The sequence below is a fragment of the Alishewanella longhuensis genome, assembly GCF_014653435.1.
Classification (GTDB): Bacteria; Pseudomonadota; Gammaproteobacteria; order Enterobacterales; family Alteromonadaceae; genus Alishewanella; species Alishewanella longhuensis.
On record NZ_BNAO01000002.1, the window covers coordinates 499,680 to 557,350 of the forward strand.

General features: G+C 47.2%; 55 protein-coding genes (2 of these 55 cut by a window edge). 26 read left to right on the forward strand and 29 right to left on the reverse strand.

Annotation, left to right across the window (positions count from 1 at the left end; translation table 11 throughout):
* The 3 genes from tal to IE163_RS06355 all read left to right on the forward strand — a co-directional run.
* A protein-coding gene (gene tal / locus IE163_RS06345; protein ID WP_189431369.1) for a transaldolase crosses the window boundary here: on the forward strand, positions 1 to 355 show its final stretch. Its footprint begins 596 nt before the window's first position; only the last 355 of its 951 coding nucleotides appear in the window; its start codon lies off the left edge, out of view; the stop codon is at positions 353 to 355.
* A 20-nt stretch (positions 356 to 375) separates the two neighbouring features.
* A complete protein-coding gene (pgi, locus tag IE163_RS06350) occupies positions 376 to 1,995 on the forward strand; it encodes a glucose-6-phosphate isomerase (RefSeq protein ID WP_189431371.1) in 1,620 nt (539 codons plus the stop codon).
* Positions 1,996 to 2,144: 149 nt separating this feature from the next.
* Positions 2,145 to 2,318, forward strand: coding sequence for a DUF3545 family protein (locus IE163_RS06355; protein WP_189431374.1), 174 nt, complete (start codon positions 2,145 to 2,147; stop codon positions 2,316 to 2,318).
* Positions 2,319 to 2,371: 53 nt separating this feature from the next.
* Here the strand turns inward: IE163_RS06355 and ung are convergent, their stop codons facing one another.
* The 5 genes from ung to IE163_RS06380 all read right to left on the reverse strand — a co-directional run bounded on the left by ung (position 2,372) and on the right by IE163_RS06380 (position 9,084).
* Entirely contained in the window at positions 2,372 to 3,037 is a 666-nt protein-coding gene (gene ung, locus IE163_RS06360) for a uracil-DNA glycosylase (RefSeq protein ID WP_189431376.1), read from the reverse strand.
* Positions 3,037 to 4,320: a threonine synthase gene (gene thrC, locus IE163_RS06365; RefSeq protein ID WP_189431377.1), complete on the reverse strand. Its 1,284-nt coding sequence runs from the start codon at positions 4,318 to 4,320 to the stop codon at positions 3,037 to 3,039. Before thrC ends, ung begins: the two co-directional genes overlap by 1 nt.
* Positions 4,321 to 4,323: 3 nt before the next feature.
* The gene (gene thrB, locus IE163_RS06370) at positions 4,324 to 5,277 is read right to left on the reverse strand and encodes a homoserine kinase (protein ID WP_189431379.1); all 954 of its coding nucleotides are present in this window, start codon (positions 5,275 to 5,277) and stop codon (positions 4,324 to 4,326) included.
* A 4-nt stretch (positions 5,278 to 5,281) separates the two neighbouring features.
* On the reverse strand, positions 5,282 to 7,738 hold the full coding sequence (gene thrA, locus IE163_RS06375) for a bifunctional aspartate kinase/homoserine dehydrogenase I (protein ID WP_189431381.1): 2,457 nt from the start codon (positions 7,736 to 7,738) through the stop codon (positions 5,282 to 5,284).
* A 398-nt stretch (positions 7,739 to 8,136) separates the two neighbouring features.
* Positions 8,137 to 9,084 (reverse strand): sensor domain-containing diguanylate cyclase, encoded by a 948-nt coding sequence (locus IE163_RS06380; RefSeq protein ID WP_229833453.1) that lies wholly within the window; start codon positions 9,082 to 9,084, stop codon positions 8,137 to 8,139.
* 124 nt (positions 9,085 to 9,208) lie between these two features.
* Between IE163_RS06380 and IE163_RS06385 the strand changes: the two genes are divergently transcribed.
* Together IE163_RS06385 and IE163_RS06390 are read left to right on the forward strand one after the other, a co-directional pair.
* Complete coding sequence (locus IE163_RS06385; protein ID WP_189431384.1) at positions 9,209 to 10,948, forward strand: sensor histidine kinase; 1,740 nt, start codon at positions 9,209 to 9,211, stop codon at positions 10,946 to 10,948.
* A 101-nt stretch (positions 10,949 to 11,049) separates the two neighbouring features.
* On the forward strand, positions 11,050 to 11,955 hold the full coding sequence (locus tag IE163_RS06390; RefSeq protein ID WP_189431386.1) for a recombination-associated protein RdgC: 906 nt from the start codon (positions 11,050 to 11,052) through the stop codon (positions 11,953 to 11,955).
* A gap of 58 nt (positions 11,956 to 12,013) precedes the next feature.
* Here IE163_RS06390 and IE163_RS06395 read toward each other — a convergent pair whose 3' ends face one another.
* The 13 genes from IE163_RS06395 to IE163_RS06455 all read right to left on the reverse strand — a co-directional run bounded on the left by IE163_RS06395 (position 12,014) and on the right by IE163_RS06455 (position 25,961).
* Complete coding sequence (locus IE163_RS06395) at positions 12,014 to 12,853, reverse strand: HDOD domain-containing protein (RefSeq protein ID WP_189431388.1); 840 nt, start codon at positions 12,851 to 12,853, stop codon at positions 12,014 to 12,016.
* A 91-nt stretch (positions 12,854 to 12,944) separates the two neighbouring features.
* Positions 12,945 to 15,581: an ATP-binding protein gene (locus IE163_RS06400; protein ID WP_189431390.1), complete on the reverse strand. Its 2,637-nt coding sequence runs from the start codon at positions 15,579 to 15,581 to the stop codon at positions 12,945 to 12,947.
* A gap of 91 nt (positions 15,582 to 15,672) precedes the next feature.
* A complete protein-coding gene (locus IE163_RS06405) occupies positions 15,673 to 16,962 on the reverse strand; it encodes an NCS2 family permease (RefSeq protein WP_189431392.1) in 1,290 nt (429 codons plus the stop codon).
* A complete protein-coding gene (nqrM, locus tag IE163_RS06410; protein ID WP_189431394.1) occupies positions 16,962 to 17,174 on the reverse strand; it encodes a (Na+)-NQR maturation NqrM in 213 nt (70 codons plus the stop codon). The genes IE163_RS06405 and nqrM overlap by 1 nt, the downstream gene beginning before the upstream one ends.
* Before the next feature lie 8 nt (positions 17,175 to 17,182).
* Positions 17,183 to 18,196, reverse strand: coding sequence for an FAD:protein FMN transferase (locus tag IE163_RS06415; protein ID WP_189431397.1), 1,014 nt, complete (start codon positions 18,194 to 18,196; stop codon positions 17,183 to 17,185).
* A gap of 69 nt (positions 18,197 to 18,265) precedes the next feature.
* On the reverse strand, positions 18,266 to 19,492 hold the full coding sequence (gene nqrF, locus IE163_RS06420; protein ID WP_189431398.1) for an NADH:ubiquinone reductase (Na(+)-transporting) subunit F: 1,227 nt from the start codon (positions 19,490 to 19,492) through the stop codon (positions 18,266 to 18,268).
* A 19-nt stretch (positions 19,493 to 19,511) separates the two neighbouring features.
* The gene (nqrE, locus tag IE163_RS06425) at positions 19,512 to 20,120 is read right to left on the reverse strand and encodes an NADH:ubiquinone reductase (Na(+)-transporting) subunit E (protein WP_189431401.1); all 609 of its coding nucleotides are present in this window, start codon (positions 20,118 to 20,120) and stop codon (positions 19,512 to 19,514) included.
* 10 nt (positions 20,121 to 20,130) lie between these two features.
* Positions 20,131 to 20,763 (reverse strand): NADH:ubiquinone reductase (Na(+)-transporting) subunit D, encoded by a 633-nt coding sequence (locus tag IE163_RS06430; RefSeq protein ID WP_189431403.1) that lies wholly within the window; start codon positions 20,761 to 20,763, stop codon positions 20,131 to 20,133.
* The gene (locus IE163_RS06435; protein WP_189431405.1) at positions 20,756 to 21,550 is read right to left on the reverse strand and encodes a Na(+)-translocating NADH-quinone reductase subunit C; all 795 of its coding nucleotides are present in this window, start codon (positions 21,548 to 21,550) and stop codon (positions 20,756 to 20,758) included. Before IE163_RS06435 ends, IE163_RS06430 begins: the two co-directional genes overlap by 8 nt.
* Positions 21,543 to 22,748 carry an NADH:ubiquinone reductase (Na(+)-transporting) subunit B gene (locus tag IE163_RS06440; protein ID WP_189431407.1) on the reverse strand — a complete coding sequence of 402 codons (1,206 nt, stop codon included), beginning with the start codon at positions 22,746 to 22,748 and terminating at the stop codon, positions 21,543 to 21,545. Before IE163_RS06440 ends, IE163_RS06435 begins: the two co-directional genes overlap by 8 nt.
* 2 nt (positions 22,749 to 22,750) lie before the next feature.
* Entirely contained in the window at positions 22,751 to 24,088 is a 1,338-nt protein-coding gene (locus IE163_RS06445) for a Na(+)-translocating NADH-quinone reductase subunit A (protein WP_189431409.1), read from the reverse strand.
* Between the two features lie 263 nt (positions 24,089 to 24,351).
* Entirely contained in the window at positions 24,352 to 25,545 is a 1,194-nt protein-coding gene (gene fabV, locus IE163_RS06450) for an enoyl-ACP reductase FabV (RefSeq protein ID WP_189431411.1), read from the reverse strand.
* A gap of 86 nt (positions 25,546 to 25,631) precedes the next feature.
* Positions 25,632 to 25,961, reverse strand: a complete 330-nt coding sequence (locus tag IE163_RS06455) for a BolA family protein (RefSeq protein ID WP_189431413.1) — start codon at positions 25,959 to 25,961, stop codon at positions 25,632 to 25,634.
* Between the two features lie 226 nt (positions 25,962 to 26,187).
* Here IE163_RS06455 and IE163_RS06460 point away from each other — a divergent pair, with 226 nt between their 5' ends.
* The 4 genes from IE163_RS06460 (at position 26,188) to IE163_RS06475 (ending at position 28,946) form a co-directional block, all read left to right on the forward strand.
* On the forward strand, positions 26,188 to 27,363 hold the full coding sequence (locus IE163_RS06460; RefSeq protein ID WP_189431415.1) for a methyltransferase: 1,176 nt from the start codon (positions 26,188 to 26,190) through the stop codon (positions 27,361 to 27,363).
* Positions 27,364 to 27,365: 2 nt separating this feature from the next.
* Entirely contained in the window at positions 27,366 to 27,917 is a 552-nt protein-coding gene (locus IE163_RS06465) for a YajG family lipoprotein (RefSeq protein WP_189431417.1), read from the forward strand.
* Positions 27,918 to 27,927: 10 nt separating this feature from the next.
* Complete coding sequence (locus tag IE163_RS06470; protein WP_189431419.1) at positions 27,928 to 28,509, forward strand: peptidylprolyl isomerase; 582 nt, start codon at positions 27,928 to 27,930, stop codon at positions 28,507 to 28,509.
* A gap of 116 nt (positions 28,510 to 28,625) precedes the next feature.
* A complete protein-coding gene (locus IE163_RS06475; RefSeq protein WP_189431421.1) occupies positions 28,626 to 28,946 on the forward strand; it encodes a hypothetical protein in 321 nt (106 codons plus the stop codon).
* Here IE163_RS06475 and IE163_RS06480 read toward each other — a convergent pair.
* The gene (locus tag IE163_RS06480) at positions 28,943 to 30,307 is read right to left on the reverse strand and encodes an AmpG family muropeptide MFS transporter (protein WP_189431423.1); all 1,365 of its coding nucleotides are present in this window, start codon (positions 30,305 to 30,307) and stop codon (positions 28,943 to 28,945) included. The genes IE163_RS06475 and IE163_RS06480 overlap by 4 nt on opposite strands.
* Positions 30,308 to 30,521: 214 nt before the next feature.
* Entirely contained in the window at positions 30,522 to 30,764 is a 243-nt protein-coding gene (locus IE163_RS06485) for a helix-turn-helix domain-containing protein (RefSeq protein WP_189431425.1), read from the reverse strand.
* Positions 30,765 to 31,113: 349 nt separating this feature from the next.
* On the opposite strand from IE163_RS06485, the gene IE163_RS06490 reads away from it, so the two are divergent.
* Positions 31,114 to 31,287, forward strand: coding sequence for a hypothetical protein (locus tag IE163_RS06490; protein ID WP_189431427.1), 174 nt, complete (start codon positions 31,114 to 31,116; stop codon positions 31,285 to 31,287).
* Positions 31,288 to 31,427: 140 nt separating this feature from the next.
* On the opposite strand, the gene erpA is transcribed toward IE163_RS06490, so the two are convergent.
* Entirely contained in the window at positions 31,428 to 31,769 is a 342-nt protein-coding gene (gene erpA / locus IE163_RS06495) for an iron-sulfur cluster insertion protein ErpA (RefSeq protein WP_189431429.1), read from the reverse strand.
* A 162-nt stretch (positions 31,770 to 31,931) separates the two neighbouring features.
* Here erpA and IE163_RS06500 point away from each other — a divergent pair, with 162 nt between their 5' ends.
* From IE163_RS06500 to hemL, 4 genes are all read left to right on the forward strand, one after another.
* Positions 31,932 to 33,635: a chloride channel protein gene (locus IE163_RS06500; RefSeq protein WP_189431431.1), complete on the forward strand. Its 1,704-nt coding sequence runs from the start codon at positions 31,932 to 31,934 to the stop codon at positions 33,633 to 33,635.
* Entirely contained in the window at positions 33,632 to 34,063 is a 432-nt protein-coding gene (locus IE163_RS06505) for a CopD family protein (RefSeq protein ID WP_189431433.1), read from the forward strand. Before IE163_RS06500 ends, IE163_RS06505 begins: the two co-directional genes overlap by 4 nt.
* Before the next feature lie 69 nt (positions 34,064 to 34,132).
* Positions 34,133 to 35,137 (forward strand): aspartate carbamoyltransferase, encoded by a 1,005-nt coding sequence (locus IE163_RS06510; RefSeq protein ID WP_189431435.1) that lies wholly within the window; start codon positions 34,133 to 34,135, stop codon positions 35,135 to 35,137.
* A 17-nt stretch (positions 35,138 to 35,154) separates the two neighbouring features.
* Positions 35,155 to 36,438 carry a glutamate-1-semialdehyde 2,1-aminomutase gene (gene hemL, locus IE163_RS06515; RefSeq protein ID WP_189431437.1) on the forward strand — a complete coding sequence of 428 codons (1,284 nt, stop codon included), beginning with the start codon at positions 35,155 to 35,157 and terminating at the stop codon, positions 36,436 to 36,438.
* Between the two features lie 134 nt (positions 36,439 to 36,572).
* Here the strand turns inward: hemL and IE163_RS06520 are convergent, their stop codons facing one another.
* From IE163_RS06520 to pepB, 4 genes are read right to left on the reverse strand one after another with little or no spacing between them, the layout of a single operon-like run.
* Entirely contained in the window at positions 36,573 to 37,145 is a 573-nt protein-coding gene (locus IE163_RS06520) for a DNA-3-methyladenine glycosylase I (protein ID WP_189431438.1), read from the reverse strand.
* Positions 37,146 to 37,161: 16 nt separating this feature from the next.
* Positions 37,162 to 39,402: a penicillin-binding protein 1B gene (gene mrcB / locus IE163_RS06525; RefSeq protein ID WP_189431440.1), complete on the reverse strand. Its 2,241-nt coding sequence runs from the start codon at positions 39,400 to 39,402 to the stop codon at positions 37,162 to 37,164.
* A complete protein-coding gene (hrpB, locus tag IE163_RS06530; RefSeq protein WP_189431442.1) occupies positions 39,399 to 41,843 on the reverse strand; it encodes an ATP-dependent helicase HrpB in 2,445 nt (814 codons plus the stop codon). The genes mrcB and hrpB overlap by 4 nt, the downstream gene beginning before the upstream one ends.
* A 58-nt stretch (positions 41,844 to 41,901) precedes the next feature.
* Entirely contained in the window at positions 41,902 to 43,209 is a 1,308-nt protein-coding gene (gene pepB, locus IE163_RS06535) for an aminopeptidase PepB (RefSeq protein ID WP_189431444.1), read from the reverse strand.
* 282 nt (positions 43,210 to 43,491) lie between these two features.
* Between pepB and dksA the strand changes: the two genes are divergently transcribed.
* The 12 genes from dksA (at position 43,492) to frdD (ending at position 53,941) form a co-directional block, all read left to right on the forward strand.
* Complete coding sequence (gene dksA, locus IE163_RS06540) at positions 43,492 to 43,941, forward strand: RNA polymerase-binding protein DksA (protein ID WP_189431446.1); 450 nt, start codon at positions 43,492 to 43,494, stop codon at positions 43,939 to 43,941.
* Between the two features lie 18 nt (positions 43,942 to 43,959).
* Positions 43,960 to 44,865: a tRNA glutamyl-Q(34) synthetase GluQRS gene (gluQRS, locus tag IE163_RS06545; protein WP_189431449.1), complete on the forward strand. Its 906-nt coding sequence runs from the start codon at positions 43,960 to 43,962 to the stop codon at positions 44,863 to 44,865.
* A 136-nt stretch (positions 44,866 to 45,001) separates the two neighbouring features.
* Positions 45,002 to 46,441 carry a polynucleotide adenylyltransferase PcnB gene (gene pcnB / locus IE163_RS06550; RefSeq protein ID WP_373297865.1) on the forward strand — a complete coding sequence of 480 codons (1,440 nt, stop codon included), beginning with the start codon at positions 45,002 to 45,004 and terminating at the stop codon, positions 46,439 to 46,441.
* Positions 46,425 to 46,952: a 2-amino-4-hydroxy-6-hydroxymethyldihydropteridine diphosphokinase gene (folK, locus tag IE163_RS06555; RefSeq protein ID WP_229833455.1), complete on the forward strand. Its 528-nt coding sequence runs from the start codon at positions 46,425 to 46,427 to the stop codon at positions 46,950 to 46,952. Before pcnB ends, folK begins: the two co-directional genes overlap by 17 nt.
* A gap of 25 nt (positions 46,953 to 46,977) precedes the next feature.
* Positions 46,978 to 47,772 carry a 3-methyl-2-oxobutanoate hydroxymethyltransferase gene (gene panB, locus IE163_RS06560; protein WP_189431451.1) on the forward strand — a complete coding sequence of 265 codons (795 nt, stop codon included), beginning with the start codon at positions 46,978 to 46,980 and terminating at the stop codon, positions 47,770 to 47,772.
* Positions 47,773 to 48,615: a pantoate--beta-alanine ligase gene (gene panC, locus IE163_RS06565; protein ID WP_189431453.1), complete on the forward strand. Its 843-nt coding sequence runs from the start codon at positions 47,773 to 47,775 to the stop codon at positions 48,613 to 48,615.
* A 38-nt stretch (positions 48,616 to 48,653) separates the two neighbouring features.
* On the forward strand, positions 48,654 to 49,493 hold the full coding sequence (locus IE163_RS06570) for a DUF72 domain-containing protein (RefSeq protein WP_189431685.1): 840 nt from the start codon (positions 48,654 to 48,656) through the stop codon (positions 49,491 to 49,493).
* Between the two features lie 196 nt (positions 49,494 to 49,689).
* Complete coding sequence (locus IE163_RS06575; protein WP_189431455.1) at positions 49,690 to 50,580, forward strand: prenyltransferase; 891 nt, start codon at positions 49,690 to 49,692, stop codon at positions 50,578 to 50,580.
* A gap of 48 nt (positions 50,581 to 50,628) precedes the next feature.
* Positions 50,629 to 52,422 carry a fumarate reductase (quinol) flavoprotein subunit gene (gene frdA, locus IE163_RS06580; RefSeq protein WP_189431457.1) on the forward strand — a complete coding sequence of 598 codons (1,794 nt, stop codon included), beginning with the start codon at positions 50,629 to 50,631 and terminating at the stop codon, positions 52,420 to 52,422.
* Complete coding sequence (locus IE163_RS06585) at positions 52,422 to 53,171, forward strand: succinate dehydrogenase/fumarate reductase iron-sulfur subunit (RefSeq protein WP_189431458.1); 750 nt, start codon at positions 52,422 to 52,424, stop codon at positions 53,169 to 53,171. Before frdA ends, IE163_RS06585 begins: the two co-directional genes overlap by 1 nt.
* Before the next feature lie 9 nt (positions 53,172 to 53,180).
* The gene (locus IE163_RS06590; protein WP_189431459.1) at positions 53,181 to 53,570 is read left to right on the forward strand and encodes a succinate dehydrogenase/fumarate reductase transmembrane subunit; all 390 of its coding nucleotides are present in this window, start codon (positions 53,181 to 53,183) and stop codon (positions 53,568 to 53,570) included.
* Complete coding sequence (frdD, locus tag IE163_RS06595) at positions 53,567 to 53,941, forward strand: fumarate reductase subunit FrdD (RefSeq protein WP_189431461.1); 375 nt, start codon at positions 53,567 to 53,569, stop codon at positions 53,939 to 53,941. Before IE163_RS06590 ends, frdD begins: the two co-directional genes overlap by 4 nt.
* A 20-nt stretch (positions 53,942 to 53,961) precedes the next feature.
* Here frdD and panP read toward each other — a convergent pair whose 3' ends face one another.
* The 4 genes from panP to IE163_RS06615 form a co-directional block, all read right to left on the reverse strand.
* Positions 53,962 to 55,608: a pyridoxal-dependent aspartate 1-decarboxylase PanP gene (gene panP, locus IE163_RS06600; protein WP_189431687.1), complete on the reverse strand. Its 1,647-nt coding sequence runs from the start codon at positions 55,606 to 55,608 to the stop codon at positions 53,962 to 53,964.
* A 137-nt stretch (positions 55,609 to 55,745) separates the two neighbouring features.
* A complete protein-coding gene (locus IE163_RS06605; RefSeq protein WP_189431463.1) occupies positions 55,746 to 56,516 on the reverse strand; it encodes an ABC transporter permease in 771 nt (256 codons plus the stop codon).
* The gene (locus IE163_RS06610; RefSeq protein WP_189431465.1) at positions 56,513 to 57,439 is read right to left on the reverse strand and encodes an ABC transporter ATP-binding protein; all 927 of its coding nucleotides are present in this window, start codon (positions 57,437 to 57,439) and stop codon (positions 56,513 to 56,515) included. The genes IE163_RS06605 and IE163_RS06610 overlap by 4 nt, the downstream gene beginning before the upstream one ends.
* Before the next feature lie 22 nt (positions 57,440 to 57,461).
* Positions 57,462 to 57,671, reverse strand: the final stretch of a protein-coding gene (locus IE163_RS06615; protein ID WP_189431467.1) for a flavin prenyltransferase UbiX. The gene runs 411 nt beyond the window's last position; 210 of the gene's 621 nt are visible here — the last part of the coding sequence; its start codon lies beyond the right edge, outside the window; its stop codon occupies positions 57,462 to 57,464.

Below are 57,671 nucleotides of genomic sequence, written 5' to 3' on the forward strand. Positions count from 1 at the left end.
TCCTGGTGTGCTGTCGGTCCGTGAAATTTACCAGTTCTTTAAAGCGCATGGTTACCCCACCGTAGTAATGGGCGCTAGCTTCCGTAATATTGGTGAAGTACTGGCGCTGGCCGGTTGTGATCGCTTAACGATAAGCCCGGCACTTTTGGATGAGCTAAGCCAGCAATCTGGCCAACTTGTTGTTAAATTGCAGGATAACGGTGTTACCAACAGTAAACCAGCTGCTTTAACTGAACAGCAGTTCCGCTGGGCGTTAAATGAAGACGCCATGGCCACTGAGAAACTGGCTGAAGGGATCCGGAAATTTGCCATCGATCAACGCAAGCTGGAAGATGTGATTCGGGCTCAGCTGTAAATCTACTTGGAGGATCCTTTATGTCGGTAACTTTATCGGCGTTGTTACAGCCTTTGGCTGCGCAGCAACCGCCTTTACGCCAGTTATTTGCAGCAGAACCTGGGCGCGCAGCGCGTTTTAGCGCCAGCGCTTGTGGTATTTATCTTGATTACTCAAAAAACCTGATTGACGAACAAAGCTGGCAAACCTTACAGCAACTGGCAGCGCAAAGCCCAATCCGGCAATTAAGCCAGCAAATGCAAGCCGGTGCAGCCATTAATAATACCGAACAACGTGCGGTATGGCATAGCCGTTTACGTCAGCAGGACTTAACTAACCTTAAGCTGGACAATGAAGATATTGGTGCTGCCATCGCTGCCTGCCGCGAAAAAATGGCAGCATTAATTGAGCAACTACATCAGCAACAGTATTTGGGCTATCAGGGTAAGGCTATTACCGATTTAATTTGGGTGGGGATTGGTGGTTCCCTGCTGGGTCCACAAATGGCGGTCGAAGCCTTAACGCCTTATCATTGCAGCCCGGTAAAGCTGCATTTTGCCGGTAATATCGATGGCGCCGTGGTCAGCGATATTACTAGAGGGTTAGATCCCGCCACTACTTTGGTCGTGGTTGCGTCCAAATCTTTTGGCACCGAAGAAACCAAACAAAATGCCCTGGCGCTGCGGCAATGGTTTAAAGATGCCGGCGCAGATAGTGATGCTATTGCGTTGCACTTTTGGGCAACCTCATCCAATATCCAGGCTGCTGCTGATTTTGGTATTATCGAACAGCACATTCTGCCAATGTGGGATTGGGTTGGTGGCCGCTATTCACTCTGGTCAGCGATCGGATTACCTGTTGCCTTAATGATTGGTAATAACGCCTTTGCTGAGTTATTAAAGGGCGCGGCAGCCATGGATCAACATTTTTTTACTACGCCATTTAATGAAAACCTACCGGTTATTTTGGCATTATTAGGCATTTGGTACATCAATGGTTTTGGTTGCCAGGCTCAAGCCTTACTGCCCTATAGCCACTATTTGCGCCTACTTCCCTCCTATGTGCAACAACTGGATATGGAGAGTAACGGCAAATCAGTAGACCGTCAGGGGCAGGCTTTGGCAGATGCTACCGCGCCGGTGATTTGGGGAGATGCCGGTACTAATGGCCAGCATGCTTATCATCAGTTATTGCATCAAAGCCAGCTTAAAGTGCCTGCAGATTTTATTCTACCGTTAAAAGTCAGCCATAGTCTAACGGACCAGCATCAGCGCCTAGCCGCGCACTGCTTTGCGCAAACCCAGGCTTTAATGCAGGGTAAGACCTTAACAGAAGCCAAAGCAGAATGTTTAGCTCTGGGCATGAGCGAACCAGCAGCAACCGAACTGGCTCCACACAAGGTATCACCAGGTAATAAACCCAGCAATACCATGTTATTAGACGAGTTATCACCCTATCACCTGGGCGCTTTGATTGCTTTGTACGAACACAAAGTGTTTTGTCAGGGAGCAATCTGGGAGCTGAATAGCTTTGACCAATGGGGTGTAGAGCTTGGCAAACAATTATCTGGCCCTATCTATCAGGCACTTAGTGCTAACAAGCCGGGTAACTTTGATAGCTCGACGACTCAGCTTATTCAACGTTTTTTAAAAAATAGCTAAGTTTCAACATCGTTAATAAAGGCTGCTACGGCAGCCTTTATTTTTAGTTTGTCATCAGCTTGTCACTTTTTAGTTTTATTTTTAACCAAAGTGTGGTAGAACCTTTGTTGAAAATAACAACAAAAATCAACATCAGATGAGGCCGTAATATGGAAAGCTTCGAAGACTTACTGAATATGTTGGAACGACCAGCTGCGAAAACCCGCGCGGTCAAACGTAAATGGCGTGAAATTGAAGAACTCAAAGAACGCCAGCGCTTAAAAAAGGAACTTTGTGATATTGATTGGACGATAGAACCTGAGCTTAGCGATATCGAATTGTAGAAAACAGGCTTACTGGTAACAGTGAGCCTGTTTTTTTATCGCGCTAGCACGGCTTAGTACATCACGGTATGCCAGTTGATTGGCGTTTTACCAATCGACTCGAGTAAGCTGTTGGTTTGTAAAAAATGACCACAGCCCAAAAAACCGCGATGAGCCGATAACGGCGATGGATGCGGTGCCGTTAAAATATGATGGCGCTTAGCATCTATCAGCTTTGCTTTTTTTTGTGCATGTGAGCCCCACAATAAAAATACCACCTGCTCGGTATGGTGGTTTATTTGCCGGATCACCTGATCGGTAAATTGCTCCCAGCCAAACAACCGGTGCGAATTAGGTTGATTAGCCTCTACCGTCAGCACGGTATTCAGCAATAACACCCCTTGCTCGGCCCAGCTTTGCAAAAAGCCATGTTTTGGTGGCTGAAAATCGGCATATTCCAGAGCCAGCTCTTTGTAAATATTTAATAACGAGGGAGGTACCCGCACACTGGGGCGTACCGAAAAAGCCAAACCATGCGCCTGATTCGGGCCATGGTAAGGATCCTGTCCTAAGATCACCACTTTTAGATTAGCAAGGGAGGTTAACTTAAAGGCGTTAAAGATCTCACTATCCGGCGGATAGATCACCTTACCTTCCGCTCTGCGCTGTTTAACCTGCTCCAAACAACCCTGAAAATAGGCTTGCTGCTTTTCCGCCCCCAGAATAGCTTGCCAATCCATTAATTGGCTACCAACTGACGAATAGCCCGCTCTAATGCCGCAAAGTCTGCCGGAATATCCTGCTGTAATCCAGGCTCTGCAGCACATTGCGCTAACGCTTGCGGCAAGGCTATAGGGCTACCCAAAATATTTTCGACTTGCTCTTTAAACTTCGCCGGATGAGCGGTACCCAGGAAAATACCAAATTCCTCTGGCTGTAAACTGCGCTTCAGTGCTTTGTAGGCAATAGCCGCATGTGGCTCGCTTAAATACCCTTCTTGCGCCAATAAGCGCATACCGAGTTGCGTATCATCTTCATCTACGGCTACCGCTTCGATATCGCTGCGGCTAATCACACCTTGTGCTAATAAGGCCTCTACCCGAGGCCAATTATTCGGCGCACTGACATCCATCGCATTGGACAAGGTAGCAACCGTAGCATTAGGTTGCCACTGGCCGCTTTGCCAGTACCGAGGTACCGTATCGTTTGAGTTGGTTGCCGCCACCATTCGTTTAATTGGCAAGCCTAATGCTTTGGCAATTAAACCGGCAGTAAGATTACCAAAGTTACCACTAGGTACTGCCACCACCACTTGCTCGCGCTTTTCAGCGGGTACCTGTGCCATCGCTTCAAAGTAATAACAAATTTGTGCAAATAACCGGCTGATATTAATTGAGTTAGCTGAGTTGATATTGAACTCACTTACTAAAGCTTTATTATCAAATACCTGCTTAACCAGAGCCTGGCACTGATCAAAGTCGCCATCCACTGCTAAGGTAGTAATGTTCTCACCCAAGGTGGTAAATAGCTTCTCCTGCAAAATGCTAATTTTGCCTTTAGGATACAAAATAACGACTTGTACGCCTGGCTGTCGGAAAAAAGCATGCGCGACCGCAGCACCAGTATCCCCAGACGTTGCAGTGACGATAGTGGTCTTGTTCTGCTGCTGAGCCACCGCCAAGGCTTGCGCCATAAAACGCCCACCAAAGTCTTTAAAGGCTAACGTAGGTCCGTGAAATAACTCCAGACAGTGCATTTGCTCATTAACAGCAACCAGAGGCGCTGGAAAAGTAAAGGCATGGTTTACCATCGCAGCCACTTGCTCTTGGCTTAATTCGTCACCAATTAAGGCAGACAGGATCTTGGCACTGCGTTCGGCCAGCGGTAAAGTCAATAAATGATTAATATCAAGCTTAGGCCACAATGTTGGGAAAAACAGCCCTTGTTGCTGACCTAACCCTTGACGTACTGCCTGTAAAAAGCTGACTTGCTCAGCAGGAACTTTTAAATTGGTTAATTGCATAAGTTAGTTCTCCAGCGCCCGTGCGCCTGCAGTGGCTAAACGACACACTACGGTGAGCGCATCCTGATTTTTTGCATAATGTTCTTGTAGATAGTGGGCGGTTTGCTCCGCTATCGCAGCGCTATTACATAGCGCAAATAAGGTGGGGCCTGCGCCAGAAATGCCCAGATGCAACACGCCTGCGGCCGCTAACGCTGTACGCAGTGGCAAGAGCTCTGGTATTAATGGCAAACGCGCCGGCTCCGCCACCAGATCTTGTAAAGCAGCCGCTGCCTCGGCTTGCTCCTGACTGTACAACGCACTAACAAAACGACTTAGTGTTCCCGCAAATGCGATACTATGCGCCAAGCTCAGTTGTTTGGGTAAGACTTCACGAGCCGCCTTGGTCGATAACACGGTTCCCGGATAGCATAACACTACCTGCCAATCAGCAAACCAGGGCAAGCTTCTGCAAATTTTAGTGCTGCCTGACAGCATTAGCTGCAAACCACCCAGATAAGACGGAGCCACATTATCGTAATGCACACTGCCGCTTACTCCGCCCTCGGCAATAGCCATCAGCTGCAATAATTCAGCTTGGCTAAAAGGCTGATCAAAATAATCATTAAAGGCATAAAAAGCCACCACGATCGAACAAGCGCTGGAACCCAGACCACTGCCTACCGGCAGGTTTTTCTGCAAATGCAGAGTAAGTCTTGGTAAGGTCCTGCCTAACGCTTGTTCAAAGGCATAGAACGCTTTAATCACCAAGTTATCACTTGTTCCAGCAGGTAACTGATGCACATAACGACCACTTATCGTTAGCGTTAAGGTTGCCGCCTCCCCCTGAATTTCTAATACATCGCCAAGTAAGCTGCCATCAAGGGGTTCAAAGGCCGCACCTAGCAAATCAAAACCGACCGACATATTGCCCGTGGAAGCCGGGGCGTAATAGCGCTTAATATTGTTATTCTGCATTTTACTATACCTGCTGCTGCCAGCTAAGAGTGCGCATAATATCGCTAAAGACCCCAGCAGAGGTCACGGCGGCCCCTGCACCGTAGCCACGCAATACAAAAGGAATAGGTTGGTAGTAGCGGCTGAGTATAGATAAGGCATTCTCGCCATCTTTAACTTTGGCCAATGGGTGCTCCAGTGGTAGCGCTTTAATAGCAACTTTGCATTTACCATCACGAATTTCACCGATATAACGTAACACCTTTTGCTCTGCTTTGGCTTGCTGCAGTTTTTCGCTAAAATAGCCGTTTAAACTTGGCAGCCGAGTCATAAAGGTCTCAACACTGCCACTGGCATCAAAATCAGCAGGCAATACCGATTCGACTTCCACATCGGCCAGGTCTAACATTAAACCTGACTCACGAGCCATAATCAGTAGCTTCCGAGCGACGTCCATACCCGATAAATCATCACGTGGATCGGGCTCGGTGAAACCCAGCGCTTTGGCCTTTTCAGTAACGACGGACAAGGCAACGCCTGCTTCTAACTCACCAAAAATATACGACAGCGAACCAGATAAAATTCCTTCAAAGGCTAATAACTCGTCACCGGCATTAAGTAAGCCCTGTAAGGTATCTATTACCGGTAAGCCAGCACCCACAGTGGTCTCGTACAAGAAGCGCCGGCGTTGCTGCTGAGCTACGGCACGTAACTTATGGTAATAATCCAGGCTAGAGGTATTGGCCTTTTTATTTGGCGTAACCACATGAAAGCCCGCGGCCAGAAAATCAGCGTATTGATCGGCAATTTGCTGGGCGCTGGTGCAATCAACCAATACCGGATTGGTTAAATGCTGTTCTTGCACAAAACGATTTAACTCGGCCAGCGAAAACTGCTTAGTTGCCGCCGGTAATTGGCTTTGCCAGTCTTCTAGCGCAATGCCATCTGCAGCCAGCAGTAACTGCTTACTATTAGCGATACCATAAACCGTTAACTTAACCTGCCGCTGCTGTAAAAAGGCTTGCTGACGATGAATTTGTGCCAATAACTCTGCACCGACTACGCCGCAGCCAACCAAAAACACATCAATACTGGGGATATGGCTAAAGAAGTTCTCATGGCAGACCTTTACCGCATTTTGGCAACAGCGCTGTTCAACAACCGCAGAGATAGAGCGCTCGCTACTATCCTGCGCAATAGCGACCACATTGACTCTGGCTTGCGCTAAGGAAGCAAAAAACTTAGCGGCTACCCCCTGATGCTGACGCATACCATCGCCAACCAAACTGACAATCGCCATATCAGATTGGATACTCAATGGTCTTAACAACTTATTTTGTAATTCCAATTCAAATTCAGCTTCTAAGGCTTTTTTCGCTGCCATTAGATGCAACTGTGGCACACAAAAACTGATGCTAAATTCGGAAGAGGATTGCGTAATTAAACTAACCGAAATTTGCGATCGTGCCATAGAGGCAAACACCCGGCTTGCCATCCCCACCACACCTTTTAAGCCAGGGCCGGAAACAGTAAACAAAGCCAGATGCTCTAAACTGGAGATCCCTTTGACCAGTGCTTCGCCATCCCCCTGCACATCGATACAAGTTCCCGGTGCCGCCGGATTTAAAGTGTTTTTGATATAACAAGGGATCTGTACTCTGGCCAGTGGACCAATAGTTTTCGGGTGTAGTACCTTGGCGCCAAAATAAGACAGCTCCATGGCTTCATCATAAGATAAACGATCAATTAAACGGGTTTGTTTCACCTGACGTGGATCGGCACTGTAAACCCCATCGACATCGGTCCAAATCTCACAAGCACTGGCGCGAATGGCCGCCGCTACCACCGCTGCAGAATAATCAGAGCCGTTACGCCCCAACAAGGCAGTTTCTCCCTGCGCATTACTGGAAACAAAGCCAGCCATCACATATACAGCAGCCGGTGTTGCCGCCAGCGCTTGTGCTAACGCCTGAGCAGTGGCATCAACATCGGCCGTGGCATTCAGAAAATCGCCCTGGCTTTTTACCAACTTCACCGAATCCAGCGCCACCGCGTCTGCGGCTCGTGCCCGTAATAAGGCGGTCATCAAGGCCACACTAAACTGCTCACCTAAGCCCAGAATTTGTGCTTTGATATGATCAGGACAAAAACGTAATAAACTCATGCCCTGTAATTGCCAGCCTAATTGTTGGATTTGTGCCGTGATTAACGCTTGCACCCGCGTTTTTTGCTCATCACTGATGCCTACAATATCTTGCAATAGTTGCTGATATCGTTGCTCCAGCTGTGTCAATAAAGGTTGAAAATCGGCCCCTAAATAAGCCAAATCAGTTAGCTCCACCAGCGTATTGGTTACACCTTGCGGCGCCGATAACACCAGACAGACTTGCTCCGTCGTTGCTTGCTGTAACACAATTTGCGCAACTTCCGAAAACCTGGCAACTGACGCCAGCGATGACCCGCCAAACTTTAGCACTCTCATATTCTTCTCCTCGCGCCTTTACCCGTCGTCTTTCAAAATGTACAGGGGTTAGCTGTGTTCGCGAACCTCAATCACTTAGTAAAGCTCATGGGGTCGGACTGGCGAACCAGTTCTCGAACTTGCCGCCTACTTGCATTTCGAAATCCATTGGGTATTCAAGTCTTATGTTATGTTGTTATCGCAGACCAATAGCCAAATTCGGCTAAAAAAAAGGCCCGAACCTTTGAGGTCACGGGCCTTTTTACAGACAACACACCGCCGACCTCCTACCCCGCGGGGTTGGTGGTAATAATAATGGTGGTGAGTGTCGTATTATTTGTTTTCATAAGCACACTATGCACAGACTTATAGACGTCTGTCAAACATTTTTCGAGCTGCAGCCATTTTTAGATTCGCTTTTAACCCGCTTTATTTTTAGCAGTAAAAATACTGACCTGATTTCGACCCGCGCACTTAGCTTGATGTAAGGCCTGTTCGGCTCGTTGTATTAACTCAGACATATCTACATCGCTCTGATATTGGCTCACACCAATACTGATTGTAACCTGGATAGACGGCAATGCTGTTAGCAAACGACTGTTTGCAAGCTGCACACGGAAGCGATTTGCGACTTCTAACGCGCCTATTATGGCAGTATCAGGTAAGGCAATAGCAAATTCGGCGCCACCAAAACGAGCCAACAGATCATTATCACGCAGCAAAGCTGCAGAAAATTTAGCCAGTGCTTGTAGCAACTGATCGCCATGCTCATGCCCATACTTATCATTGAAAGGTTTAAATCTATCCACATTGAACAACAACAGTGATAAAGGCCGCTCATAACGTTCAGCGCGAGTAATTTCCAACTGCAATTGTTGTTGCCAGAATGAACGATTCATCAGACCGGTTAAACTATCTTGCCGCTCATGCACCTTGAGCTGCTGCTGAGTAAACAATAATTTCGCGTGATAACGTGCTTGCTCTGACGCATCTTGGATCCATAGACAAAGTTGCAGCTCTCCACTCACCGGGTTAGGTAAAGGCATAAGTGTGCAGTTTTGTGCCATATAACGTCGCGACTCATCTCCGGCATCTTGTCGTGGAAACTTGAGCAGATATAAGCGTTGCTGCCAACTAATCTGCTCTGTGATTTTCTGACTTAACACTGCCTCAATTTTACGATTAAACCATGCTTGAGGCACTTCCGGGAAACTCGCAAAGAATGATTTACCAATAAGTTGCTGTGCAGTTAAATCACTATATCGACAAATATAATGGTTTACATAAAGGATCTGACAGGATGAGTTTAGAATTAATATCCCACCTGGTAGCTGCTGCATCACACTTTCGAACATGGCTAAAGACAATTGGCTTCTCTTTTTGCTGTTAAATATCGACTATTTTTATAAAGCTATTTTAAATAGCTCGCTTATTCGCTATGGTAACACTAAATGATATTGGACATCTTAAGCTGAACCTCAGGGTGATTATATGCAGCAACAAAGCTTATCGAAAAAACTGCTAACAAAGGTTTTATCAGTATACTTTGTGCTAACAGTCACTGTGACTTTTGGTCAAATCTTTGCTGAGTATTACAACGCTAAGAATTATATTAAAAATGAACTCAGCACCCTGCAACAAACTTTTTCTGGCAGTTTGACCCGCGCCATCTGGGAACTTAATACACCACAGACATTAAATATAGCAGATGGATTACTCGCGATACCGTCGATTGAAGGCATTATTATTCGCGATGATAATGGCGCTATTATCACCCAATCTGGCCGCTACATTGATATCCAACAACGTTTTAGCAACCAACTCGTGGAACAGGAACTCAGCATAAGCGAGCAGCAGTCTGGCATCTTTGGCTATACTTTCCCACTGATTTTTGAGTTCTCCGGTCGTACTAGCCAGGTCGGTGACGTGACCTTATTCTCTAGCCGAAATATCGTGATTGAGCGTATTGAAATTGGTTTGTATTTTTTAATCGGTAACGCGATGTTAAAAACCACGTTTCTGATTATTCTATTTTTGATTGCCTTTCGCCGCTACCTTACCGAACCTTTAGCCGATTTAAGCCGGCAAATTGAAGATCTAGAGTTAGAACAACTTGATGGCTCTAAAATAAGTATCTCTGCTGATGAAGGAGCAGAACTGACTCTGATGGCAGATGCCTATAATCGTTTGATAAAACGCCTGCAAGATTATCAGGCACAACTCAAGCAAACCCAGCAACAGCTAATGCTATCTAATAACAAACTTGATCAACAAAATTTATTACTAGAGCAAGAAGTTGCCCGTAAAACCTCTGGTTTAAGCCAAGCGATGATGGATTTACAGCAACAAAAGCAAGAGTTGTTAAATAAAAAACAATCGCTGAAAGAAGAAATTGAGCAACGCAGACAAACAGAGCTTAATTTGCTGCAAAAGCAAAAAGCATTGGAAGAAACCATTGATCATTTAAACCAGGCGCAAGATCGGCTGGTACAATCAGAAAAAATGGCTGCCTTAGGCGGGTTAGTTGCCGGTATCACGCACGAAGTAAATACACCGGTGGGTATCAGTGTTACTGCAACCAGCTTTTTAGAAGAGCGTTTAACACGTTTAAACAACGCCTATCAGACGAAAACGCTTACCCCAAAAATGCTAGAAGAGTTTTTAGATGAAGCACAACAAAGCACTCACTTACTAGAGTCCAATCTTGGTAGAGCTTCAGAATTAATTGCCAGTTTTAAGCAGATCGCCGTCGATCAAGCGAGCGAAGCCATCCGTACTATCAATTTGTGTGAATATATTCACGAGATTATTCGCTCCCTCCAACCGCACTTTAAGAAAACCCGCCATCAAATTGAAGTGAATTGTGCTGACAATATTATTCTAGACTGCCCTGCAGGTGCTATTTCTCAGATCTTCACTAACTTACTGATGAACTCTTTGATCCATGGTTTTGAACATATGGAACAAGGGATTATCCGTATTACTGTGTTAGAGGACGCTGACAATATTGATATTCGCTATGCAGACAATGGTAAAGGTTTAGAGGAAGAACAACTTGCTAAGCTATTCCATCCGTTTTTTACTACTAAACGGGACCAAGGCGGAAGCGGTCTTGGTACGCACATTACCTATAATCTCGTGCGTCAAACCTTAGCAGGCAGTATTGAAGTCAGCAGTGAGCCGGGTAAAGGCTTGCATTACCATATCTGGTTCCCCAAAAAACTTAACTAAGATAAAGCGGTAAACAAACGTAAGCGTAGTCAACACCGCTGCAACTTGCGTTGGTACGGGTTATACTGCGACTCTTTACATAAAATGGAACTAAGGTTGTTATGTGGTTTAAGAATGTCAGGGTGTACAAATTAAGTGCGCCGCTAACAACAGATTTATCTGTATTGGAAACAGCTCTCGCAGATTTCAAATTCACTCCTTGCACCGGTCAGGAAGCTCTACGCACCGGCTTCAGCTTTCCATTGCACCCCAGTATCAAACAGTATTGTCATCAACAGCAACAACGATGGTTTTTTGCGGTTAAAAGACAAGAGAAGGTGTTGCCCGCCGCAGTGGTTAACGAGGAATTACAACCGAAGATTGAAGCGGCAGAGCAAGAACAAGGTCGATCCTTAAGCCGCAAGGAAAAACAAGCGCTAAAAGAAGATCTTATTCAAACTTTACTCCCAAGAGCGTTCAGCCGTTCGCAGCTTACTCACGGGTATTATGATGCAGAGCATCAGTGGCTGGTCATTAATACTAGCAGTGCCAGTAAAGCAGAAGATATTTTGGCCCTGCTACGCAAAGCGCTGGGATCATTACCGGCCTTACCTTGGTTAGATAACCACAAACTGAACAACCACTTACAGTTATGGTTGCAGCACGAAGCTCTGCCGGGCAACTTCCAGCCAGGATCTGAAGTCGAATTAAAAGCGCCAGATGAAGAAGGTGCTAAAGTTCGCTTTAGTAACCATTTGTTAAGTGCAGATGAAGTACAAACACACTTACAGGATAAGCTGGTTACCCGTATCAATCTGCAGCAAACAGAGGGAATGGGGCTAACGGTTACTGATGATGGTGGTATTAAACAGCTCAGTTACCCCGATAGTTTAACAGAGCAAAATGATGAGCTGGGTTGGGAAGATCTTGTTGCCCGCTTAGATGCAGACTTACTGTTGATGGCTGACAGCCTTAATAAGGCCTTGCAGGCGATTAGCCAGCAAGTTAGTCAGGTAACTGCAGACTAAATCAGACAGGCTAGTTTGCAGCCGCAGCATGAGCAGCAAGCTGGCCTGAAAATACCTTTTACTGAAACAAGGCCCTAATATCTTGATAAAGACTGGCTATCTGTGGCTGCTGCATAAACTCAGGAACCGCGACGACATCTCGCTCGATATACTGCTGCAACAATAGCTGCTGCTCTTCGGCAGATTTATAATAACCCCGGGCTATGGCGGCTAACCGGATAAAGTCCGTATAATCGAGTGGCACACTGGCTTTACAAACCCGCCAGCTTTTTGCAGCCAGTTGAAACTCCTCAGCAAACCCCCAGGCTTTGAGCACTTTGACACTAATATAAGGTGCTGCTTTATCTATTACACTAGTTAAAAACAACGGATGACCAAAGACCTCAGGATGACGCTCGGCCTCTGTGATCACCGCAAGCGCTCCGATATTATGTACCAAGGCGCAAAGCGTCATAATATCAGGGCTAAGCCGGCACTGTGGTTGATTAGCCTGATAAGACTTTAAACAAGCTACCGCAATGGCTGCAACCTGAATATTGTCACGCCATAGCCTATCTAACTGTTGCTGCACCTGCTTATATTCGGAGACAAACAGCTGTTCCAAGGCCATAGCCGTAGCGATATTTTTAATCTGGCTTAACCCAATTCTGGTGACGGCTTGATTCAAAGTGCTCACTTTAATAGAGCGCCCCATAAAAGCACTATTCGCCACTTTCATCATTCTGGCAGACAAGGCAGCATCCTGCGCAATAACTTCGCCCATTTGCGCTAAGCTTACTTTAGGATCATCTGCGGTTTGCCGCACACGCAACGCTATTTCTGGCAAAGTAGGCAGCACCAGCCGGTCTTGGCGAATTTTATCGTCCAGAATAGTTAACAACGCTTGCTGTGAACTCATGTAAACCCCACTTGCTTAACAAACATTCTCTGGCTCATACTTTAGTAAAATATGAGATGACTGCATAGCATCGTTAAAGTCCGCGCGAGCATTAGTTACCACAACTAAGATACTCCGCCTGCATTTTTGTTAACAATAGCGTGGCATTATACTCATCCCGCTCTTTGCAAGCTAACTCAAGCTTATCAGCTAAGGTTGTTAGCCCCGGATACCCCATACTACCAGCACTGCCTTTTAAGCTATGAGCGGCAAAAGCTAACTGTGGCCAAGCTTTAACACTAGCATATTGTGTTAACTGCGCGAGTAACAAGGGCAGCTGCGTCCGAAACTGAGCAAGTAACGCTTGCATTCCGGGGTCTGTCGCTAATTGTCGCGCTAGTTCAGTGGCTGGCGGTGTGGCCTTTTTAGCATAATGGCTTAATACGGCCAAAAATTCGCTTTGTACTACAGGTTTTCCAAGCAACGCTTGACATCCCGCCGCCTTGTAACTTTCGGCATTTTCTGTCATAACATTCGCAGTAATAGCAATAATAGGAACAGTGACGCCGGCGTGGCGAATCAGCCGGGTTGCCTCTTCCCCACCCATTACTGGCATTTGCATATCCATAAAAATAATATCAAAAGTACCATGTAACGCACTTTCGACGGCCTGATGTCCGTTTACGACTAATTCGTAAGTTATGCCTAGCTGCTGTAACATCAACCCCAACAATAGTTGATTATCCTGATTATCTTCAGCAACCAAGACATGCAACTGCAGTTTTGTGAAGGATGGTGCAAACAAGGCACTGGCTTTAACGGCTGGCTGATAGCTATTGAGCAATAATGTAGGCTCAACCTGTTTGAAAATCAGTTCAAAGTTACTACCAATACCTTTGACACTATCAACCAAAATATCGCCACCCATCTGCTCCATTAACTTTTTTGAAATACACAATCCCAAACCTGTTCCGCCATAATCGCGGGTTACGGTGGCATCAGCCTGCATGAAAGGTTGAAATAGTCGGCTAACTTCTTCGCTGGTCATGCCAATACCGGTATCTTTAATTTTGATGGATAGCCGCATTGAGACCTGATCATAACTCACCACCAGAAGTATTTTACCTTTTCGAGTAAATTTAACAGCATTACTCGTTAAGTTTAATAAAACTTGCTTCACCCTCAAGCTGTCACTAAGCAAACTATGAGGTAATGGGTAATGTAACTGCAGTTTACAATCTAAGCCTTTGCTTAGTGCTTGCTCACGAGTTAATTGATAAATATCATCCAACATTTCAAGATAATCAAAGTGTTCTGGTTGCAGCTCCAACTTGTCCGCTTCAATCTTGGACAAATCTAAAATATCGTTAATCAAACCTAACAAGTGCTCACTACTGCGCAGCACACGCTTTAAATAATCAGATCTTTTTTCCTGCTCCGTCTCCACCAAGGCTTGTTCACTAAAACCGATTACCGCAGTAAGCGGTGTCCTTATTTCATGGCTCATATTGGCTAAGAAAACACTTTTCAAACGATTGGCTTGCTCGGCAATTTCCCGCGCTACTATAAGTTGCTGGTTTGCCGCAGCTAAATCATCATTTGCTTGCGCCAAGTCTTGGGTGCGCCTTAGTACTTTTTCTTCCAATTGTTGTTTATGTGCTAATTCTTGTTCCCGATAAACTCTTAACTGCCTGACCATCACATTAAAAGCGGCGAACATATCTCCCAATTCATCCTGTTTACGCACATCTAGTAATATGGATAAATCCCCCCGGCTAACGGCTGTTTTTGCCGCGGTCAATTGCTTAACTGGATCAAACACTTGCCGAATCAATAAACGATAAATAGCCAAAGGCATCAACACTATAGTTAGTAAAGTTAGCAACAAAATCAACAACGGCCAATTGTAGAAATGGCGATATAGCTCTTTTGCTTCTACTCCGTAAAGCAACTGATAAGAACCCATTAATCCCTTTGTTAACAACAACCTTGGTTGACCAAGTAGCATCCCCTCTGTCAGAGTCTCTTGCTCGAAACTTTGCTGAATAGCTCTATAATGACGCGGGGTAAAAGCAGTGCCAATTAGCGCCTGATTTGCAGCATAGGCAATAGTTGCTGAACGGTTAATCAACAGCGTAATACTCCCAGGTGTTGCTGGGCTTGCCACCACATTGACAATAGGATCGGGATCAGCAACCAATAACAAGTACCCCCAAAACTGTTGATTATTTGTAATGCCTTGTACATAAAGCTTTTGTACAAAAAAAAGCTGCAGATGACGCTCAGGTCCATCTGGCGCTAAAAACATGATTTGCTCATCAAGCATAGCTTGCACAGCTGAAAAATACTCATTGCGAAGTCTACCCGGTAACGCTACATCAGTAGCAGAAACGGGAACTGCCAAATCTTCATCACCATTAATTTGTAACAATTTAACCGAACGAATCTGTGCGTCTTGTTTTAAAATGGCTTGGAAAAGTGCCGCAACCTCTTCGCGGCTGCGCATCGTGCCCTCACGTAAGTGGGTATTTAGTGGCGCTGAGATAGCAAGAAAAGACAGGCGGTTTTGCTGCATTCGCACGTAGTCGTTAAGGAACTGCTGTTGTTGCTGCAAACGCTCGGCAACATAGTTATAAGCTTGTTGGTCTCTCAAAGCGGTACTGTAGTAATAAGCTAAATAGCCAAGTATCGCTATAGGTAAGACCAATAACGGCAGCATATAAACCAGCAGTGTTTCCCGAAGCCTCATCCTGGCCTTTGCCTGTCATCTTTATAATCAGAAAAGGTCTTACAGCATACTCAGCATTGGTCTGGGCGACAAGGGGGCAAACAGATAAGTGTTAAGCAAACACAAACTTTGCGATAAAAACACTCGCCAGAACCCAAACACTAAGGGTGGTTCGGTGTAACTGACCGGTTAATAAACATAGTACTGCGTAACTAATAAACCCCATACCGATCCCATCAGCAATAGAGAAGGTTAACGGCATCATAATTAATACCACCGCAACAGGAACGGCTTGTAGCACATCATCCCACTCTACATGTTGCAAGCTGGTTAGCATCAAGGTTGCAACATAGAGTAAGGCCCCGGCCGTCGCATACGAAGGTACCATAGCAGCCAAGGGAGAAAACCACAGCGCTAACAGAAAAAGCAGCCCGGTCACGATGGCGGTAAGCCCTGTGCGACCACCTGCTGAGACGCCGCTGGTACTTTCCACATAACTTGTCGTCGTTGAGGTGCCTAACATAGCACCTGTGATACTGGCCGCGCTGTCCGCGATCAGTGCTTTGCTTAAATCAGGAACTGAGCCATCTTTTTGCATCAGCCCTGCTTTTTGCGTCACAGCCACTAAGGTACCCGAAGTGTCAAATAAATCCAGAAACAGCAATGTTAATACCACTGGGATAATACTCAGCGTAAAGGCTTCGGTAAAATTCAGCTGCATAAAAGTCGGGGCTAATGACGGAGGCATGGCAACAATACCAGAGAACTGTGCATCACCAAGCACCCAACTGGCGGCGGTAACCACCAGAATACTCAGCAACACAGCACTGTGCCAACCACGATGCGCCAACGCAAAAATAACAAAAAAACCGGCTAACGCGAGTAACACTTGCGGGCTATGCAAATCACCTAAGGTAACAAGGGTCGCGGGGCTGGCAATAATAATATTGGCCGTTTTAAGCGCAATTAACGCCAAAAACATGCCGATACCGGCGGCGATACCCATTTTCATCGGTAGCGGAATACTGTTGATAATCCATTCCCGCACCTTAAAAATACTTAATAGCAAAAATAAGCAGCCAGAAAAAAATACCGCGGCTAGGCCAGTTTGCCAACTGTAGCCTTGTTCAAGCACTATGACATAGGTAAAAAACGCATTAAGTCCCATACCCGGGGCCAAGGCTATCGGCAAGTTAGCCAACAGCCCCATCAATAAACACCCTAACGCAGCAGCAAGACAGGTCGCTACAAAAACAGCACCATGATCCATCCCTGCCTGCGCCAGCAAGCTGGGATTGACAAAGAGTACATAGGACATCGCCATAAAGGTGGTTAAGCCAGCCAGCGCTTCTCGGCGCAATGAGCTACCGCGGACAGAGATTTTAAAAAAATGGTCTAGCATCAAATGATCTTATTATCTTGCCAGAATTTCTCTTTCGCCATACGTTTCTGGCGCTTTTCACAAGGCTTGTCGCAATCACAAGCTTTTTCAATATTCAACTCACCTAAGCCACCACAGCTACCAGCTAGCGTTTTACGCTGCAGTATATAGCCAGCCGCCATAGCAACAACTACCAATAAAAACAGACCAAAGGTCAGAAAAAAGATTGTCATCTTACACCTCAATTTTCAGTTAAATAGGGTTTAAAGGCTTCTGAATAAAGCTCCTCAAAGCCTTGCTCAGTTTTTACAATAAGCAATACTGCAATGCTGTGTTGGTTGGCAAAGGCCAGCGCTTCAGTTGCCGGTAATACATTTAAAGTAGTGGCGTAAGCATCGGCAGTAATAGCGGCCGGATGCAGTACAGTACTGGATACCGTTTTATGCTGAATAGGCTTACCGCTGCGAGGATCAATCAGGTGAGAATAACGAATGCCGTCTTCCTCAAAATAATTGCGATAATCACCCGATGTGGCTAAAGATACATTGCTAAGCGCTAAAATGCGCTGCACTGAGCGCTCTTGGCTGACAGGCTTCTCAACAGCGATCTTCCATGGGCCAGTGGGCTTAACAGCACCCACCCGCATATCGCCACCGATATCAACCATAAAACTCTGGTAACCATGAGTAAGTAAAATTTCTGCTAACCGATCTACACCATAACCTTTAGCAATGGTCGACAGATCAATAGCTAGCCGAGGTTCTAACTTACGTAACCAAGTCCCTTCTAGCGATATTTTGTCTATACCCACATAATCACGAATGGCCTCTAGCTCTGCTTGCTCTGGAGCGCGGATAATGCGTCCTTTGGCACCAAAGCCCCAAAGTTCTACTAAGGGGCCGACCGTTACATCTAGAATACCTTCACTCTGCTGACCAATACGAATAGCTTCGGCAATCACGCCGGCAGTTTGTGGCGTAAGCTGCACCGGCTCTGTTGTCTGCTGGCGGTTAAAACGCATTAATTCAGATTCAGGCCTATAGGTTGACATGAGATCGTTAATTAACTCGAGTTCAATATCTAGCTCTTGTTGCAGCGCAATTAAATCTGGCTGTTGCTCTGCATAAAATTTAACCACATAGTATGTACCCATGGTTTTACCTTCAACCTGATACTCACGCGGATGAGTATTAGGTTGACAGGCAACCAGCAACAATAACGACATGAATGAGAAACAACGTAATAGTACGCCCATGGACAAAACTCCAGATAAAAAAAGGGGTGACTAGCGTCACCCCTGATATTTTACCGCTTTCGCGAAAGATTAACCACCGAAGTCGTCTAACAGAATGTTATCGTCTTCTACGCCTAAATCTTTCAGCATGTTGATTACCGCCTTGTTCATCATCGGCGGACCACACATGTAGAATTCACAATCCTCTGGTGCTTTATGGTTTTTCAGGTAGTTTTCATAAATTACGTTATGAATAAAACCGGTATAACCCGTCCAGTTATCTTCTGGTTGTGGATCTGAAAGTGCAGTATGCCAAACAAAGTTTTCGTTCTCAGCCGCTAACATATCGAAATCTTCCACATAGAACATTTCGCGCTTAGAGCGAGCACCATACCAGAAACTGATCTTACGCTTAGATTTTAAGCGGCGTAACTGGTCGAAAATGTGCGAACGCATCGGTGCCATACCGGCACCACCACCGATAAACACCATCTCAGCTTCCGTTTCTTTGGCGAAGAACTCACCAAATGGACCGGAGATTGTGACTTTGTCGCCTTCTTTTAAAGACCAAATAAAGGATGACATCTTACCGCAAGGTAAAGTCAGGTTATTTGGCGGCGGCGTAGCAATCCGCACGTTCAGCATAATAATGCCTTCTTCTTCCGGATAGTTCGCCATAGAGTATGCACGAATCGTCGGCTCATCTACTTTCGATTCCAGAGTAAAGAACTTAAAGCGTTCCCAATCACCACGGTACTCGGCAGGAATATCAAAATCCTGGTATTTAACATGGTGTGCTGGTGCTTCAATCTGAATATAACCACCAGCGCGGAACGGTACAGATTCACCATCTGGGATCTGTAACTTTAACTCTTTAATAAAGGTGGCTTTGTTATCGTTAGAAATAACAGAGCAATCCCATTTCTTGATACCAAAAATTTCTGGCTCAACTTCGATATCCATATCGGTTTTCACGTTCACCTGACAGGATAAACGGCAGCCTTCACGGGCTTCACCTTTAGTGATATGGCCAAGTTCTGTTGGCAGAATTTCGCCGCCACCTTCATGTACGTGCACACGACACTGACCACAAGAACCACCACCACCACAAGCTGATGATAAGAAAATGCCGTTATCTGCTAATACGCTTAATAGCTTACCGCCGGCTTTGGTTTTAATGGCTTTGCTCGGATCACCGTTAACACTGATGGTAATATCGCCACTGGCCACCAGCTTAGACTTGGCTGCCAGAATAATAAATACCAGCGCCAGTACCACGACAGTGAACATGCCAACGCCAAGATAAATCTCTTGCATTGTGTAATTCCTCTACTGCTTATAGTTGAACGCCAGAGAAAGACATAAAGCCTAATCCCATTAAACCTACTACCAAAAAGGTAGTCCCTAAACCGCGTAAGCCACCTGGAATATCAGCGTACTTCAGCTTCTCGCGCACTGCGGCTAATAACGTAATGGCTAATGCCCAACCTACACCACTACCTAAACCAAACACGACGCTTTCGCCAAAGTTATAATCACGCTCAACCATAAAGGCTACTGCACCAAAAATAGCGCAGTTAACGGTAATTAACGGCAGGAAAATACCCAGAGCGTTGTAAAGCGCTGGGAAATATTTATCCAGGGTCATTTCCAGAATTTGTACCAGAGCCGCAATAACACCGATATAGGTCAAAAAGCCCAGGAAGCTTAAGTCGGCATCCGGGAAGCCTGCCCATGCTAAAGCACCTGGCGCTAACAAGTTAGCATACACCAGGTTATTTACCGGTACTGAAATACCCAAAACCACGATTACCGCAACACCCAAACCAAAAGCCGTTTTAATTTTTTGCGAAACAGCCAGGAAAGTACACATCCCTAAGAAGAATGCTAATGCCAAGTTTTCAATAAAAACGGCACGTACAAATAAGCTAATATAGTGTTCCATTTATCGCTCCTTATGCCTTCTTCTCTACTTGCTCTGGGCGGTAAGTACGCAGTACCCAGATAAAGCCAGCAATAATGATAAAGGCACTTGGTGGCATTAACAGAATACCCATTGGCTGATACCAACCACCTTCGCTAATCAACGGCATAATTTGCACGCCAAATACCGAACCAGAACCACCTAATTCACGAATAAAGGCGACTACCAGTAACACCACGCTGTAACCTAAACCATTACCGATACCATCCAGGAAACTCATACCTGGCGTGCTCTTCATGGCATAGGCTTCTGCGCGGCCCATTACGATACAGTTAGTGATAATTAAACCCACAAATACCGATAACTGCTTAGATAAGTCATAAGCATAAGCCTTTAAAAATTGGTCAACGACAATTACCAACGAAGCGATAATGGTCATTTGCACAATAATCCGCACACTAGATGGAATATGATTGCGAATAGTAGAGATAAACAAGTTCGAGAATGCCGTTACAAAGGTCAGTGCTAAGCACATAACCAAGGCAGTGGTCATCTGCGTGGTTACCGCCAGCGCCGAACAGATCCCTAATACCTGCAAAGCGATAGGGTTATTGGCAAAAACCGGTCCAAACAATACGGTTTTAATTTCTTTTGCATTAGCCATTGGTTAAGGCTCCTTGACGCACTTTAGTTAAGAATGGACCAAAACCACTCTCACCAATCCAGAAAGTAAAGGTATTTTGCACACCATTAGCTGTTAGCGTAGCGCCTGATAAACCATCTACCTGATAAGCTGATTGTGGATCTGCGTTGCCTGGTTTTAAAATAGTCAGAGCTAACTCGCCTGCGTCGTTTGTTAACTGCTTGCCAACAAACTGCGCTCTCCAGCGCGGATTTTCGATTTCCCCACCTAAACCTGGCGTCTCGCCTTGCTCATAGTAGTTTAAACCGATAATGGTATTACCATCTGTTTCCAACGCTAAAAAGGCATGCATGGTTGACCACAGGCCATAACCATGAACTGGCAATACTATGGCTTTCAAATTACGATTTTCATCGTAGGTCAAATACACCGGCGCTCGCTCAGAGATGCGACGAATAGACGCAACATCATCTGTTGCAGCCAAGGCTCTGCCTTCTTTCAGCGATTTGCGATAGTCAAAAGCTTCGGCACAGGCTCTATCGCAGTTAGCATCGATCTCACCAGTTTGTAAATTAACTAAACGTGTTTCGATATGTTTACCGAACAATTCAGCAATTCTCGCGGCAGGTGCACTGCCCTCTAATAAGCCTACGCTACGTAGAATATTGACCTGTGAATCTAACTTTTTATTAGCCTGTTGCGTTGGCCGTAACTGCACTGCTGCAGTGGAAACCACAATGGCACATACCAGACATAAAGAAATTACTACGATCAGCGTTTTGCTGATGCTGTCGTTATTACTAGACATTACGTGCCAGCCTCCGCTTGATATTGGCTTGCGCCACGAAGAAATCGAATAAAGGTGCAAACAGGTTAGCGAATAAAATAGCTAACATCATACCTTCAGGATAGGCAGGGTTTACTACACGGATCATAATCACCATAAAGCCGATCAGGATACCGTAAGCCCATTTACCTTGGTTGGTGAACGACGCTGATACCGGATCAGTTGCCATAAAGAACATACCAATGGCAAAACCACCCAGCACTAAGTGCCAATGCCAAGGCATAGCAAATAATGGGTTTGAATTTGAGCCAACCGCGTTAAATAAATAGCTGGTTAAGATCATCCCAACCATCACGCCCAGCACAATGCGCCAAGAAGCAATACGGAAGTAAATGAGTGCTAAACCACCGATTAACAACGCTAATACTGAAGTTTCACCTACAGAACCAGGGATAAAGCCTAAAAACGCATCCCACCATAGTTGAGTATTTGCGGCGTAATCTAACTCACCCATTTGTGCTTTGCTTAACCAGGTAGCACCTGAATAGCCATCAGCTACAGTCCATACCGCATCGCCCGAAATTTGTGCCGGGTAAGCGAAGAATAAAAAGGCACGACCTGCTAATGCCGGGTTTAAGAAGTTACGGCCAGTACCACCGAACACTTCTTTCGCCACTACCACACCGAAGGTAATACCTAAAGCAACCTGCCATAATGGAATAGTTGCCGGCAGAATCAGCGCAAATAAGATGGAGCTAACAAAGAAGCCTTCATTCACTTCATGCTTACGCACCGAAGCGAATAATACTTCCCAGAAACCACCAACAATAAAGGTCACGGCGTAAATAGGTAAGAACCAGACGGCGCCGTAGAACATCTTCACGCCCCAACCTGAATTGGCTGCCAACTCTCCGCCTAACGCAGAGAAAATCGCAACCTGCCAGGTATCTGGCGTAGCAAAACCTTGTGCTAAGGCAAGCGATGCTTGATGACCAATGTTGTACATTCCGAAGAAGAGCGCCGGGAATAATGCCAGCCACACAAAGATCATAATACGCTTCAGGTCGATGCTGTCACGAATGTGTGTACCATTCTTCGTTACATAGCCAGGAGTATAGAGAACAGTAGCAACGGCTTCATATAAAGCGTACCACTTTTCGTATTTACCGCCTTTCTCAAATTGCGGTTCAATGCGCTCTAAAAAATGCTTTAAGCTCATGATTAGCCTTCCTTCTGGATGGTAGTCAAGCAGTCACGCAGAATGGTGCCGTAGTCATATTTGCCCGGACATACATAAGTACACAGAGCTAAATCTTCCTCGTCCAGTTCCAGACAGCCTAAGGTTTGTGCTTCATCTGTGTCGCCAGCAATCAGGTTACGCAGTAACAGCGTAGGCAGGATATCTAGCGGCATTACCCGCTCATAGTTACCAATAGGTACCATGGCGCGCGACGAACCGTTAGTCGTTGTTGTCAGGTTAAATAGCTTTTTCGGGCTTAAATGGCCTAAATAAGCGCGAGTGACTGAGTGCTTCTCTGCGCCTGGAGTAATCCAGCCCAGGAAGTGCTTTTCAAAGCCCTCGGCCAGCACAGAAACCTGCGTATGAAAACGGCCAATATAGCCATGCACGCCATTTGCGGTAGTACCTGAAAGTACTGAGCCTGAAATAGTACGGTTTTGACCTTCGCTAAGTTCACCTGCAGTTAGCTCACTAACAGAGGCACCCAGCAAGGTTTTTACTAAACGTGGCGATTTCACTACAGGACCGGCTAAGGCAACAACACGCTCACTATTAAGCTCACCTGTTGTAAATAACTTACCGATTGCAATCACGTCTTGATAACCGATATGCCACACTACTTTTTTGCTGCTTGCTGCATCTAAAAAGTGAATATGGGTACCCACTAAACCAGCCGGATGCGGACCATCAAACTCAGCTACCGTCACCGCAGCTACTGACGGAACAGTAACACCGGCTTTTTTCGTCAGATAGGTTTTACCTTCAGTTAAACGTGAAATCACCGTTAAACCTTGGGTAAACGCCTCAGCTTCCGCGCCAATAATAACGGCTGGGTCAGCTGCAAGAGGATTAGAATCCATTGCATTAACGAAAATGGCTTTTGGAGTGCTATCCAAAGCAGGAGATTGCGAAAATGGACGAGTACGGAATGCAACCCATAAACCCGCATCATTTAAGTTCTGCTTAACTTGCTCTGGAGTTAACGTCGCTAGCTGATCAGCTGAATACTGCGTAAAACGTTCAGCCGCATCACCCTCGGCTGCAATCACTACAGATTGCAATACCCGCTTGGCGCCACGGTTGATTTCTTTTACCGTACCAGCAATAGGGGCTGTGAATTTCACGCCAGGGTTTTTCTTATCTTCGAAAAGCACCTGACCTTTTTTCACGCTATCGCCCACTTCGACCGCCATGGTCGGACGCATACCTACATACTCTTCACCTAATACGGCGACAGTTGTAATGGTATTGCCCGTAGTGATCTCTTGTTTAGGACTGCCTGCAAGGGGAATGTCCAAGCCTTTTTTGAGTTTTATCATACGTACTTGCACTACTATTTTGGGAAGAAACAGGGCCTAGTTTTTCAGCTGCTTAAACGCAGCACACCTGGTCTCCATATTATGCTGCCTGCAATTGCACAAAAGTTGACCAGATACACGTATCAAAGTCGCGAATTCTAGCACTAATAGCGGCGTGTATCCATGCTATATACCAAAAATTATCCAGTCTTTGGCTGATAACAATCCCTTAGTATCAGGTGCATAAAAACCGCCAAACGGCGGCTTTTACAATGTCAATACGACTAATTTACCAAGTTTTGCAATGGCCTTACTGGCGAGACATCAGCGTCATAGTCAACATGCTGGTAACCGAAACCAAAAAGTCGTAAAAACTCGTTATGATAGCCAACATAATCGGTCAAAGTGTCTATGGTCTCAGTACTAACTTGTTCCCACAGCGCTTTCACCGTTTGCTGCACATGATCGCTTAATTCTTTCCCGTCCATCCGTAAACGTCCTGCTTCATCAAGCACGGGTGCTGCTGCATAAAGCCCCTGACGGAACAAACCATTAATCTGTTCAATGCATCCCTCATGGCTGCCTTCTTCTTTCATCACCCTATACAATAAAGATATATATAACGGCATAATAGGTATAGCAGAGCTAGCCTGGGTTACCAAAGCTTTCAGAGATGCAACGTAAGCTTTACCTTTTTTGTCCGCTAAGCTCGCAGTAATAGCAGCAGCGGCACGATCTAAATCTTCTTTTGCTTTACCAATGGTTGCTTTACCATAAATAGGCCAGGTTAACTCTTTGCCAATATAAGTATAGGCCACGGTTTGGCAACCTTCCGCCAGGACACCGGCTGCATCTAACTGACTTAACCAACGTTCCCAGTCTTCCCCACCCATTACTTTTACGGTATTAAAGATTTCGTCGTCATTGGCAGGCTCGACCGAGACTTCTTCGATTTCTCGTTTGGAGGTATTGAGGTTTTTGGCGGTGTAAGATTGGCCAATAGGTTTCAGCACAGAACTGTAAACTTCGCCACTGACTGGATCTTTACGACGTGGCGCTGCCAGGCTGTAAACGATAAGGTCAATTTTACCCATTTCGCTACGAATAATATCAATAGCTTGCGACTTTAGCTCGTCGGTAAAAGCATCACCATTCAGGTGCTTGTTCCATAAACCGGCAGCATTGGCAGCGGCTTCAAAGGCAGCAGTGTTATACCAGCCTGCGGAACCCGTTTTGCTCTCTGTCGGCTCTTTCTCAAAGAATAGGCCTAGGGTGTTTGCCCCTGAACCAAAAGCAGCAGTGATGCGGGAAGCTAAACCATAGCCGGTTGAAGCACCGATCACTAACACGTTTTTCGGCCCATTTGCCACCGGGCCCAGCGCTTTTACATAAGCGATTTGCTCATTAACATGCTCAGCACAGCCAACTGGATGTGCATTAGTACAAATAAAACCGCGAATTTTTGGTTGAATAACCATAAGAAGTCCTGCTGTTGTCGTTATTAAAGTGCCGCTAGTGTAAAACTTTAACGCAAAAAACAGGTCGGATCAGCAAAAAGCATCCCTTAGGATGCTTTTTCTATTTTACTACCACCAAAACACTTCGGCGAAGCCGGCGGCTTTTCAGCATAGTATTCATACCATTCTGAAGGGGTATAGGTATGCAAAGCTAAAGCATGAATCTTTTCAGCTAGCTCTTCAGCGACAATCGCATTTACTGCTCTGTGGCGTTGTAATAAACGCATGCCATCAAAGGCTGGTGTCACTATTACTACTTTAAAATGAGACTCTGAGCCCGCAGGCACATTGTGATTGGCGCTTTCATTGATCACATCTAAAAACACCGGTTTAAAAGCATCCAGTAACTTTTGCTCTATTGCAGTATGGATTAACATCTTAGTTCCGCTCCTGTTGTCATCCCTTATGTTTATTTTAGCCAAGCTCTGCTGCTTTGTCCTGTGAAAACGACAGCGACTTTAGTCAAACTCTGCTAAACCAATACCGTAACAGGTAAAATTAATTTATCCTTTTTTTCTTAGCTACAAGCCCACAGAGCTTAGCAGTTGTCGCCCTGCTTCACCCATGTCAGAATAGCTGTCTTAAATCATCACTGATATCATTATGAATACGCAGTTTACTTTTGGTGCAACCCAGCTAAGGTTGCATCGCTGGCCTTTAACCCAGCCCAATCACAGTTTGCAAGCCTGGGATGCCGCTGATGAGCTAATCCTGGAACAGGCTTTGCCCCTTTGTGCGTCGTTACAAGCATCACAGCAAACACCGGTCAGGGTGCTGATTTTAAACGATGCTTTTGGCGCGCTTTCTTGTGCAATCGGCTCTGCCACACCCGGCTCCACGCTACAACACCTGGTGCAAGACTCCGTATTGTCGCAGCTAGCTTGTCGTCATAACCGAGCTCAGAATACTTTACCAAGTAATGAGATTATCGAACTAAACAGTTTGGATCCCTTACCAGAAAACCCTCAGTTGGTGCTTTTTAAACTACCTGCTAATCATAGTTATCTGGCGTTTCAATTAGCGGCGCTTAGTAAGGTGCTGACACCGCAGAGCACTTTACTGGTAGCAGCTAAGGCGAAAGACATCAACCGTAATGTCCTCGCATTATTCACGCAATTTATCGGCCCTACCCAAGCATCGCTTACCATTAAGAAATGCCGTTATATTGAAACAACATTTCAGGCTGCATTAGCCAGGCCACAACTTAACTTTCCGCTACGTTGGCCACTGGATGACAGCCATTTTACGCTAGTGAATCACGCCAACGTTTTCGCACGGGAAAAATTAGATATTGGTGCTCGTTTTTTCTTACAACACTTACCCCGTGTCGCCGCCGGCAGCACAGTAATAGATTTAGGTTGCGGTAATGGTGTACTCAGTTTACAACTGTTGCAGCAACAGCCTGATTGCCACCTGGTATTATGTGATGAGTCTTATATGGCCGTGGCCTCGGCGCACGCCAGTATTGCCGAGAACCTCCCAACGCAAATGGCCCAGTGCCAGTTTGTTGCAGATGACTGCCTCACCCAACAAGCAGATAACTCTGCTGATTGGGTGATTTGCAACCCGCCCTTTCACCAACAAACGGCGGTAACCACCCATATTGCATCGCAAATGTTTCGTGATGCCAAACGGGTGCTAAAAACCGGTGGCCGGTTACGGATCGTGGCAAATCGACACCTGCCCTACCGACTACAATTAGAAAAGCTCTTCGGGCATTGCCAACAACTGGCTGCTAATCCTAAATTTGTAATCTTAGAATCTATCAAAAGGAGTTAACTATGCGCTATCTATTGCTAATTGCGCTGCTAGTGCTAACCAGTTGCGCGACCAAAGTACCATCATTTATGGTGGTTCCTCAGGTTTTTTGGCCACAAGCTACTGAACTGCAAGGAGCTCAGTTTAGTTTTGGTGTCGTTGATATGCGCCCCAGACCACAAAGCTTGACGATTAAACAGGGTAACAACGAAAACAATTATCGCACCAGCAACGATGTTCGTTTGCAAATAGAAGAAACTGTTGCTAATGCGTTGCGGGACAAAGGCGCAATTATCAATAACCAACATAGTGTGCAGCTAAAAATTCAAATGAATCAATTGCAAGCAAATGTACTGCAGCGACCTTTAGACCACCAGGTGGTAAACCAGGTTGCACTTACCGTTTTTATTCAAAGCGACAACGGCACCTTTAGTAAATCTTATGCCGGTGACAGCAGCTACACCGCTCCGTTTAAAGTCGATTTAGCTGCAGTAGAACGTGAATTACGTATTCTAACCGAGCAAGTGTTAAATCAGCTGTTGCAAGACCCTGCTTGGAAAGCTGCATTAAACTAACGGAGAGACTATGAAAAAACTATGGCTAGGTTTGTTGCTATTCTGCTGCACGTCACTCAATGCCGGTCAGTTTATGCAGCCTGACAACCTGTTCCCCAGGGTGAAGTTTATTACTTCACATGGTGAGATAGTGGTAGAACTGGATCGCAGCCGGGCGCCACTTACCGTAAATAACTTTTTGAGCTATGTGAAAAAAAATGCCTACAACAATACGGTATTTCACCGGCTTATCCCTGAATTTGTATTACAAGGTGGCGGCTACAACCCGGATTTCAAAGCAATTGATACCTTAAAACCTATTTTCAACGAGTCTGGAAATGGTTTAAAAAATCAAATTGGTAGTATTGCCATGGCCAGACTTGCCGACCCGCACAGCGCTAGCAGCCAGTTTTATTTCAACCTGAACGATAATACTAGTCTGGATCCGGGAAGTCGCTGGGGCTATGCTGTTTTCGGACAAGTCGTCTCTGGTATGGAAGTACTAGAGCAAATCCAGCAGTTGGAAACAGCTGTTTCAGAGAAGCTCGGTTGGCCGGATGTGCCCATTGAGCCTATTTTACTGAAAATGGTGTTGCTATTACCCCAAGAGTAATAGTCACAAAGAGTGTAAATAAATTTTGTTCGCAATAACTCAGTTAGTTGTTCTTTGACTATACTCCAATTACGGTGCGTCGCTAGCGGTCACCGGCAATTGCCGGGAGTGTGAACATGGCAAAGAACTTTATTGACGAAAAATCACAGCAACTCGTGTTTTATGCCTCGCGTTTTTTGCGAGGCCAACTGCCTCATCACGAGCTGCATTTGTTTATTTGGGATACGCTGGAAGAATGGGCTGCGCTCAATAACAGACCGCTATCTCCCCCCGCTTATCAAGAAAGGGTGTTTTGGCATCTGTTGCATCAACTAGAATATTGGCCAGAACAGCAACTGCGGCAGAATAAAAAGCTGAAGCGCAACTTACAACTTTGCCTGGGTTTTTTAGTGGGCAAAGGACAACGTCCAGTTAACTGTGTAGGACTTCGCCCTTAAGACCCTTTGTCTGACGACGGTTCTGGCGTTATTTTTTGCGAGCTACCGCCTAGTTTATTATAACCCAGCAAGACTATCAGTATCAGTGCCGGTATCCCCAATAGCGCGGTCAATATAAAAAATTGGCTATAACCTATCGTCTCTACCCACTGACCGGAAAACCCGCCAATAAACTTGGGCAGCAATAGCATCAGGGAGCTGAAAACGGCATATTGCGTTGCGGTATAAGCCAAATTCACCAGCGATGATAAGTAAGCAATAAAGGCGCTGGTCGCAATGCCGGCACTTAGATTGTCAGCAGAAATCACCATAGTTAACCAAAATACATCATGACCTATCACACTAAGCAATGAAAACAGTAAATTGGTTGCAGCGCTAAGTAAGGCACCCAGAAAAAGTATTTTCAAAGTACCAAACTTGTTCAACAACACACCACCCAGTGCCGCACCTACCAGGGTCATGATCACGCCATAAACCTTAGATATACTTGCCACTTCCTCCTTGCTAAAGCCCATATCGACGTAAAATGCATTCGCCATCACGCCCATAATGACATCACTCATTCGATAGCTAGCGATTAACGCTAAAATTAATACTGCATGCCAGCGATATCGCTGAAAAAAGTCGGTAAAAGGGGAAACAACAGCAAGTTTAAGCCATCTGACAAAGCGCTGCAGGTGGCTACCTTCTGTAGACGGCGTTACCATCAAACTATTAGTAGGCTCTTTGCATAATAACGTTGTAATAATACAGGGCAGCATGCAGAGTGCCATAACACTGTAAGCCTGTTGCCAGCTATGCAGCTGATATTCGGGGCTGCCAGCAAAGATCGCCGCAAGCCATAAAGTACCTGCAGATGCCAGGATCATGGCCAGCCGATATCCCAATAAATAGGCCGCTGCCAGCGCAGCCTGCATCTGCTCAGGGGCACTTTCAATTCTAAAAGCATCGACACTAATGTCCTGTGTCGCGGAGGAAAAAGCCAGCATCACGGCAAATATTGCCATTAAGGCTAAGTCTTGCTGCGGATCAGAAAATGAAATCCCCAAAATGCCGAGCATTACGGCAAATTGTGAGAGTAGCAGCCAGCTGCGCCTGCGGCCAAGTAAAGCATACAGCCAAGGGATTTGCAGTCGATCAGCCAGCGGTGACCATATCCACTTCACACTGTAAGCCAGCACCACCCAGCTAAAATAACCAATTTCTGCTCGAGAGACCCCCGCCTCACGTAACCAGAACGACAAGGTACCAAAAACCAATACCATCGGCAGTCCGCTGGAAAAGCCCAGCAAAAAAATGATAAGAACACGGCGCTGATAATAAATTTGCAGTGATTCAGTCCAGGCTTTGAGCAATGACAACGACGATTCCTGCTTCAGAGTATTTTGCTCTAGCTTATCTGGCTGCTTCCAGAGGTCAAGTACTAACGGCACTTTATGCCACAATTAAGCCCAATAGCACCAATAATGCCTGAATGCCGATCTACGCCGTAACTAAAGGTGCTGGATACAACACCGTCACTTAAATGAATAAAGCCGCCCAATGGCGGCTTTATTCATTTAAGTGACAAGACCCCTAGTTACTAAGAACGTGACGCAATCCTTCTGCCGGGTCAACTTCTAAGGCTTGACAGTATCGCACAAACTCGACCACATCCAGCCTGCGCTCCTGATTTTCAACTTTACCAATAAAGGAATGAGGGGTGCCAAGCAACTCCGACAAACTACGCATAGTATGGCCTTTATCCTGACGCTGCCGCTTTAGCCAAACACATAGTCGCTTATTTTCATCAGAAATTACACTTTTTGTACCTTTCATTTTTTTTCTTCTCCCAGCGTGTTACGCTTTTATTTATTATGGTAAATCGGCTCCCTGCTTCATTTTCTGAGGTTATCCCGCTCAACTTCAGCTCTCTGGTAGCTAATTAATATCATAGGTTGCGACGAGCGTACAGCTAGCCGCGTTAAAAAACCGTAGATAGCATAAATTGTCACCAACAATTACTGCGAATGATCTCTTGGCATGTTTAAAAATAGCGTAAACACATGACAAAAGCGCCGCTAGCGATGAACACGAGCAGCAAATAGGCAACAAATTTCACGGCAAGGTTGGTGAAGACAGGTATAGTAGTTTTAGTAACAAACAATGTCGTAGTGAGGGTATACACGTGGTTAGACTATTTTTCTTATTGCCGCTGCTGATGAGTTTAGGATGGTACCTTTTCTTGCGCCAGCATCAAATACCCATTAAGCAAGGTTTACGAGGCTTTGGCTATATTTTGGCTTTTAATCTGATCCTAGCATTAGTGCTATGGGCACTGGTGGTACTGACCCGAAACTAGATCACCATATAGTTTAAAAGGTTAATACCAGCACGCTTAAAACTATATGTTGCTGTCGGGGGAATTGAGTGTACTGACAAAGTCTGGCCCTGTTGTATCTTATTGGGCCAGGTATATTGAATTAGAAAATAAATAAAAAATCAGACTGAAAAAGACGAACCACAGCCACAAGTGGTAGTAGCGTTAGGATTTTGTACGACAAAACGACTACCTTGTAGGCCTTCAGTATAATCAACGATACCGCCCATCAAGTATTGCAGGCTCATTGGATCAACAACCATGGCTACGCCCTGCTTTTCAATCAACAGATCACCTTCGTTCACTTTCTCATCAAAGGTAAAACCGTATTGAAAACCCGAGCAGCCGCCACCGGTAATATAAACACGCAATTTCAATTCCGGGTTTTCTTCTTCACTGACTAAAGCCGCAACTTTGCGTGCAGCCGCATCGGTAAACTCTAACGGGATTTGTATCTCAGACATGATGGCTCCAACGGGCATAACAACAACATGGATTATCTAATACCTGACTATTTTATTCAAGTATTTCCCTTGAGTGGGAACGTGCATTTTCACTGTCGAAAAACACGCTTTTTGCAGTAATGTGATAAACTTAACCCACTAACAATAAGTTAAAAGTATTCTATGCGACGCTGGCAAGAGCACCTGCCATCCTTACAACGCCGATTAGCACTACCTCAAACGTCCTTACAGCTATGCCTGTTAGGCATGTTAGGTGGCCTGATTGCCGCCCTGCTAATCATTTTATTCCGCTTAGCTATCATTGGTTTACAAGGTTTTTTCTTAGAGAATACCGATGACTTCAGCAGTATTGATGCCGAATTCCGCTGGTTATTGCCCTTAGGCGGTGCTGCCTGTATTGGTGTTATTGCACTGTTTACCGGCTATCGTCATTATCGGCTGGGCATCCCCTTTGTAATTCACCGTATTAAAACCGCTTATGGCGTTATGCCGTTTCGCAACACCTTAAATCAGTTTTTCGGCGGTATTCTCGCACTGGCCAGTGGTTTTTCAGTAGGTCGTGAGGGCCCGTCGGTACATTTAGGTGCCTATGGTGCTAGTAGTGTCGGTCGTTATTTAAAACTACCCTACAACAGTATCCGTATTTTAGCGGGCTGCGGAATCGCTGCTGGCATCTCTGCCTCGTTTAATACACCTTTGGCCGCCATGATCTTTGTAATGGAAGTGGTACTACGTGAGTACCGTATTCATGTATTTATCCCAGTAATGTTGGCTTCTGTAGTCGGCGCCTTAGCAACGCAATTGGTATTTGGACATGATCGGGAACTGGCCGCCTTAGATATTATCAATTTAAGTGTCTGGCACTTCCCTTACCTTATTTTATGCGGCATCATTTTTGGCGCTGTTGCCTGGTTGTTTAACCGCCATTTAATGTTAATGCTGCGCACCTTTAAAAAATGGCCGTTATTATTACGCCTGGCCTTAGCAGGCGCTGTTACTGCGGCAGTCGGCTACTTTATCCCCCATGCAATGGGTGCAGAAACGGGCGCTATTCAATTTGCTATCAATAATCCAACCGAAATCCATCTGCTATTAGTGATTTTTATCGGTAAATTTATCTTAACCCTGTTTGCGATAGGCCTGGGCGTCCCCGGCGGCATTATTGGCCCTATCTTTGGTATTGGCGTAGTACTTGGCACTATTTTAGCCATAGTGCCAGCGATTATTGTCGACAACAGCAGTAATGCCGGCACCTACGCGGTATTGGGCATGGCAGGGATGATGGCTGCCACCCTACATGCGCCCTTGGCGGCCTTAGTGGCGGTAATGGAGTTAGCAGCCAACCAGCATATTATATTGCCAGCCATGCTGGTGATTGTGACTGCTTATGTGACGACAGTGCAGTTTTTTAATAATAAATCGATCTTTTTAATGCAACTTGATTTTATGCAGCTGCCCTATAAATTATCCCCTGCCGATGATGTCTTACAAAAAGTCGGCGTGCTGGCGGTCATGAGTCAGGATTATCAACTACTGGACAATCCAACCGAACAACAGGTATGCGAGCAGCTGGATAATATACAGCCCCCCTGCCAATTATTGATCAAACGCAATGAGCATGATGCTGTGCAATTTTATACTGCGCAATATGATGTTAGCCTGTCATTATCCGGTGATAGCGCCGTACACTATTTGCCGGTAAAGGGTTTATCCCAGCAATGCACCATGGCAGAAGTACTGGCAGAGCTGGAAGATAAACGTGAAGGGATTGTCTATATTTATCAAGACCATCCAGGGCAACCTATGGGCATTATCCGCTGGGACCAGTTACGGGCCTTGCTGATTAAACAGAATAATTTAATATGACCTTAATTTTAATCTACAAAGCCTTACATGTGTTTTTTATGGTGGCTTGGTTTGCCGGGATCTTTTATCTGCCCCGCTTATTTGTGTACCATGCTGCAACAAACAACAAAGAATGCGATGCCACCTTTAAAGTGATGGAACGGCGTTTACTGTACTTTGTCACCCCCTTTGCCATACTGACGCTGATCTTTGGCGTGCTGTTAATTTACAGCTATGGCCGGGCCTGGTTTGCGGTAAGTAGCTGGCTGCATTATAAGCTGCTATTGGTCACCTTACTTTACGTCTACCACGCTTATTGCTTTAAGCTACTGACCGATTTTAAGCACAATCGCAATAAATACAGCCCACGTTTTTATCGGATCTTTAATGAACTACCGGTTCTGCTATTACTCGCGATCATTCTGTTGGCCGTGTTAAAGCCGCTGTAAATTGCGTATAATAAGCCGATCAGGCCAACAGGCTTTCTTCCCCGCTATCCGATTAAGTGAGCACGCACTATGAGCTTTAAAGGTCAGCATATCCTCTCGGTTAAACAATTTGACCGCGACAGTATCCAGTATATCTTTGATGTCGCCCGTAACATGGGTCCTTACGCCAGCCGCAAGAAACGCACCAAGGTGTTAGACGGCGCCATTTTAGGCAATTTGTTTTTTGAACCCAGCACCCGCACCCGGGTGAGCTTTGGCTGCGCTTTTAACTTATTGGGCGGCGAAGTGCGCGAAACCACGGGTATGGAGTCGTCAGCACTGTCTAAAGGTGAATCCCTATACGATACCGCCCGGGTAATCAGCAGTTACAGCGATGTCATTGCCATGCGTCATCCACAAGCGGGTTCGGTTGCTGAGTTTGCCGAGGGCAGTCGGGTGCCGGTATTAAACGGCGGTGATGGTGCCAATGAACACCCTACTCAGGCATTATTAGATTTATTCACCATTGAGCAAGAGCTGGCTGCTTCACAACAAACTATCGATGGCATGCATATCGCCATGGTAGGGGATCTTAAGTTTGGCCGTACCGTACACTCATTATCTAAGCTGTTGAGCCTGTATAAAAACCTGCAAATTACCCTTATTTCGCCGCAAGAATTAGCCATGCCGGATGAGATCATTAGCGCCTTGGAAAATGCTGGCCATCGACTTACCATCAGCGACAAGCTGGAAGGTAACCTGAACGCCGATATCGTCTACCAAACCCGTATTCAGGAAGAGCGTTTTCCCTCTAAAGCCGAAGCTAACCTGTATCGCGGTAAATTCCGACTGAATCAGGAAATTTATACCCGGCACTGTAAATCAAACACCGTCATTATGCATCCGTTGCCGCGCGATTCACGGCAGGAAGCTAACGAGTTGGACAACGATCTGAATTTAAACCCTAACCTGGCCATTTTCCGCCAGGCCGACAACGGTATTCTGGTGCGGATGGCGCTGTTTGCCTTAACCCTTGGCGTGGAAAATCTGGTACAGGATTACGAATGCGCCGTACCTTGGTACACCAATAAATAACTGACAGGATAAGTATAATGTCAATTTCTTCTGAATTATTCGCCCGTGCCCAGCACACTATTCCAGGTGGGGTTAATTCGCCCGTTCGTGCTTTTAAAAGCGTCGGTGGTGAGCCTTTCTTTGTTGCCAAAGCTGAAGGCGCTTATTTATATGATGTTGATGGTAAACGTTATATTGATTATATCGGTTCCTGGGGCCCGATGTTGCTGGGCCATAATAACCCGGTGATCCGTGAGGCTGTCATCGCTGCCGCAGCCAATGGCTTAAGTTTTGGTGCGCCCTGCCCAGCGGAAGTGACTATGGCAGAAAAAGTAGCAGAGCTAGTTCCCAGTATGGAAATGCTACGCATGGTCAGCTCGGGTACAGAAGCCACCATGAGTGCCATCCGGCTGGCTCGTGGCTATACCGGCCGCGATACCATTGTGAAATTTGAAGGCTGCTATCATGGTCATGCCGACTCCCTGTTAGTCAAAGCCGGCTCTGGCGCCCTGACCTTAGGTGTACCTAACTCTCCTGGCGTACCGGCCGATTTTGCCAAATACACCCTGACCTGTGAGTTTAATAATCTGGCACAAATTCAGCAGCTGTTTGCCGAACAAGGCGAGCAGATTGCCTGCATTATTGTCGAACCGGTTGCTGGCAATATGAACTGTATTCCGCCCGAGCCAGGCTTTTTAGAAGGCTTGCGCCAGCTGTGTGACGATTACGGCAGTGTGCTGATTTTTGATGAAGTGATGACCGGTTTTCGGGTCGCTTTAGGTGGTGCCCAGGCTTATTATGGCGTAACGCCAGATTTAACCACCTTAGGTAAAATTATCGGTGGCGGCATGCCGGTCGGCGCTTTTGGCGGTAAAAAAGCCATTATGCAGCATATAGCGCCACTTGGTCCGGTGTATCAGGCTGGCACATTATCGGGTAACCCTATCGCTATGGCGGCAGGCTTAGCGGCGATGCAGGAAATCAGCAAGCCTGGGGTGTATGAAGCCCTTACTGAGAAAACTGCACAGCTGATTAAAGGCCTGGCGCAGGCTGCTGCCAAACACGGCATACCGGTGAGCTTTAATCAGGTGGGCGGGATGTTTGGTATGTTCTTTACTGCGGAAGGCCGGGTGAGCAATTTCCAACAAGCCACCCGCTGCGATATTGACGCCTTTAAACGTTTCTTCCATCTGATGCTGGAGCAAGGGATTTATCTGGCACCTTCTGCTTATGAAGCCGGCTTTTTATCCCTGGCACACAGCGATGAAGATTTAGCGGAAACCATTGCTGCTGCTGACTATGCTTTTGCCGCGTTAAAATAAGCATTAACAGCAATTAGCCACTGTGCAAAAGCCCCGATTTGCTTTAGCTAATCGGGGCTTTTTTTAGCACGAAGCTCAGGGGGGTGAAGCTTAGAACATTGAAGCTTAGGACATTATGGCGAAGGAGTAATGGCTTAGACCGCGTTCTTACGAAAGCAGTGGTTATGATGATCATTAACCATACCGCAGGCCTGCATATGAGCATAGATAATGGTCGACCCCACAAACTTAAAGCCGCGCTTTTTTAAATCTTTACTCATCGCATCGGATTCCGGGCTGGTTGCCCGATAATCGGCTGGGCCGCTAATGCTATTTACCTGCGGTACGCCATTAACAAAGCGCCATTGATAAGCACTAAAGCTGCCAAATTCTGCCTGTATCTCCAAAAAGCGCGCCGCATTATTGATCGCTGCCGCAATCTTTAAGCGGTTACGAATAATACCGGGATTTGCCATAAGTTCAGCAGCTTTGGCCTCGTCGAAACGGGCCACCAACACAGGATCAAAGCCAGCAAAGGCGGCACGATAATTATCGCGTTTCTTCAATACCGTATACCAGCTTAACCCTGCCTGCGCAGCCTCCAGCGTTAAAAACTCAAATAGCTTGTTATCGTCATAAACCGGCACACCCCACTCGGTATCATGATAAGCCACATAGTCTGGTTTACTTAAATCCACCCAGCCGCAACGACATGCCTCTGCTGTCATAACTTGCTCCAAAGTGTTAATCACAGGCTGCTAACTGTAGCATAGTAGCTTTATGCGCCGGTAATAACCAACTATTGGGGCAGTATTCCGGCACCGGCAGGCCACTGTTGGTAGAAAAACGCTGCCATTCTACCTGCTCTGGCATATAGCGAATAAGGTTATGTTTGCCTCTTTGTCGGAAATAATCAGCAAAGACCCGAAGCGCACCAGTACCACCGGTTAGGCCAGTACTTTTATTATCATCCCGTCCTAACCAGACAGTGACCAGTGTATCCTGATCAAAACCGGCAAACCAGCTATCCCGATAGTCACTCGAGGTTCCGGTTTTACCCGCAAAGGTTGGCTGCGGCCAGGTGCGGGCTAAGGATTGTGCCGTACCGGTCAGCGTTGATTCAATCATCGCATAATGTAATAAATACACATCCTCTGCCGGGTAACGCTGACTTTTCGGGCTAGCGCGCTGATACACTACAGCACCATGCTGATCCGTCACCGCTTGCACTGCCGCTAGTTGCTGATGTACGCCATTATTGGCAATGGTTTGATAAAGCTGTGTCACTTCATAGGGCGATAAATCTACCGCGCCCAATAAGGCAGCCGGAAAAAGATTAACCCGCCGCTCTAATCCTAAACGGCGTAGCGCATCCTGCACTTTGGGCATACCTAACTGCAAGCCTAAGCGCACCGTGGGCAAATTGCGCGAGTCCGCCAGGGCACGCATTAACGACACCGGACCACGAAATTGCTTATCAAAGTTTTGTGGTTGCCAATCCTGATTATTATTACGCAGGCTGATCGGGCTATCGTCTAATAAGGTGCCAAGCGTAAAACGGCCACGCTGCGCCAAAGCCTCCAAGTAAATCGGCGGTTTAATCAAACTGCCAATCGGCCTTCTTGCCTCTAACGCCCGGTTAAAACCGGCATAGCCCGCAGTTTTGCCGCCCACCAGCGCTTGTATAGCGGCTTGTTGATAATCTACGACTAGCATGGCCGCTTCCAGCTCTTTGTTCATCTCGGGTACTAATTGGCTAACTGTGCGTTCGGCCTGCGTTTGCGCCATCGGATCCAGATAGGTAAAGACCTTAATACCACTGTGCATTAGCTTGGGATCCAGCGCCAATTGCCGTAACTCCCGTTTAACCGCGTCCATATAGGCCGGGAAGCTGGCATTAAGGTATTGGCCGCGCGGCACCAATTGCATGGGTTTGTTAATGGCCTGCTCGAAAGCGGGCCTATCAAGTAAATGCTGCTCAAACATCAAGCGTAGTACCAGATCGCGCCGGCGCTGCGCCCGCTCAGGGAAACGTCTGGGATCATAGTATCCAGGCCCCTTGACCACGCCTATTAACAAGGCGTATTGCTCTGGCGCTAATTCAGCAAGTGGTTTACCAAAATAAAAACGGCTGGCTAAACCAAAACCATGTACTGCAGTGGCATGGTTTTGGCCAAGGTATATTTCATTTAAATAGGCCTCTAAAATCTGATCTTTACTAAAACGGAAGTCCAGCACCAACGCAATAAAGGCTTCATTGACCTTGCGCCATAAGGTACGATCATGGGTGAGATACATATTTTTGGCTAATTGCTGGGTCAGCGTCGAGCCGCCCTGCACAGTTCGGCCGGCGACTAAGTTCACGCCAAAAGCACGCAATATGGCTAAGGGTGATACGCCACGATGCTGATAAAAATCACGGTCTTCAACCAGTAACAGCGTTTCTTTTAATAGTTCCGGTACTAATTCCAGACGGACTAACTCACGATCTTCTTGATGTGGCGAAACCAGATGCTCGATTAATTGTGGCTCTAACTGAGCAAAATCAAGACTTTTACCCTGCTGAACAATACGACTGATACCAGTGCGGTTAAATTCCACACTAAAACGCTCGGCGCTTTGCTCGCCGTCGACAAAGGTAAAGCTTCGTCTAAATAGCGTTACGCTGCCACCGTTAACGCTAAATTGGCCCGGCCCGGTAACCTCATTACTGCGCCGATACTGTAATTGCTCCAGCTCCAGAATAAGATTGGCTTGTGTCAGATATTTACCGGGGAACAGTGCCAGGCTTCTGCCATAAATTTGCGCCGGCACCTGCCATTTCTGACCCGAGAAGGTACTGGTGATCTTGCTATCCAAATAGATAAAATAAACGACTAACGCCAGTAGCACCACTAACCCAAGTTTTAAAGCCGTTAGCCAAACTATCCGCCACCAGCGGGCCGGGCGGCTGGATTTACTGGTTTTCTTTTTATTTCGGCTCATAACTGCATCGCTTTTTTCGTTTTAGTAGTAGGCAGCGCCTGCGCCGGATCATCCGGCCAAAAGTGTTTAGGGTAACGCCCTTTCATCTCTTTTTTCACCTCTTGCCAGCTCTGCTGCCAAAAACTGGCCAGATCACGGGTAATTTGCAGCGGCTGTCGACCTGGTGATAATAAGGTAATGGTCAGTGGCAGTTTACCGTCCAGTATGCTCGGCGAGCTGAGTTGACCATACATTTCCTGAACCCGCACTGAAAACCCAGGCCCCCCTTGTAAGCTGTAATCGATTGCCAGCTTGCTACCGGTGGGCGCTTGCCAGCTGTCGGGTAATAATTGCTTTAGCTGCTGCTGTTGCTGAAAGCTCAATTGCTGCCAGAGTAAATCATATAAGGGTAATTGCGCTAGCTGACTGGCTTTATTTACGTCGCCAAGATAAGGCCCCAGCCAATGGCTTAAATTGGCCAGTAAGGCCGCATCACTGAGATCTGGAAACGTCAGATAGTCATACTGACGCAATAAGGCCAAACGTTGCTGTAATTGCCGGCAGGTTTCGCTAAAAAGCAATACCGCTAAACCTTGCTTGCTTATATAACTTAACCAGGCTTGCTGTTTTTCGGCAACGGTTAATTGCAAGGTTGTCGGGCGACGCTGTAGCACAATTTGCCCAAAACGCCGCTGTTGCTCACTGTAAAAGCCTGCTTGTTTTTCGTCCCAGCCAGTAACGTTTTGCCAGGGCAGTTCTGGCCAATCGGCTAATACTTCTTCCAACCGGATAGCGACCGCTTGCTGAATACGATTATGTTGCTGCTGTTGCTGAATAGAGAGTACCACCAGATAGGCTTGCTGCTGCAATGGATGCTCCGCAGTTAAGCTAGCACCGGCGCCATTGGCCAGCAAATAGCCCTGCCCCCGACGCTGCGCTAAGCGATCAGGGTAAGCGCGTAACAATAATACCGGCACCCATTCCAGCGGTAAACTATGCGCGGGCTGACAAGCGAGGCGTCTAGCCAGTTGCTGTGCCTGCTGATATTGCCTGCTGACACTGCTATGACGGCTTTGTAAGCGCGCCAATTGTTGGTACAGATCATCTTGGGTGACCAGGGCCTCTTCTAATAGGGCCGCCAACAATACCGCCAGCCATAGCACACCCGGCTGTTCGGCTTCCAGCATTCTGGCATGCTGCAACATACTGGCTAATCGAATATCAGTGCCAAACTGATAGAGGGTGCGGCCATAAGCGGTAAGTTGCTCTTGCTGATCTAACACCTGCAATTGCTGTAATAAGACAGTAGCGGCGGCCAGATTGGCGGTGTTTGGCGCTGTCAGCCAGGCTAAATCCGCCGGCTGACAGCCCCAAACCGCGATTTCTAAGCGTAACGCCGTTAGATCGGCCAAGGCAATTTCCGCGGGCTCAAACGCCTGACGGCGTTGCCATTGTTCAGCCGTGTCTAACCGATAACAATAACCGGCAGCCAAACGCCCAGCGCGTCCCGCACGCTGAGTTGCCGCAGCCTGGCTAATGGCAATGGTATCTAAGCGACTAATACCCGAACGCGCCTGATAGCTGGCACGTCTGGCTAAACCGCTGTCCACCACCACATTAATCCCCTCGATGGTTAAGCTGGTTTCCGCTAAATTAGTCGCCAGTACAATTTTAAATTCCCCAGTTGGCGGTGCGGCTATTGCCGCTTGCTGCGCGGCCAACGTCATACTGCCCAGTAAAGGCAGCACCTTAAGATGAGCAGGTAAGGCTTGCCCGGCGAGCCAGTCTGCCGCTTGCTTTATTTCTGCTTGCCCGGGCAAAAAGACTAAAACGCTACTTTGATGCTGATAAAACGCCTGTAGCGCCTGCCGTGCGCACTGCACCGTTATTGGCTCTTTACCCGGCGGCTGATAGTGAATACTAACCGGATAACTGCGGCCCTGGCTTTGCAGCACAGGTGCTTGTAAATACGCGGCGAGCGCACTGCTATCGAGCGTAGCGGACATCACCAGAATCTTTAACTTGTCGTTTAATTGCTGCACTTCTAAAGCGAGTGCTAATCCTAAATCAGCATGCAAGGATCGTTCGTGAAATTCATCAAAAATCAGCAGATCAACGGTTGCAAGCTCAGGATCTTGCTGGATTTTGCGTGTTAAAATCCCCTCTGTGACAATAAGTAAGCGGGTATTACCACTAAACTTGCTCTCCTGACGGATCTGATAGCCTACTGTCTCGCCAATATTTTCGCCCAATTGCGCAGCCAGATAGCCGGCAATCGCTCTGGCAGCCAGCCGCCGCGGTTCCAATAATAAAATACGTTTATTGGCAAAGGCCGGTTGCTTCAGTAAGTACAGCGGCAAATAGGTCGATTTACCGGCACCCGGCGGCGCAGATAACACCACGCGCGGTTCGTGCGCCAATAAATGGCAGAGTTCAGGCAGGATTTCAGCTACAGGTAACACAGTTTTTGTACTCGCATACGCCAACGGCTAACGGCCGTTGGCGGGATAGACCAGGGCGTTAAGCTTGTAATTCATTTAGCAGAGTGGCTGCTATAGTACGAATACCCTGTCCGGTAGCGCCTGCCGCCCAATAAGCGTTGCTTGAGCCATTAAAAGCCGCAGCTAAATCAAAGTGCAACCAGCCTTTGCCATCATTGGCCACAAAGCGGCTTAAAAAGCCTGCGGCATTACTGGCACCGCCAGCACCACCGCCTTTCACCGGCCGGCTATTAGCAGTATCAGCATAAGGCGATGGGCATTGCTGTTGGTGCCATTTTTCCAGTGGCAATTGCCAGGTTAGCTCTTGCTGTTGCTCAGCATAAACTAAGGCACGCTGGGCCAGCGGCTTATCAAGCGCAAATAAGGCATTATACTCGCCGCCTACTGCAGTGACAGCTGCCCCCGTGAGGGTTGCTGCATCAATAATTAAACCTGCACCACTGTCGCTGGCTAACTGTAAACCATCGGCTAATACCAAGCGCCCTTCCGCATCGGTATTGACAATCTCTACTGTAGTGCCGTTTTTATAGGTAATAATATCGCCCAGTTTATAGGCATGGCCACTAATTAAGTTTTCAGCACAGCACAAGATCAATTTTACCCGCTTGGTTAAACCTTGCAGTATGGCCAGTGCTAAAGCGGCAGTTACCGTAGCAGCTCCGCCCATATCGCACTTCATGCTTAACATACCTTCTGTTGCTTTAATCGAGTAACCGCCACTGTCAAAGGTAATGCCTTTGCCCACCAATGCGGCAGCAACAGGCGCATTCGCCGCACCGCTTGGGTTAAAATCTAATTCCAGCATCGCCGGCGGGCGCACACTACCGCGACCTACCTGGTAAACACCATGCCAGCCTTCAGCAGCTAATTGTTCACCCGTTATTAGTCGGTAACTCACCTTAGCGCTGCCGGCAATCTCAGTAATAAAGGCCGCTGCTTGTTCGCACAGTAGTTGTGGTGATAATTGCTCTGGGGTTTGATTCACTAAACTTTTAGCAAAACGATAGCATTGAACACGTTGTTCCAGCGTTTTAAGGGTGCTGCTATCGCCAGAAAACTGCACGCCAGTCTGGCGCTTAGCATTTACAAAGCCCTGATAAAAGGCCCATTGTAACTCCAGTGGCCAGTTACCATTTAGCTGCACTGCGGCTAAGCCTAAATTGTCCAGTAATCGAGCCGCTTTTTGCACTGAGCGTTGCTCATCACCTGTTTTAAGATGGATCTGATAACCCGCTGCAGATGGCGACAGCAGTGCTTTAGGACCAAACTGCTCAGGCGCGGGTTGTTGCTGTAAACTAATCTGTAACACATCTGGGTTAGATTGCATGCCAAACTCCAAAAAAGAAAAAATGCCGTTTGGGGCAGAGGCACACATTGTAGCACAAGGCGCAGTGCCGCTTGCGGCTTCCTTAACAAAGAATTCTGATGATTAGTGACTGATATCGCTAACAAAGCGCGAAAGTCCGTACGAAAAAGCCGAAATTAAGTGACGGCAGGGTCAGCAGTCGCTATACTTCCGCGGTTTTTTATTAGTGATTGCGGTAGCGGTGATATTCTGCTATCTATAGCCGCCATCTTTTTGCTTGGTGGGATTGTACAGGAGAGAATCATGCCAGAAGGCAATAACAATAAATCCTTAGGGTTGCTCGCGCTGGCTGGCGTAGTACCTTATCAGGCAGCTGTCGGGGAAGAGTATATGAACCCGAAGCAATTGGAACATTTCAGAAAAATTCTCGATGCCTGGCGCCAACAGTTACGGGAAGAAGTAGACCGTACGAAAACCCATATGGCCGATGAAGCGGCAAACTTCCCGGATCCAGTGGATCGTGCTGCCCAGGAAGAAGAATTCAGTCTGGAGTTACGTGCTCGGGACCGTGAGCGTAAGCTACTGAAGAAAATTGAAAAAACGTTACAGAAAATCGAAAACGATGATTTCGGTTACTGTGATACCTGTGGCATTGAAATTGGTATCAAACGTTTAGAAGCGCGGCCAACGGCTGATCAGTGTATTGATTGTAAAACACTGGCTGAAATTAAAGAAAAACAAATGGGTGGCTAAAACCCAGGGTTAGTTTTCGTGTCCAATGCTTTACCTTTGCAAACGGCCAGCTATATCGGCCGTTTTGCTCCCTCGCCCTCCGGCCCCTTACATTTCGGTTCCTTAATTGCTGCTGTTGGCAGCTACCTACAGGCGAAAAGTCAACAAGGCAAGTGGCTATTACGCATCGAAGATATCGATACTCCCAGAGTACAAGCCGGTGCTGATAGCGCCATTATGCGTACCTTAGAGGCTTTTGGCCTACACTGGGATGACGCGGTCATTTACCAAAGCCAAAGGCTAGCGCGTTACCAGCAAGTATTTCAAGATTTGCAACAGCGCCATTTACTCTATGGTTGCCAATGTACTCGTCGCGAAATTAGTTTAGCTGGCGGCAGCTATCCGGCCACCTGCGCTAATTTAAAGCTGTCTCAAGAACCGCTAGCATGGCGTCTTAAAGCTAACGGTGTTAGCACCGCCTTTACTGACCTCATTTTTGGCAACCAGCAAATAGACAGTACGCTGGCGCGGGAAGACTATATCGTGAAACGCCGCGATGGTTTATTTAGTTACCAGTTAGTGGTAGTGATTGATGATCTGGACCAGCAGATCACGGAAGTGATCCGCGGTGCTGACTTACTCAGTATGACACCCAGACAACAGCATTTATTTGCACTGCTCGGGCAAGCAGCGCCGCGTTATGGTCATTTACCGTTGGCAGTAAGTAGCCCAGGACACAAACTGAGTAAACAAAACCATGCCAGCGCTTTAGATCAATGGCCACTGCAGCATAGTCTGGCTGCCGCCTTGCAGCTATTGGGGCATCCTGTGCCGCAGGCGCTTAGTGCAGCACCCGTGACAGAGATTTTGGCTTGGGCAGTGCAACACTGGCAGTTAGCTAAAGTGCCTGTAACTACAGAAATACACTGCAGCACTTTTGCTTAAAACGGCATTACGGGATATTCGGCGAAAACCAGCAGTTTCATTCTCATTTCTTGCAGATTCAGGTATGATACGCCGGTTTTTTCGGCTTTAAGCCTGTAACATTTTTCCATTGAGGAGAGTTATCATAATTTCGCGCGTGATTGATTTTTGCCGCCGTACCCTTGGCGGAAAAAATGCCATAACGGCAACCCCAGCCAGCCCTGTGTCACAGGCTAGCGCTGCTACGCCTTCTGCTTTGCCACCCATGCAGGTTATCGGCCGAGATCAGCATTCGATTTCCCGTAAAGATATCAGCCCAAGCGCCTTAAAAGTATTATATCGCCTAAAAGATGCTGGCTTTGAAGCCTATCTGGTGGGTGGCTGTATCCGCGATTTATTATTGGGCTTAAAACCGAAAGACTTTGATGTAGTGACCAACGCCCGCCCGGATGAAGTGAAGCAAGTGTTTCGCAACTGCCGGCTAATTGGCCGTCGCTTTCGGTTAGCGCATGTGGTGTTTGGTCGCGAAGTGATTGAAGTTGCAACCTTTCGTGGCCATCACAGTGGCGTAGAAGATGATGATGACGCCAGTAAAATTGCCAGCCTAAGCGATCACGGTCAAATTCTGCGTGACAATGTTTATGGCACCATCGAAGAAGACGCTGAGCGACGGGATTTCACCGTTAATGCGCTATATTACTCGATTAAAGATTTTGCCATCTACGATTTTGCCAACGGCGTGCAAAGTATTGCCGCCCGGCGCATTGAATTAATTGGCGATCCGGAAACCCGCTACCGTGAAGATCCGGTGCGGATGCTCAGAGCCATTCGTTTTGCCACCAAGCTCAATATGCAAATTGCGCCAGAGAGCGCCGCCGATATCCCGCAATTAGCCGTGTTACTTAAAAATATCCCGGCTCCCCGCTTGTTTGATGAGCTGGTGAAGATGTGGCTTGCTGGCAAGGGATTTGACAACTTTATGCTGATGCGCGAGCTGAACATTTTAAAACAGCTGGTGCCGCAACTGGAAAAACTGCTGAAACAAGAACCTGAAGGTAAAGCCTTTCAACTGATCACCCGCGCTCTGCAAGATACCGATCAACGGGTGGCCAGTGATAAACCGGTGACGCCGGCCTTTATTTTTGCAGCAATGCTCTGGTATCCGGTAGAAGTGCGGGCCCAGACCTTATTGATTGAAAGTGGCCTGAACGAAAATGATGCCTTTGGCATTGCCATGACAGAAATACTCGACGATATCCAGCGCACCATTGCTATACCAAAACGCTTTAGTCTGGCTATGCGCGATATTTGGTTTTTACAAAATCGCTTATCTAAACGTGCTGGGCGCCGTGCCTTTAAACTGATGGAACAAAGCAAATTCCGTGGTGCTTATGACTTTTTAGTGCTGCGTGCCGCTGCCGAAGGCGGCGAGCTACAAGAGCTGGCACGCTGGTGGGAACAATTCCAGCACAGTGATGAAACTGAACGCCTGGCACTTATTCAGCAATTGGGCAAAGCCGGTATCGACAATCCGAAGCGGCGCCGTACTTACAAACGTAAACGCAATGTCAGCGGTAACAATGAACATCATGGCTGAGTGTTGTTATATTGGCCTGGGTGCCAACCTGATAGAGCCCGTGGCGCAACTGAAACGTGCGGTAGCCGCCTTAGCCCTATTGCCTGCAACCCAATTACGGCAAGTCTCGCAGTTTTACAGCTCTAAACCAATGGGGCCACAAGATCAACCCGATTACGTAAACGCAGTTGCCGCAATAGAGACAGAACTGTCACCGCAACAATTGCTAGCCGCCTTGCAGCAAATTGAACAACAGCAAGGCCGCGAACGGAAAGCGGAACGTTGGGGGCCTCGCACCCTGGATTTAGACATTTTGCTGTATGGTAAACTCAAGCTGACAACAGCAAGCCTAACAATCCCTCATTACGGCATGCATTTACGCGAGTTTGTATTGTATCCACTGGCTGAGATCGCCCCCGAGCTGGTGCTGCCGGATGGTACAACCCTAAACACACTTTTAACGCAGGTCCCCTTAAACGGCCTGCAGCCTTTGCCGCTTGCGGCTCACTCTGCTTTGTGTAACCTTGCATAAGCTACTAGCAAGTTGGAATTTAATCATGGCGAAAATAACCACCGCAGTATTACAAAAAATGAAGCAACAAGGCGAGAAAATCAGCATGCTGACCGCCTACGATGCCAGCTTTGCCAAACTTTTTGCCGAGCAAGGTGTTGAAGTGCTGCTGATTGGCGATTCGCTGGGCATGGTACTACAAGGCCATAGCGATACCTTGCCGGTAACCATTAGCGATATTGCCTACCATACCCGCGCCGTGCGTGCCGGTGCCAGCGACGCCTTTATTATTGCCGATATGCCCTTTATGAGTTATGGCACCTTAGAGCAAACGCTACAAAGCGTGGTGCCATTAATGCAGGCCGGTGCCAATATGGTCAAGCTAGAAGGCGGTGACTTTTTGCTGCCCACTATTAAGGCCTTAACTGAGCGAGGTGTGCCGGTATGTGGCCATTTAGGCTTAACCCCGCAATCAGTGCATGTGTTTGGTGGCTATAAAGTACAAGGCAAAACAGCAGATAAAGCCGATGCCATGGTACGTCAGGCCCTTGCCTTGCAAGAGGCTGGCGCACAACTGCTGGTGCTAGAATGTATCCCCACTGCGCTGGCAGAACGCATTACGCAAGCCTTAGCCATTCCGGTTATCGGCATAGGAGCCGGTAATGTGACTGACGGACAGGTACTGGTGATGCACGATTTACTGGGCATTAGCAGCGGTTATATTCCGAAGTTTTCCAAAAACTATCTGGCACAAACTGGCGAAATTCGTAGCGCCATTGCCAGCTATGTTAGCGAAGTTAAGGCCGGTATTTTCCCGGGCCAGGAGCATAGTTTTAATTAAATGAATATTCTGGATTCTGTTGCTGCGCTGCGCGCACAAATGACCACTTGGCGTCAGGCAGGCGAGCGCATTGCTTTTGTCCCGACCATGGGTAACTTGCATGATGGCCACTTTAAACTGGTCGATATTGCTCACCAACATGCTGATCGGGTGATTTGCAGTATCTTTGTTAACCCCATGCAATTTGGCAAAAACGAAGATTTAGATAAATACCCGCGCACCCTGGACGCCGATATCGCTGGGTTAACCGCCCATCAGGCCGATGCGCTCTTTACCCCAACGCCGGCTATTATGTATCCGCGGGGTTTAGAGGTACAAAGCTATGTCGAAGTGCCGCTATTGGGCGATCTGCACTGCGGTGCCAGCCGTGCTGGTCATTTTCGTGGTGTCAGCACGGTAGTCAGTAAACTCTTTAATCTGGTGCAGCCTGATGTGGCCTGCTTCGGCCAAAAAGACTATCAGCAGTTAGCCATTATTCGGCAAATGGTTACCGATTTATCTTTTCCGATTGAAATTATTGGCGTACCGACCGAACGTGCCGCCGATGGCTTAGCCTTAAGTTCACGCAATGGTTATCTGAGTGCCGAACAGCGGCAGCAAGCGCCTGCGCTGTATCAAATACTGCAGCAGGTTAAAGCCGCTATTGTTGCCGGACAACATGATTACCGAGCGTTGGAGCAACAGGCAAAAGCCGAGCTAACTGCCGCTGGTTTTCGGCCGGATTACTTTAATATTAGCCACCAACAAACCTTAACGCTGGCACAAAACGCAAACGAGCCTAAAGTCATTTTAGCTGCCGCCGCCCTTGGCAATACCCGGCTAATCGACAATCTGGAAGTATAAAACGGGTGCAGGCTCCGTTACTGTATTTGGGCTGCCCCATGTGGGCCAATCCGGCCTGGAAAGGCAGCCTCTATAGCGCAGATACCCCGCAAGCGGAATTTTTAAAGCACTACGCCAGCGTGTTTAATAGTGTAGAGGGCAATACCAGCTTTTATGCTGATCCCGATGCCACAACAATCGCGCGCTGGGCTACGCTGTTAGCTGATGATTTCCGACTGCAACTGAAAGTCCCTTCGCGGTTATCACATACGCTCGCCAACGAACCGGACGCCAACGCCCTGCAAAGCTGGTGGCAGCTACTTAGCCCCTTGCATCCTTTTCTGGGGCTTGTTCATTTACAATTACCGAAAACTACAGGCCCAGCCCAGCTAAACTGGTTGGAACAACAGCTGGCTATTTTACGCCCATTAACCCCGGTGTGTGTTGAGGTCCGTCATCCACAGTTTTTTGATAAAGCCGAGCACGAAATTACCCTAAATCGCTTATTGCGTGAATATCAATGCGAGCGCGTGGTACTGGATAGCCGGGCGTTATTTTCGGTCGCTGCCACTACGCCAGCCCTGCTCGATGCCCAGCAAAAAAAGCCACACTTACCCGTGCATGCTATTTGCCTGAGCGATACCCCGGTCGTCCGTTTTATTGGTTGTGATGATCTCAGTATTAATCAACACTATTATCAGCCTTGGCTGAACAAAATAGCCAATTGGCTAAACGAAGGCAAAACGCCTTATATTTACTTTCACACCGCTGATAACCGCTTGGCGCCGCAATTAGCCCGGCAGTTTGCCCGTGATTTACAGCAACACCTGCCACACTTTGACCATCCGGCGTTATCTCCCTGGCTTGGTGAGCAACACAACCAGCTGGCGCTCTGGTAACAGCCACCTTTCATTAGGTCATATGGACGTTTGCTATTAATGCAGTTCCCACCTAACCTATAACAGGTAAATAACCAAAATAGAATACAGATCAAACTCCGATAACAATAAAAGGAGTACGCTATACCCAAAGGTGCTGCTTGTAGCAGATCCTTAAGTTGTTTGGGTAGCTATCATCGGAAGAAGGAGCGCTGCAGTGATTGCCGTTTTACTCGGTGTAAGCCGGGCCAATTTTCTAACATTAACCTTAGTCTGTATCGCCCTGGCTGCAACAGCCAGTTTGCAAGCGGGTGCCGCAACGCTCTGGTCGCAGTACCTGTTGGTTACTTTGGTTGCCCTCTGCGCTCATATCAGTGTCAATGCCTTTAACGAATACTTCGATTTTAAGTCCGGGTTAGATTTTCTAACCACGCGCACCCCCTTCAGTGGCGGTAGCGGGACATTGGTAGCTAATCCACAGGCCAGCAGCATCGCGCTTACTCTAGCGGTCATGACGCTGTTAGTGGTGATTACCGGTGGTTTATATTTAACGCTGCAACATGGCTGGCAATTGCTGCTGATCGGTATCCCCGGAGTACTGATTATCTATGCCTATACCCAATATATTAATAAAGCACCGATCCTTTGTTTGTTAGCACCTGGCCTTGGTTTTGGCTTACTGATGACCCTTGGCGCTTTTTGGGTGTTTGCCGATAAACTGACTGGCGGCGCCTGGTTGCTGGCCTTAATTGTTAGCTTATTGGTCAGCAATTTGCTGTTACTGAATCAATTTCCGGATGTCGAGGCGGACCGCCAGGTTGGGCGCCGTCATCTGCCTATTGTGATTGGCCGCCGACACAGTGCTAGCGTGTTTAGCCTGTTGGCCGTGTTAAGTTATATTTTGCTGCTACTTGGGGTGATAGCTCAACAATTACCCTGGCAAAGTTTGCTAGGATTACTGAGCTTGCCTTTGCTCTTTATGATATTGCCGGGCATTTTTAAATACGCCGAACAGCCCGAAAAACTGAGCCGCTATTTAGGTATGAATGTGCTGCTCTGTCATCTATACCCAACATTACTTTGCGCAGGCCTGTACTGGGCAGCCTGATTATGCCCAGAGCAAAGCACAATAAACGCAACAGCATAAGGAAGCATAATGCAAATACTGCACACTGATATTGCCATTATTGGCGGCGGTGGCGCCGGTTTACGTGCGGCCATTGCCGCCGCGCAAACTGATCCCAACTGCAAAATTAGCCTACTCTCCAAAGTGTATCCGATGCGCTCCCATACCGTCGCCGCAGAAGGCGGTGCCGCTGCCGTGACCTTAGGGCACGACAGCCTGCAAGCACATTTTGATGATACCGTCGCCGGCAGTGATTGGTTAGCCGATCAAGACGTTGTCGACTACTTTGTCAGTCATGCTTATGACGAGTTGGTACAGTTAGAGCGCTGGGGTTGCCCCTGGAGCCGCCGTGATGATGGCAGTGTGCTGGTCCGTCGCTTTGGTGGCATGAAAACCGAGCGTACCTGGTTTGCTGCTGATAAAACCGGCTTTCATATTCTGCATACCTTGTTTCAAACCTCGCTGCAGTTCGCCAACATTGCCAGGCTGGATGAGTTTTTTGTGTTGGATCTATTGGTGGCGGAGCAGCAAATCGCCGGCGTACTAGCGATGCAGCTGAGCACCGGTCAGCTTTACCAAATTCAGGCAAAAAGTGTGATCTTAGCCACCGGCGGTGCTGGTCGGGTGTTTCATTATAATACCAACGGCGGCATTGTCACCGGCGATGGTATGGCGCTGGCTTATCGGCATGGCGTGGCCTTACGCGATATGGAGTTTGTGCAATATCACCCTACCGGCTTACCCGGCTCAGGTATTCTGATCACTGAAGCTAGCCGCGGCGAAGGCGGTATTCTGCTGAATAAAGACGGTTACCGTTATTTGCAGGATTATGGCTTAGGGCCAGAAACGCCGCTGGGTAAACCCGAAAATAAATTTATGGAACTGGGGCCACGCGATAAGCTGTCGCAAGCTTTCTGGCATGAGCAACAAAAAGGCCGTACCGGTAATTATGGTGAGCATGCGGTGGTCTATTTAGATCTGCGGCATCTGGGTAGCAGTTATCTTAACGAACGCTTGCCCTTTATTTGTGAGCTGGCTAAATCCTACGTTAATGTCGATCCGGCCAAGGCGCTGATCCCCATTCGCCCCGCGGTGCATTACACCATGGGCGGTATTTTAACCGATGGCCAATGCCAAACCAGTATTGCTGGCCTCTATGCCATTGGTGAATGCGCTTCCGTCGGCTTGCATGGTGCCAACCGCCTTGGCTCCAACTCACTAACGGAATTATTAGTCTTTGGCAAGGTCGCCGGTGTCGCGGCCGTCGCCCATGCCAAACAAAGCAAAACGCTGCCTGTAAGTGCTCTGAACGGACAAAGCCAGCAACTGCAACACCAGCTGCAAGCACGTTTTGGAGCCAAACAAAGCGAGAGCGTAGCCAGCTTGCGCAAAGCCATGACGCTCGCGATGGAGCAAGGCTGTGGTATCTATCGCACCACTGAGGGCATGCAGCAATGTCTCACTACCTTGCAGCAACTAAAACAGCGCTATCAGCAATTACAGATCAGTGATCACAGTAGAATCTTTAATTACGAATTGTTGCAACATTACGAGCTGGGTTTTGGGCTGGATGTGGCAGAAGCCATGTGTGCCAGCGCATTGGCACGACAAGAATCCCGTGGTGCGCACCAACGCTTAGATCAAGGTATGCAAAGCCGCAATGATACCGATTATCTACAGCATTCTATCGCGCAATTAATGCCAGAAACCGCTGGCGCAGCAGGCGGTAGCGCCAACATTAGCTATCAGCCGGTGCGGATCACCAAATCGACACCCGCCGCCCGCCTCTATGGCGATGCTGCCAACAAGCAGGAGCCGGTCTAATGGAAAAAACAGTGGAAAAAACACTGGTTATTCAGCGTTATAACCCAGAGCACGATCAAACGCCTAGCCAGCAAAGCTATCAGGTACCCTTTGACAACAGTACTTCGGTGCTGGACGCCTTGCTGTATATTCAGCAAAGCTTAGATCCCAGTCTAGCGTTTCGCTGGTCTTGTCGGATGGCCATTTGCGGCTCGTGCAGTGTCATGGTTAACGGCATCCCTAAACTAGGCTGTAAAACCTTTTTACGTGAATATAGCGGCGATCTGCTGTTAGAGCCGTTAGCACACTTTGCGACAGAGAAAGATTTAGTATCGGATATGACGCTGTTTTTGCAACATTTGCAAGCGGTGAAGCCTTACCTGATCCGCCAGGAGCAAAGCGCGGCAACAACGCCAGCCAGTAAACCACAACCCCATAAGCAAACGCCAAAACAGTTGGCAAAGTATCGTAAATTCTCCAGCTGTATTAACTGCGGCCTGTGCTATGCCGCCTGCCCACAATTTGGCTTAAACCCTGAGTTTTTGGGGCCAGCCGCGCTAACGCTGGCACAGCGCTACAACCTGGACAGTCGCGATCAGGGTAAGGCTGAGCGCATGCCGCAGCTTAATGGCAAAAATGGCGTTTGGGGCTGTACTTTTGTCGGTTTTTGCTCTGATGTTTGTCCCAAGCATTTAGATCCGGCCGCCGCCGTCAATCAGGGAAAAGTTGCCTCGGCTACTGACTTTGTTATTGGCCTGTTTAAGCCTTAGGAGCACCTTATGTCTGAACAACACCCCCCCCGCCGCCCTTATCATACGCCACTTACTGGCAGCTGGTGGTTAAAACATCGCTATTACCGCTTATATATGCTGCGCGAAGCCACCGTCTTACCCTTGCTGTTTTTTTGTGGTTGTCTAATCGCCGGTTTTTATAGCTTACAGCAAGGTGAAACCAGCTGGCTAAATTGGCTGAGTTTTATGGCACAACCCTGGGTAATGGCTCTGAATGCCCTGACCTTAGCGGCCAGTTTATTTCATGCCAAAACCTTTTTTGAACTCTTCCCAAGAGTGATGCCGCTGTTGCCAGCGCCACTGATGATTGCCGGACAGTGGTTAGCTACTCTTGCCGTTGCCACCTTGTTATTGCTGTTACTCGGAGGCTTGCTATGAATCAGCCAAAACGCTCAGATGAGCCCATCTGGTGGGCACTGTTTAGTGCCGGTGGCGTTTGCTTTGCAGTGGTGGTACCGGGTTTACTCCTAACCGTCGCTTTGCTCTATCCGCTGGGGCTATTGCCGGAAAATACGCTTAACTATCAGCAGGTACAACAATGGTTGTTAAAGGACTGGTGGGGTCTGGCAGGATTAGCACTGGCCGGTGCAGCTATTTGCTTACCGCTGTTTCATGCCATGCATCGTATCCATCATGGCTTACATGATCTAAAACTCAGTAGTGGCTTAATGGGCAAGGTTATCTGTTATAGCAGCGCCAGCCTGTTAAGTGCACTGGCGCTGTATTTTTGGTGGCAAGGCTTAGGCTAACCGCAGTTAGCCTCTGATACCTAGACTAAAATATCAGCCGCTAGCTGGCGTAATTTAGGATAAAACTCTTTATCTAATTGCGCTAGCTGATCCTGTTCCACCAAGACATCGTGCAAAATTTGCTCGGTAGTCAGAGGATTAGCCAACACCACCCGAAATACGATAGTTTCTTGTCTATCGTAACGCACCGGCGTTAACCGAGTACGGGATACAAAAGATTTACCCTCTTCCCGCTGCCGCTTTTGAATAAACTTGGTTAAACCATTTAACAACTCGTTTAAACGCTGCCGTTGCTCAGTACTGCCGTGTGCCATCGCCTTTTGCACCTGCGCTGGCACATAACGATAGGTTAAAATGCACAGCTCAGGCTCGGTAATCAGTTCAAAATCGATATTGTGACTAATCAGTGTGGCAAAGTACTTGGCTTTTTCGATACTGCGATCTATCAGGATTTGATAGCCTTTTAAACCAATCACCTGCAAACAGGCATGCACCAGCATCGCCATACCCGGACGCGAGCCTTCCAGCGTTTGGCTGCCTAAGTCTTTCGAGCCTTTACGCAAAATATACTCGGCATGATGCTCAATGGCATTGGCGGCAGACGGATGTTTAAACACCACCATGCCCGCGCCCATCGGCACATACATTTGCTTATGCGCATCAATCGTTACTGAGTCGGCCCGTTCAATACCCGCTAACACTTGCCGATATTTTTCTGACAGCAAGGTCGCGCCGCCCCAGGCAGCATCCACATGAAAATGACACTGATAAGCTTCGGCTAAATCAGCCAAATCATTAAGTGGATCAACATTACCAGTTTCGGTGGCACCCGCTACACCGACTATAGCCAACACTTTAATATTACGTGCTTGCAGTTCTGCCATTACCCGGCGCATCTCGGCAATATCGACTTTGTTATTGGTATCGGTTTTGACCGAGACCACCGACTCACGACCAATGCCCAGCACATCGGCAGCTTTACCCAACGAATAATGGCCGCGCTCAGACACCACAATCGCCAGCCCTTGATAGCCAAAATGCTGCATCGAACGATATAAACCCTCTTTGGCAATACCTTTAAAGCTGCCTTCAGCTTTAAATAACTTATTGCGGGCAATCCACAAGGCAGTAATATTAGCAACAGTACCACCAGAGCAAAACGCACCTAAGGAGTGATTAGCACTGTGCATCCACTTTTTATAAAAGCCCTCGCGCTCACCGTAAACCAGATGATGCATCATACCCAGTACCTGACGCTCTAGCGGGGTAAAGGCTTTGGAGGTTTCAATTTTGACCAGATTTTGGTTAAGCCCCACCATCATCTTGGACAGTGGCAACACAAAGTACGGCAACGCCGAGGTCATATGGCCAATAAAACTGGGTGCTGCAGTATGTACCGAGTGCGCAACCAATTTTTGCATAATGCTTTCGGTATAATCGGAGACAAAAGTTGGCTGATCTGGGATCTGATACGCCTGAAAATCCCGTTCAATTTGCCAGAGTGGCTTTTCTACCGCGACAATACTTTCATTCAGAAAACCGGCCAGATTCTGCGACAGATTCTGTTCGATAATACTTAATGTGGAATCCGGTGCTTCCGGAATCGTAAAAATCCGCCACAAGGCTTCCTCAGAAGCCGCAGCCTGACGTTTTGTTGTGTCATTCATGCCTGTCAGTACCCGGGCGCTGCAACCAGTCTTCAACGTCATTCTTTAAGCAACGTTAAAGTTACTGCAGCAACCATTAAATGTCTGCAAAATTATATCCCTGTACCGGGACTTTATTTGATAGCCAGGGCAATAACCTAGCTACGCAAGCCTATACCCTTGTTGATCAGATACATTGCATAACTGAATAATACCACTATAAAACTTATTACCACGGCCAACGCTAACCATAAGCTTACATCAGTATAGCCAAGGAACCCATAGCGAAAGGCATTAACCATATATACTATTGGGTTTAGTGCGGCAACTTGCTGCCAAAAACCCGGCAACAATGTTAATGAGTAAAACACCCCACCTAAGTAGGTAAGCGGCGTTAACACAAAAGTCGGGATAATGCTGATGTCATCAAAGGTTTTGGCATAGACAGCGTTAATTAAGCCACCTAAAGAAAATAACATCGAGGTTAGCACGACTGTCAGCACAATAATGGCTAAATTATGGATTTGAATGGTGACAAAAAATAACGACAGTATGGTCACAATTAAGCCAACCAGCATACCGCGTGCCATACCGCCACCGACATAACCCAGTACAATAATATAGTTGGGCACCGGTGCGACCAGCAGCTCTTCAACATTACGCTGAAATTTGGCACTAAAAAACGAAGATGCGACATTGGCATAGGAGTTAGTAATGACCGACATCATAATTAAGCCCGGTACAATAAACTCCATATAGCTAAAGCCGTTCATATCGCCAATACGTGAACCAATAAGGCTACCAAAGATCACAAAATACAACGTCATCGTGATAGCCGGTGGTACTAAAGTTTGCACCCAAATTCGCATAAAACGGGTAATTTCTTTGTCCAGAATACTTTTAAAGGCAATCAGGTACCGGCTATTCATGCTGATGCCCCCCGGCCATGTTCAACCAAATTAACGAACAACTCTTCTAGCCGGTTGGCTTTATTGCGCATAGAAAGCACTTTAATCTGCTGCGCCGTTAACTGACTAAAAATGGGGTTGAGTCCTTGGGCTTTTTCTACATCCACTTCGATACTTTGCCCTTCTAACACTCGCCACGGAAAGCCGTCCAACTGTAATGCTGCTGGCAAGCTATCCAGATCCAGAATAAAGGTTTCTTTACCCAGTTTGGCCAACAAAGCTTTCATACTGGTATTTTCGATAATTAAACCCTTATCAATAATGGCAATATTGCGGCAGAGCATCTCTGCTTCTTCCAGATAATGGGTGGTAAGAATAATGGTCACGCCCTGCTGATTGATGGTGCGTAAAAACTCCCACATCGAGCGTCGCAGTTCTATATCGACCCCAGCGGTGGGTTCGTCTAAGATCAATAACTTCGGTTCATGCATTAAGGCCCGGGCAATCATTAAACGGCGTTTCATGCCGCCAGATAGCTCGCGCGCTCTGGCGTTACGCTTTTCCCACAAACCAAGTTGGCTCAGGTACTTTTCAGCACGTTGCAACGCAACCGCTTTAGGTACACCATAATAGCCCGCTTGATTTACCACGATTTGCAGTAAGGTTTCAAACTGGTTAAAGTTAAACTCCTGCGGTACCAGCCCCAGCTGACTTTTTGCTGCCTCAAGATCGGTATCGATGTTATGACCAAAAACCTGCACCTTACCTTGCGTCTTGTTTACCAGTGAGCTTATCACACCAATGGTGGTACTTTTCCCGGCACCGTTGGGACCGAGCAAGGCAAAAAAATCGCCCTGCGTTACTTGTAAATCAATACCGGCCAGCGCCACAGTGCCGCTGCGATACACTTTATGCAACCCAGCAATATCCAGTGCAATACTCAAATCAAAACTCCTGAAAAATGGCTTATTGGCCGCCGTAACCCCAGCGGGCCACTAATTGTTGTGACAAGCCAAGCTGGTCAAGAATACGGGCCACCATAAAATCGACCAGATCACTTAATTGTGTCGGTTGATGATAAAAACCAGGGGCAGCCGGCATTATACACACACCTAAGCGCGATAATTTCAGCATATTTTCCAGGTGGATGGCACTGAGCGGGCTCTCGCGCACCAC

Coding starts and splice junctions, on each gene's coding strand:
- pepB (WP_189431444.1), bottom strand. CDS start 43,209: ATGCAATCTAACCCAGATGTGTTACAGATTAGTTTACAGCAACAACCC.
- IE163_RS06395 (WP_189431388.1), bottom strand. CDS start 12,853: ATGAGTTCACAGCAAGCGTTGTTAACTATTCTGGACGATAAAATTCGC.
- mrcB (WP_189431440.1), bottom strand. CDS start 39,402: ATGAGCCGAAATAAAAAGAAAACCAGTAAATCCAGCCGCCCGGCCCGC.
- IE163_RS06355 (WP_189431374.1), top strand. CDS start 2,145: ATGGAAAGCTTCGAAGACTTACTGAATATGTTGGAACGACCAGCTGCG.
- erpA (WP_189431429.1), bottom strand. CDS start 31,769: ATGTCTGAGATACAAATCCCGTTAGAGTTTACCGATGCGGCTGCACGC.
- IE163_RS06570 (WP_189431685.1), top strand. CDS start 48,654: ATGTGGGCCAATCCGGCCTGGAAAGGCAGCCTCTATAGCGCAGATACC.
- IE163_RS06405 (WP_189431392.1), bottom strand. CDS start 16,962: ATGCTAGACCATTTTTTTAAAATCTCTGTCCGCGGTAGCTCATTGCGC.
- IE163_RS06460 (WP_189431415.1), top strand. CDS start 26,188: ATGAATACGCAGTTTACTTTTGGTGCAACCCAGCTAAGGTTGCATCGC.
- nqrF (WP_189431398.1), bottom strand. CDS start 19,492: ATGCAAGAGATTTATCTTGGCGTTGGCATGTTCACTGTCGTGGTACTG.
- nqrM (WP_189431394.1), bottom strand. CDS start 17,174: ATGACAATCTTTTTTCTGACCTTTGGTCTGTTTTTATTGGTAGTTGTT.
- IE163_RS06415 (WP_189431397.1), bottom strand. CDS start 18,196: ATGGGCGTACTATTACGTTGTTTCTCATTCATGTCGTTATTGTTGCTG.
- fabV (WP_189431411.1), bottom strand. CDS start 25,545: ATGGTTATTCAACCAAAAATTCGCGGTTTTATTTGTACTAATGCACAT.
- IE163_RS06510 (WP_189431435.1), top strand. CDS start 34,133: ATGAGCTTTAAAGGTCAGCATATCCTCTCGGTTAAACAATTTGACCGC.
- panB (WP_189431451.1), top strand. CDS start 46,978: ATGGCGAAAATAACCACCGCAGTATTACAAAAAATGAAGCAACAAGGC.
- dksA (WP_189431446.1), top strand. CDS start 43,492: ATGCCAGAAGGCAATAACAATAAATCCTTAGGGTTGCTCGCGCTGGCT.
- thrC (WP_189431377.1), bottom strand. CDS start 4,320: ATGCAATTAACCAATTTAAAAGTTCCTGCTGAGCAAGTCAGCTTTTTA.
- panP (WP_189431687.1), bottom strand. CDS start 55,608: ATGAATGACACAACAAAACGTCAGGCTGCGGCTTCTGAGGAAGCCTTG.
- IE163_RS06485 (WP_189431425.1), bottom strand. CDS start 30,764: ATGAAAGGTACAAAAAGTGTAATTTCTGATGAAAATAAGCGACTATGT.
- IE163_RS06385 (WP_189431384.1), top strand. CDS start 9,209: ATGCAGCAACAAAGCTTATCGAAAAAACTGCTAACAAAGGTTTTATCA.
- pgi (WP_189431371.1), top strand. CDS start 376: ATGTCGGTAACTTTATCGGCGTTGTTACAGCCTTTGGCTGCGCAGCAA.
- IE163_RS06470 (WP_189431419.1), top strand. CDS start 27,928: ATGAAAAAACTATGGCTAGGTTTGTTGCTATTCTGCTGCACGTCACTC.
- thrB (WP_189431379.1), bottom strand. CDS start 5,277: ATGCAGAATAACAATATTAAGCGCTATTACGCCCCGGCTTCCACGGGC.
- frdA (WP_189431457.1), top strand. CDS start 50,629: ATGCAAATACTGCACACTGATATTGCCATTATTGGCGGCGGTGGCGCC.
- IE163_RS06390 (WP_189431386.1), top strand. CDS start 11,050: ATGTGGTTTAAGAATGTCAGGGTGTACAAATTAAGTGCGCCGCTAACA.
- IE163_RS06435 (WP_189431405.1), bottom strand. CDS start 21,550: ATGTCTAGTAATAACGACAGCATCAGCAAAACGCTGATCGTAGTAATT.
- IE163_RS06520 (WP_189431438.1), bottom strand. CDS start 37,145: ATGACAGCAGAGGCATGTCGTTGCGGCTGGGTGGATTTAAGTAAACCA.
- IE163_RS06505 (WP_189431433.1), top strand. CDS start 33,632: ATGACCTTAATTTTAATCTACAAAGCCTTACATGTGTTTTTTATGGTG.
- nqrE (WP_189431401.1), bottom strand. CDS start 20,120: ATGGAACACTATATTAGCTTATTTGTACGTGCCGTTTTTATTGAAAAC.
- panC (WP_189431453.1), top strand. CDS start 47,773: ATGAATATTCTGGATTCTGTTGCTGCGCTGCGCGCACAAATGACCACT.
- IE163_RS06475 (WP_189431421.1), top strand. CDS start 28,626: ATGGCAAAGAACTTTATTGACGAAAAATCACAGCAACTCGTGTTTTAT.
- ung (WP_189431376.1), bottom strand. CDS start 3,037: ATGGATTGGCAAGCTATTCTGGGGGCGGAAAAGCAGCAAGCCTATTTT.
- IE163_RS06455 (WP_189431413.1), bottom strand. CDS start 25,961: ATGTTAATCCATACTGCAATAGAGCAAAAGTTACTGGATGCTTTTAAA.
- IE163_RS06430 (WP_189431403.1), bottom strand. CDS start 20,763: ATGGCTAATGCAAAAGAAATTAAAACCGTATTGTTTGGACCGGTTTTT.
- IE163_RS06445 (WP_189431409.1), bottom strand. CDS start 24,088: ATGATAAAACTCAAAAAAGGCTTGGACATTCCCCTTGCAGGCAGTCCT.
- thrA (WP_189431381.1), bottom strand. CDS start 7,738: ATGAGAGTGCTAAAGTTTGGCGGGTCATCGCTGGCGTCAGTTGCCAGG.
- IE163_RS06585 (WP_189431458.1), top strand. CDS start 52,422: ATGGAAAAAACAGTGGAAAAAACACTGGTTATTCAGCGTTATAACCCA.
- hemL (WP_189431437.1), top strand. CDS start 35,155: ATGTCAATTTCTTCTGAATTATTCGCCCGTGCCCAGCACACTATTCCA.
- IE163_RS06440 (WP_189431407.1), bottom strand. CDS start 22,748: ATGAGCTTAAAGCATTTTTTAGAGCGCATTGAACCGCAATTTGAGAAA.
- frdD (WP_189431461.1), top strand. CDS start 53,567: ATGAATCAGCCAAAACGCTCAGATGAGCCCATCTGGTGGGCACTGTTT.
- IE163_RS06605 (WP_189431463.1), bottom strand. CDS start 56,516: ATGAATAGCCGGTACCTGATTGCCTTTAAAAGTATTCTGGACAAAGAA.
- IE163_RS06400 (WP_189431390.1), bottom strand. CDS start 15,581: ATGAGGCTTCGGGAAACACTGCTGGTTTATATGCTGCCGTTATTGGTC.
- IE163_RS06500 (WP_189431431.1), top strand. CDS start 31,932: ATGCGACGCTGGCAAGAGCACCTGCCATCCTTACAACGCCGATTAGCA.
- IE163_RS06465 (WP_189431417.1), top strand. CDS start 27,366: ATGCGCTATCTATTGCTAATTGCGCTGCTAGTGCTAACCAGTTGCGCG.
- folK (WP_229833455.1), top strand. CDS start 46,425: ATGAACATCATGGCTGAGTGTTGTTATATTGGCCTGGGTGCCAACCTG.
- IE163_RS06590 (WP_189431459.1), top strand. CDS start 53,181: ATGTCTGAACAACACCCCCCCCGCCGCCCTTATCATACGCCACTTACT.